Raw genomic sequence first — 57,671 nt, 5'->3', positions numbered from 1 at the left:
CGTTAATTATACTGGACTTAAATAACTTTAAAGATATCAATAATCAATATGGTCTGGTCGCCGGGGATAGTCTTTTAAAAGATATCGCAGCTGCACTTGGTCAGGTTTTATCACCGCAAGATACCTTGGCTCGATTGGGTGGGGATGAATTCGCTTTAGTCGTCCCCAATATTGATCAGGTGAACATTCTTGAAGACAAAGTCGCTCGCGTGTTGGACGTATTTAAGCAACGTTTTATGCTAGCAGAAGAAGCTATCAGTCTCAGTGCTTCTTTAGGTGTGGCGATTTTCCCGCGTGATGGCGATACCCTAGAAAGTCTAAATAGCGCAGCGCAATTTGCGTTGCAACAGGCAAAGGCCTTAGGTGAGAAAGTAAGTTATTTTCATCAAGATATGAACTTAGCGATTGAGCATAAAAAACAGCTCACTAAAGCTCTTAATTTAGCGGTGGCAGATAACCAACTTAAGTTATTTTATCAGCCAAAAGTACTGCCGGATACGGGAGATATTGTCGGTTTTGAAGCTTTGATCCGCTGGCAACATGAAGAATTTGGTTATATTTCGCCTGCTGAGTTTATCCCTTTGGCAGAAGAGACGGGATTAATAGAGCCTCTTGGTGAGTGGATTATTTTAGAAGCAGCACGACAAGCCGGCGAATGGGTTAAGTTGGGTTATACCGAGTTAAAAGTAGCTGTAAACTTATCACCGAAGCAGTTTATTTCTGCCCGTTTAGCTCAAGTTATTTCTGAAAGTATTGAAAACTCAGGGATCCAGCCTTCAAACTTGGAGCTAGAAATTACCGAGAGTATGTTAATGGAGAATGTCGAATCCGCTATTCTTGTGATGGAGCAGTTTAGTCGGCAAGGGATTAATATCTCATTGGATGATTTTGGTACAGGGTATTCATCTTTGAGTTACTTGAAACGATTTCCTATTCACACATTAAAAATAGATCGTAGTTTTGTTGCCCAGTTGGCTTCGGATAATGATGATGCGAAAATTGTCGCTACGATCATTACTATGGCTCATACTCTTGGTTTAAAAGTGGTTGCTGAAGGCGTTGAAACAAAAGAACAAATGCTTTTTTTACAGGGGCGTCGGTGTGACCAGCTACAAGGTTACTATTTTTCCCGCCCGGTAAGTGCGTTAGAAGCAACCGAGCTACTTAATCGCAGTTTCTCAAATCTAATATAAATTCTAAAAAAGTGAATAAAAATTCCATTTTGTAACTGAACTCAGGCTGAGCTTCGGTTACAATGTATTTAGTCGCAATTCATTGGAGTAATGATCATTGGCACAAGATACGGATGTAATCGTTAGTAGTTTTCGTCAATCAGCCCCCTATATAAATGCCCATCGCAATAAGACCTTTGTGTTGATGGTCGGGGGGGAAGCCCTCGAGCATGAGAACTTCCCTGAAATTGTCAGTGACATTGCTTTGCTTAATAGTTTAGGTGTAAAGCTGGTGTTGGTGTTTGGCTTTCGTCCGCAAATTGATGCGGCGTTGGAAACCCAACATGTACAAAGTCGCTTTATCGATAACTTACGTATCACTGATGACGTTGCATTAACGGCAGTGAAACAAGTCGTTGGCAAGTTGCTGATTGATATTCAGGCCACCTTTTCCATGGGAGTTGTGAACTCGCCGATGCAGGGCGCTCGCATCAATGTGATGTCTGGAAATTTTGTTGTTGCTCAGCCTATCGGAGTGAAAGAAGGGGTCGATTTTTGTCATACCGGTAACATTCGTCGCGTTGACACGGAAAGCATCCGTTGGCAATTGAGCCAAGGCGCGATCGTGGTGGTTCCACCTATTGGTTATTCGGTGACAGGTGAAGCATTTAATCTATCTGCGGAAGAGGTGGCAACACAAGTCGCTATTGGCTTGCAGGCAGATAAGATCATCGGTTTTTGCTCCAACCAAGGAGTACTGGACGATAAAGATCGAGTGATAAACGAAATGCTGCCCTCAGAAGCAGAAGCACGTTTGCAGTCGTTACAAGTAAGTGAAACAGACACCGGCACGGTGCGTTATTTAAGAGCGGCGGTAGCATCTTGTTATGCTGGTGTGAAGCGAAGCCATCTTGTTAGCTATCAAGAAAGTGGTGCGCTATTGAAAGAGTTGTTCACTCGCGATGGTGTCGGCACTCAAATTGTCACCGAAAGTTATGAAAAAGTACGAAATGCCAATATTGATGACATCGGTGGTATTTTGGAATTAATCCAACCCTTAGAAGAGCGTGGTATTTTAGTTAAACGTTCGCGTGAACTGTTGGAGTCGGAAATTGAACGTTTCACTATAGTGGAGCGAGATGGCATGGTGATTGGTTGTGCCGCATTGTATCCCTTTGTGGAAGACTCCATGGCCGAGTTGGCTTGTGTAGTCAGTCATCCTAAATATCGCCGTAGTAGCCGTGGTGATAGCTTGGTTCGCCACATTGAAGCTCAAGCAATAAAGTTGGGTTTAACCAAGTTATTTGTACTGACCACACAAAGTATCCACTGGTTTCGAGAGCGCGGTTTTATGCCTGCGGATGTAAACGACTTACCGAATAAAAAGAAATCGATGTATAACTTTCAACGTAACTCTAAAATTTTGATTAAACAGATCAGATCATAAACAAAGGGGCTGAATGTTTGGCCCCATCAGCATCGTCCCTATATTAATAGGGGCTCGACATTTACCACGCAGGACGCTTTTGATTGGAGTAAATTCTGATTTAACATATTCTGTAATAAGGCCTCATTGCCAATGCAGCCCTGCTCATCAAATACGCATAAGTCAGTCGCTGAGTCGCGGCAAATATAATAAGGAGTTTCTAATGTCATTTGCTCCTTACAGCCATCTTGATCGAAATAGGTTACTTTATAGCGTTTATTGCTCATAGATATTCCTCGATGCCCAAGGCGTGGTATTCCAGTATAGGAAACTTTTGTGAAAAAAATGTTAAAAAACACAAATGGCCAGTTAAAAAAATTCATTTTTCCTATCATCATACTTTTAGTGATGTGCATATTTATTTTCTCAGTCAATTATAACTTTGTTTTAAATAGTAGTGTGTACTCACTATCGACTAGTGGCTTTCACGCCACTGCTAGCTGCCCACAGTGGCAAGCACTTCACGCGAAAAATATTAATATGCCCAGTAAAGCGATTCCTACGCGATTTAGGCTGGTTGTGTGGAATATATATAAGTATCAAGACTTACAATGGCGCACCGCGCTTGATAAATTAAGCCAGAGCACAGATGTACTTATGTTACAAGAGGCCGTCGCTAACGAAGCAACCAATCAGTACTGGTTAACGCGACAGTGGCATGGTGTGCTGGTTAATGCATTCCAAGTGGGAGATACCGCATTTGGTGTACAAACACTTGCTAAAGAGATAACTGAGCAGGTGTGTATTAGCTTGATGGCAGAGCCTTATATTCGGGTGCCTAAATCAGCTCTTGCGGTAAAATACTCTTGGCAAGGCTCAGATTTACCTTTGTTGCTAATAAACATTCATGGTATCAATTTCACCTTGGGAACAGAGGCATTAAAGGCACAATTATTACCTTTATTACAAACTATTGAGGCTCATCAAGGACCGGTTATTTTTGCAGGAGATTTCAATACCTGGAGTCAAGCGCGTACAGACTTGTTAGATAGTCTACTGGCAAGGTTAGGGTTAAGCTCAGTTACGTTTGCGCCCGACCACCGCTTACGCGTGATGGGGATGCCTTTGGATCATGTTTACTATAGGGGACTCAAGGTCGAGCAGGCTTTTAGCTCACTCGACCAAGGTTCAGATCACCAGCCATTAATAATGACATTTTCACCGCTATGAGAGAAGGTTGACCGGCTTAACGAGCGTCTGCGACACGGATCTCTAAAGTTTGGCCGGGCTGGAGTCCTCTTGGGTTATCGATATTATTCCAGCGCTGTAAATCCTCGATGCTGACTTTATGTGCCTGAGCAATGACCCCCAATGAATCGCCACTTTTTACGGTATAAATCATTGGTTTGGCTAATTCCGATGTCACCGTATTAATATGTATAGTATTGGCAGAGTAAATTTTTAACCTCTGGCCAATTCTAAGGGTCGAGCTTTTCGATAAACCATTCCACTTTGTTAAGTCTTGTGGCTTCACTTTGTATTTTTTAGCTAAATCCCACAAGGTGTCACCTGATTTAACCAGATGAGTGGTTGCAACTTGGTTGGGCTTGATCGCTTGGCCTTTAACAGGGGCGACTGTTTTTGCGGTAGCAATTTTAGCTGAAGCTGGGATCAGTAAAAATTTACCGGCTCGAATTTTGTTGTTTTTAATATTATTAGCAGAGCGAATAACCGATGATTCGGTATTGAATTTTTGCGCAATACCACCAATGGTGTCGCCTCTTTTTATTTGGTAACGTTGCCATTGAACTCGACTTGATTTAGGAACACCTGATAGCGCAATTTCAAATTGCTCTGCATTTTCAATGGGTAGCAGTAGCTCATGCGGACCTAATGGGGAAGTCGCCCAGCGATTAAAGCCTGGATTGAGTTGAATCAGCTCTTCAGCATCCATACCCGCTAATCGTGCTGCATAAGCTAAATCAATTTGCGATTCGGTATTTACGGTGCGCAATCTAGGCTCATTTTTTAATGGCGGCATTGGCATATGGTATTGTTCGTTATTGCGGATGAGCTCCGCTAGCGCTAGCAATTTTGGCACGTAGGCGCGAGTTTCTTTTGGTAAATCTAGGTTCCAATAATCTGTGGGCTTGCCAGCTTTTTTGTTCTTCTTGATTGCCCGTAAAACACGGCCTTCACCCGCATTATATGATGCAATGGCATGTAACCAATCACCATCCATCATTTCGTTTAGGTACGTGAGGTAATCTAAGGCAGCATTGGTCGAAGCAACAACATCTCTACGTCCGTCATACCACCAATCCTGCTGTAAACCAAAACGCTTGCCGGTTGCAGATAGAAATTGCCACATACCAGAGGCATGTCCGTGAGAGTAAGCAAACGGGTCAAAAGCACTCTCTACCACAGGCAATAACGCCAATTCTAGTGGCATATTGCGTTTATTAATTTCATCAACAATCAGATATAAAAAAGGCTCGGCGCGTTTTGAAATTCGGCGCATATAGTCTGGATGCTGCAAATACCAATCTCGATAATGTTCGATTCGATCGTTATTGATCTCTTCAAGTTGGAAGCCTTGCTCAATCACTTGCCATAAGTCAGACTCGGGTGGCGGCGTTAATTTGACTATTCGCTTCGGCTTAGCTGTCGGCTTGGGTAAAACTTGATGTGTATCGTCTGGTTTTGCAGATGGCTTAGTGACGGCCAGCTCTGGCGCATCCTGTTGCTCCGTAGTTGTTTGACAACCAACGAGTAATAAGGTTAATGAAAGAGCCAGAGGTAGTTTCATAATAATCCGCTTCGTAAAAAATTGGTCACATGTTAGTGAAGCGACGCACGCTAATCAAGGAACTAACTCGCATCTTTCCATATTCGTAGGCCACTGAACACGCTTAGGGCATCGCTGTCAGGTGTTGCTCGTTGAATTTGAACGGCTTGTTGTACTTCTGCTTGATCCCAGCGCAAGAAAGGATTTACCTTTTTTTCATTACTTAATTGTACCGGCAGTGAGGGGAGTCCTTGCTGGCGTAACTTGGCGACTTGCCTAATGGTGAGTTGGATATCTTGATTATCTGGTTCTACTTTGTAAGCAAAAGCGAGGTTATTTTGGGTATATTCATGAGCGGGATAAAGCCAAGTATCATCGGGGAGTGCGCGGTAGTGCTTCATCGAATTAAGCATTTGTTGCATCGTGCCTTCAAATACCCGCCCACACCCAGCAGAAAATAAGCTATCGCCGCAAAAAACGTGGTGTTGGCCATCAATCAGACACTGATAATTAATATGCTCTAAGGTATGTCCAGCCACACAGTGTACTGTTAATGTCAGGTTGATAGCTTCAATGGTAATAACAGTCGCTTCTTTGACTGCAATGAAGTTCTCTTTAACTGGTTGTTTCGTTGGTGCCTTTTTTCCTATCGGTGTATCTTGCCATAGCGGCCCATAGACGGGGATGTTCGTGTCGTGCTGTTGTTGCAAAAAAGCGACGCCACCCATGTGGTCTAGGTGATAATGTGTTAACAATATGGCCGATATAGTCAGGCCTTGGGCTTGTGTTTGCTGCCATGCTGCCTCACCATCTGCGGGGTCAACTAGCACGCACTGACGGGTGTCTTGATTAGCAATTAGCCAGATATAGTTATCGCTAAATGCAGAAATGGGCATAATCTGGATCATCGTTTCTTACTCATATATTTACCTATGCCAAGCTTATACTGAAATTGGGTATTAATGCGAGTCATCTAGCATCAATTGATCTGTTTTGGTTGATTGCAGCGAATAGGCGATGTGTTAATCTTAACGTACTCTAATCATATGAGAATTTCATGCGTCCAGCGAAAACCAATCGAAAGATCCACTACCCTTTAAACTGGTCTGAATTGCCAGCAGGTGATTGGCTGCATCAAGAATTACAGCATCGCTTAGACACTTGGTGCCCACAATTGTTTGGCTATCACCTAATTAAGTTAGGCCCTTTGAGTGCCCAACTTAATACGGCTTCTTGCACGATTAGACATCAAGTTAATATTACTACTGGCGAGGGCGTGGCTGGACTGATAGCGAAACACCATGCGCTACCATTACAAGAGTCTTGTATCGATGTGTGCTTATTGGCTCATGGGATTAATTTTTCTCGCGACCCCCATCAGTTATTGCGAGAGGTTGAGCGGGTCTTAACAGCCGACGGATTTTTGATCCTGAGCGGCTTTAATCCTATTAGCTGGCATGGTATTAGCCAATATATTCCTATTAGTCGCAATAATTTAGCTGTTAATAGCCAAATGTTTACCCCGGCGCGGATCAAAGATTGGCTGAATTTACTGGGTTTTGAGGTGTTACTTGATGATAAGTTTGGCTTTGGTTTTTCTTTGACGCGAGGCCATAGCATGGACTGGTGTGAGAAGATGGGACAGAAATGCTTTCCTTTACTGTGCGATAATTACTTTATTGTGGCTAAAAAATGCACTCGGCCGATCACGCCAGTTAAAGAAAAATGGCGACTTAAGCGGCCAATTTTATCCGCTGCCCCATTTGCGAATTATAAAGGCTCAAGCCGCCGTTCTCCCAAATTAAAGTAATTTAAAGAGAATCCAAATACCCGGTATCAGGTAGCAAGTCATTAGACTCTGCCGCTTGTCTTGCTAAATCATCGCAACGTTCATTTTCTGGATGGCCTGAATGGCCTTTAACCCAGCGCCAATCAATTTGGTGTTTCTGGCTCGCTAAGTCTAGTTTCTTCCAGAGATCGACGTTTTTTACGGGCGTCTTATTGGCCGTTTTCCAGTTGCGCTTTTTCCAGCCGTGGATCCAAGTAGTGATCCCTTGCCTCACGTATTGACTATCAGTGGTTAGGGTGACTTGGCAAGGGCGCGTCAATACGTTAAGCCCTTCGATGCACGCTAGTAGCTCCATTCTATTATTGGTCGTCAATTCAAACCCTTGCGCTAGCTCTTTTTCATGCCCTTGATATTTAAGTACCACACCGTAGCCACCTGGGCCGGGATTACCGAGGCAAGATCCGTCAGTATAAAGTTCAACCTGTTTATTCATTTTTGTTAGACTAAGACTATTAAAATACAAGATGAGACAAATATGAACACAGAGCAGACCCTGAGACAAGTGGTTCTTGATACCGAAACAACGGGTATGAACTTTGATGCGGGACCTCATTACCTGAATCACAGCATTATCGAGATAGGTTGTGTTGAACTTGTTAATCGGCGTTTAACGGGTCGCCATTATCATGTTTATATTAAGCCGGATCGTAAAATTGATGCTGAAGCTATCGGCGTTCACGGGATCACTGATGTATTTTTACGCGATAAGCCGAGTTTTAGCCAAATAGCGCCTGAGTTTATTGAATTTATTAAAGACGCAGAAATCATTGCACACAATGCACCGTTTGACGTCGGCTTTATGAACTATGAGTTTGATAAACTCAAAACAGGCATCGGCAAGACCGAGGACTTCTGTAAGGTGACCGATACCTTGCAAATGGCGAAAGAAATTTTCCCCGGTAAACGTAATAACCTCGACATATTGTGTGATCGCTATGGCATTGATAATTCTCACCGAACCTTACACGGCGCATTACTTGATGCCGAGATTTTGGCAGATGTATATTTATTAATGACGGGCGGGCAGACCGCACTCAATTTGTCACAAGAATCAGAAAGCCAACAACAAACCAATCAACAGGGGATAAAACGGTTGGCAGCAGACCGAGCACCGTTGAAAGTGGTGTCTGCGGGGGCTGATGAATTACTGGCTCATCAAGAGCGGTTACAACTGATTGCGAAGAAAGGAGTATGCTTGTGGTCAGATTAGTTAGCTTATGTTGCTTATTTCTCGTGGTGATGAGCGGTATTACAAATCAAGTATGGGCGGTCAAATTTTACGAAAAAAATGATAACAGCCTGCTTGATAACCGTTTTCGTATTGATCCGAAAGCAGAAAAAGTCACCTTTGTGATCAAGCGAATGCCCGGCGCTGCGGCAACGATCTTAGTTCAACCCGATGGTAGCAAGCTTTACTCAAGTCGCCACGGTGACAATGTTAAATGGCATGAGGGGATAGAGTTTGACATGATCACTATCGTCAATCCGATGCCGGGCCCTTGGCAAGCGATTGGTAAATTAAGTCCTGATAATGCGATCCGAATTGTCAGTGATTTACAGCTGCACATGGATAAATTGCCCAGCACCTTGTATTCCCATGAGCAGGTGAAGCTAACCACCGCATTACTAAATAATAGTGGCACGCCAGTTAACGAAGATTATATTCAAGACTTGATCATTACCATGACGTTAACCAGCTTGAATGATGAAGCCGATGATAACTTTGCTTATGGCCATAAAATTCGCTTCCAATTTTTAGATGACGGTAAGGGTTATGATGAATACCCGCGTGATGGCATGTTGACTGCCCATCCGAGTATTAATGCGCCGGCGGGCAAATACCGAGTAGAAGTCTCTACCCGCAATGAAGTGTTTACCCGTGCTTTTCGTCAAGACCTATTGGTTTACCCTAGACCGATAGAGCTCACGACCACTGAGTCGTTTGATCAGCCAGGACCTATGCTGCATTACAAAATTGATTTAGATGAAATTTTGCCAGAAACCGTGGTAGTGAAGGGGACTTATGAAGGGGTGCTAGACCAACCTTTGGAGTTTGTTGGTCACGGCAAAGCTGGTGAAGAGCTGCTTACTATTACCTTGCCACGCCCTGAAGAGCCAGGAAAGTACACGGTATCAACCACTGCTTATGCGACCACTAGAACTGGCAGGGAGTTGGTACTCGTTCTTGATGAAGGGGTATTTAGAGTAGTGCCTGAGCCAACAACACCAGAGCCAACGCCTGAGCCGGTGTTAGTTGAAGTAGAGCCAGAGCCAGAGCCAGAGCCAGAAAAAAGCGCACTGCCTTTCTATTTAATGATAGCTGGCGGATTTTTACTTTTACTGGCAGCGGGTATCGTGTTTGTTATTTGGTGGAAGCGCCGCAGCATTAAACGTATTGCACAGAAACTAGCTGAGGAGGGCGCCGCAACGCCAGTACCCAATCAAGTAAAAGACGGGGTAGAAGAGCTCAATCTAGAAGAAGAAAGTAAAAAATAGCGAACATAGGTCGCTTTTTTGAATGGTTTGCTAACGACAGTGCGTCTAGTCGATGCACTCGTTAGCAGGCGAACAAGAGAGCAAATAGTGTTTTTTTAATGATTTTGCTGCAATAATCGACAGGCTGTACGCATTTTCAACAAACTTTGTTCGTTATGAAATCAAACAGTCATTTTTCCCATTTTTTTACACATTCTTTGTTGACTCGATAGGGGCATGTACGTATTATCTGCGCCGCACACAACGAAGCGGTAACGCAAAGTTGAATAGCGGAGTGGTAGTTCAGTTGGTTAGAATACCGGCCTGTCACGCCGGGGGTCGCGGGTTCGAGTCCCGTCCACTCCGCCAATCTTGTGCTAGGGTTAACGTCTAGGCTGTGCCGAATGTTAAATGAAGATATATGTGGAGCGGTAGTTCAGTTGGTTAGAATACCGGCCTGTCACGCCGGGGGTCGCGGGTTCGAGTCCCGTCCGCTCCGCCACTATTCTTCAAAATACTTGTTATGGAGCGGTAGTTCAGTTGGTTAGAATACCGGCCTGTCACGCCGGGGGTCGCGGGTTCGAGTCCCGTCCGCTCCGCCAGCAAGCATTTACAATTTAAAATATTTCTTCGGAGCGGTAGTTCAGTTGGTTAGAATACCGGCCTGTCACGCCGGGGGTCGCGGGTTCGAGTCCCGTCCGCTCCGCCACGAAATATTTAAAATGTTACAAATTGAGATAGATTTTGCGGAGCGGTAGTTCAGTTGGTTAGAATACCGGCCTGTCACGCCGGGGGTCGCGGGTTCGAGTCCCGTCCGCTCCGCCAATATCTTACTCAGTAGCGCCTAACAGCGGAGTGGTAGTTCAGCTGGTTAGAATACCGGCCTGTCACGCCGGGGGTCGCGGGTTCGAGTCCCGTCCACTCCGCCAATTAAGCGTAACGTTAACATTTAAGTCCCGTCTTTATCTCAATCTACATACTTCTGTTTTATCTCTAAAAATAAGTCTAAGTTTTCATTGAGGATCTGAACTAATTTAGGATCAAAGTGTTTTCCTGACTCACTGTTGATTAACTCCATAATACTATCTATTCCCCAAGGCTCTTTATAACAACGTCTTGACCCGAGTGCGTCAAACACATCAGCGAGTGCTGTTAGTCGTCCTTCAATCGGGATATCTTCACCTCTCAAGCCATTAGGGTAACCAGTTCCGTCCCATTTTTCATGATGATACATGGCAATGGCTGCACCTGTTTGCAATAAAGGTATGTCGGAGTCATATAGCATATCGTAGCCTAACTTGGCGTGGGTCTGCATGATGGTCCACTCACCGGCATCAAGCTTAGCGGGCTTATTTAATACCGCATCAGGGATCCCTACTTTACCTATGTCATGTAATGGCGATGCTTGTTTTAATGTTTCTACTTGTTCATTATCCATGCCATTTAGTCTTGCTAGCAGAGCGGTATAGTTGGCGACTCGCTTAACATGACTACCTGATTCTTTCGAGCGACTCTCAACCACTTCTCCTAAGCGATACATAATTTCTTTTTGGTTATCTTCAATTACTTCATTTAAGCGAATATTTTCAAGAGCAACCACGATATTTTCGGTAAACAAATTAAGTAAATGTGTATCAACTTCTGAAAGCTGCTGTGTCCCTTCAATATGAAAAATTAAGTTGTGACGTGGATTTTTACAATAAATAACCACTTCACTTTCTTGATAGATATTGGTTTTGTCTTTTATTGCTAGCTGTAAAATAGGGTGCTGCTGCAGATCATCAGTTTCAGTTTTGTCTGATGCGGTAGAGTGGAGCATTTCCAGCTCAGTATTTTTCAGTTCATATGCATGCTTGATATTATAAATGGTCGTGTCTTCTAGCTCTAATAAGGCTGTCAGCTGCTCAAGCGCCCCTTCCACAAAAGTATCCAGAGCGGTTTTTTCAAAAATACCTTTCGAGGCTTGAATAACTTTCTCTAGTCCACGTTTATTGCGTTGTAAACTACAAATATCGCGATAAGAGCGCAGGCTGGCTCTGATCAGAGTTCGGAGCTTTTGCGAGGTTAATTCTGTTTTGTCTTTGTAATCATTAATATCATAACTTTCAACCACGTCATCTTCAGGTGCTTGGCCAGGCTGGCCAGTTCGCAGCACTATCCGTACACTTTGGTTACCTAGTTGCTCTCGAATATAGCGCACGACTTGTAGGCCGGCATCATCGGTTTCCATCACCACATCGAGTAAAACTAAAGCAATATCTGTTTCTTGTTTTAAAATGTCTCTTGCTTCACTAGCGGAATAAGCGTGTAAAAAAGTGATGCTCTTACCATCAAAGCGAAACTGGCTTAATGTTACTTTTGTTATACGATGTACTTCAGATTCATCATCAACGATCAGCACTTTCCAGCTTTGTATCGCGCTATCATGCACTTGTTCATCATCGTCAATAATTAGAATATCATCATCCATGGTTCCAGCCTGAGAGAGAAAAATCGGTATACTTAAGAAATAGACTATCTTATTGAGTTTTCAACTATATGGGTTAAAGAGTTAGCGTGTCATCACGCCTTAACTTGGCTTTATATCCTGCAATGCCTATAATCGGGCTCTTAAATTTGTTTGTGAAATAATTTGTTAAATAAATAGGATGATTTACATGGCTGTAGAAACCACTTTTTCGATCATTAAGCCCGACGCCGTTAAGCGAAACTTAATTGGCAGTATTTATCAGCGTTTTGAAGCCGCTGGTTTAAAGCTAGTGGCTGTCAAAATGATCCAGCTTGATCAAGCTAAAGCTGCTGGCTTTTATGCTGAACACCTTGGCCGTCCTTTTTATGAGCCGCTGATTGACTTCATGACTTCTGGGCCGATTGTTGTTCAAGTGTTACAAGGCGAAAATGCGATTGCTAAGAACCGTGAAATCATGGGTAAGACTAATTTTGAGGAAGCGGAACCTGGTACTATCCGCGCTGATTTTGCCTCTTCAGTGCGTGAGAATTGCGTTCATGGCTCTGATAGTGTTGAATCAGCCCAGCGTGAAATAGCTTACTTTTTCAGCGCTGATGAAATATTCGCCGCTAAATCATAACGATAACTAAAAGCATTGGATTAACCAGTGCTTTTATCTCAATCTGCGCTAGTAACCTCCTCGTAAACTTTGTACAATTCGCGACCGATTTTTCGCTGTATTCCACCGCTGTGAGAGCTTATGACTGACCAAAAAATTAACTTACTTGATTTAAACCGTGAAGGCTTACGTCAATTTTTCGCTGAAATGGATGAAAAACCGTTTCGGGCTGATCAAGTCATGAAGTGGATTTACCATTATTGTGTTGATGATTTCGACGAAATGACCAACATTAATAAAAAATTACGTGAGAAGCTTAAGCAAACCGCTGAAATTAAAGCGCCAGAAGTGTCAGTTGAACAGCGCAGTGCTGATGGCACCATAAAATGGGCAATGAAGGTAGGGAACCAAGACGTTGAAACGGTCTATATTCCTGAAGGGGAGCGCGCCACCTTGTGTGTTTCGTCTCAAGTAGGTTGCGCCCTTGAATGTAAATTTTGCTCAACCGCGCAGCAAGGGTTTAACCGTAATTTGTCGGTGTCTGAAATTATCGGTCAAGTATGGCGTGCCGCTCAAATTATTGGCCCTGTAAAGTCAAATGGCACGGGACAACGCCCGATCACCAATGTTGTCATGATGGGCATGGGTGAGCCTTTACTCAATATGAAAAATTTAGTACCAGCATTAGAATTAATGCTGGATGATCTGGGTTTTGCGCTGTCAAAACGTCGCGTGACAGTGTCAACCTCAGGTGTGGTTCCGGCATTGGACATTCTTGGTGATAAAATAGATGTTGCGTTAGCTATCTCACTTCACGCGCCTAATGATGAGCTCCGGTCGGACATGATGCCGATTAATGATAAATACAATATTCAAAACTTTTTAGATGGTGTGCGTCGTTACATCGTTAAATCTAAAGCAAATCGTGGCAAAGTCACCATCGAATATGTGTTACTCGATCATTATAATGATTCAACGGATTTGGCTCATGAACTTGCCCATCTAGTCAAGGATTTACCGTGTAAAATCAACTTGATCCCTTTTAATCCATTTCCAAATTCTGACTATGCTAAGCCAAGTAATAGTCGAGTCGATCGCTTTAACAAAGTATTGCAAGAATACGGCTATACCGTAACGGTTCGTAAGACCCGTGGTGACGATATTGACGCTGCTTGTGGTCAATTAGTTGGCGATGTTATTGATAGAACTAAGCGAACAGCTAAAAAACGGATGCAAGGTGAGTCGATTTCCGTCACAATGACAGAATAATTTGTTAGATACTTGTGGTGTATGAAAAAACTTATCCTAGGTGCGAGTGTTTTATTGAGTCTACTCGGCTGTGTCAGTGAAACGACGGTGGCAGGAAAAAGTGTTAGCCAATCCATGGACGTAAATGGGGCGGCTAAAGCAAGAATGCAGTTAGGTATTCAGTACTTACAACAAGGTAATACTGAGCAAGCAAAATTTAATCTCGAGAAAGCGTTAGCCTACAATTCAAGAGATCCAGAAATTCATCGTGCTTTGGCTTATTACTATGAAGTGGTTAATGAGCCGATGCAGGCTGAAAAAGCCTATCGTCAAGCGTTATCAATAAGCCGCAATGATGCGGATACCATGAACAATTATGGTACTTTCTTATGCCGTGAAAAAAAATACGCGGAAGCAGAAGAGCAGTTTCTTCGTGCGGTAAATGTTACCACTTATGTGCGAGTGGGCGACACTTATGAAAACGCGGGTTTGTGTGCTAGAGAGTCTGGTCAGTTAGACAAGGCGCTGGTGTATTTTGATAATGCACTTTCCCATAGCCCACGTAGGCCTTTATCGTTACTTGAAATTGCTGGCATTCATGTTACCCAAGAAAATTATGATGAAGCGCGCAACTACTTGCTACAATATCAAAAAGTAGCCAGTGATACGCCACAGAGTTTATGGACCTGGATCCGTCTAGAGTCTGCGCAAAATCGCGAAACGGCAGTCCGATCTTTTGGCCGACGTTTAGTCAATAAATTCCCTCAATCTACTGAGTCTCAACATTATTTAAACAATGAATACTGAAAATAATCCCCCAGAAGAAATCACGCCTGAAGTAGACCTTCAGGGGCCTGGCATCATGCTGCGCAACGAGCGTGAGAAGCAAGGCTTAAGTGTTGAAGAAATAGCAGCACGTTTAAACCTACGTGCACATAATATTAACGATATCGAAAATGAAACTTTTGACCCTAAAGTGTCCACCACTTTTATTAAAGGTTATTTAAAGGCTTATGCTCGCATCTTAGGTATCACTGAAGAACAAATCTTAAGTGCTTATTATCGGCTGGGTATTACTGAGTCTAAATACGCACAAATGCAAAGTTTTTCTCAACGCACCCAACAAGAAGCCCATAATAACCGGTTAACTTGGATCAGTTATGCTATTGGTGCTGGCTTAGTGGGGATGTTGGTATGGTGGTGGTTACAAAAAGCCAGTCTAGAGCCCGCGACTTCAGAGCAGCTAGTCAACGAAAGTGTTATTGCATCCGTTGAACCAGATGTGCCCACCCGCTCTTTACCGATTGCAGAGGAAGTATCAGAAGAGAGTGCAAACGTGCTACCTGAGGAAATGCCGGCACAAGCGCCACAGACTTCTGAAGACGAAACAGCGCCAACGGATGCTGAGGCTGTCGCCACTGAGGCAAGTGACACGCCGATAGAAACAACACCAGAGCCAGTAGCCGAAGTGGATCTAAGTAAGTTTGAAGTGGGCTTTACATTTAGTAACGACTGTTGGATTAAAGTGACCGATGCTGACGATAAAACCTTGGCGATAGGCGTTAAAGAAAAGGGATCTACTTTGTCTATAACGGGTAAAGCGCCCTTTAAATTTACTATCGGTGCACCAAAAGCCGTTGAGATCAGCTACAACAACCGAACCTTTGATATGACTCAGTTTAAAGCGGGTAAAATTGCACGCTTTGAATTACCTGAAAAAGAATAAAAATCATGCATCATACTTCTCCTATTATTCGCCGTAAGAGCACTCAAATAATGGTTGGTAATGTGCCGGTAGGGGGAGACGCTCCCATCGCAGTGCAATCGATGACCAACACGCGTACTACCGACGTTGATGCGACCGTTAAACAAATTAAAGCCCTTGAAGATGTCGGGGCTGATATTGTTCGCGTGTCAGTGCCAACCATGGATGCAGCAGAAGCGTTTAAGCTGATTAAACAGCAAGTGAATGTGCCGCTGGTGGCGGATATTCATTTTGACTACCGCATCGCCCTTAAAGTGGCAGAATATGGCGTAGACTGTTTACGGATTAATCCCGGTAATATCGGCCGAGAAGATAGAATTCGTGCAGTTGTGGATTGTGCGCGAGATAAAAATATTCCCATCCGTATTGGTGTGAATGGCGGCTCTTTAGAGCGAGACATTCAAGAAAAATATGGTGAGCCAACCGCTGAAGCGTTGCTGGAGTCAGCCATGCGCCATGTTGATATTTTGGACCGCCTTAACTTTGACCAATTTAAGGTCAGCGTAAAAGCATCGGATGTGTTTTTAGCGGTCGGCGCATACCGTTTACTGGCTAAGCAAATTGTGCAGCCGTTACACCTTGGTATTACCGAAGCGGGTGGATTGCGTAGTGGCTCGGTTAAATCTGCCGTTGGTCTTGGTATGCTATTGGCTGAAGGTATTGGTGATACGCTGCGCGTTTCTCTTGCGGCCGATCCAATCGAAGAAATAAAAGTGGCTTACGACATTCTAAAGTCTTTGCGCATTCGTAGCCGCGGCATCAACTTTATTGCTTGTCCTAGCTGCTCTCGTCAAGAATTTGATGTTATTAATACGGTTAATGCACTTGAGCAGCGTTTAGAAGATGTTTCTACCGCGCTAGATGTGTCAATCATCGGCTGTGTGGTCAACGGCCCAGGTGAAGCCTTGATCTCTGATTTAGGCATCACAGGCAGTAGCAACCGCAGTGGTTATTACGAAGATGGCGTAAGGCAAAAAGAACGCTTTGACAACGATAATCTAGTGGATTTGTTAGAAGCAAAAATACGCGCACGTATTTCTACGATGGATCCGAGTAAAAAAATCGATATTCTTAACCGCTAAACTGCATTTCTGCTTAAGCCAGGTTTTACCTGGCTTTCAAAAATCCCTATAATGCCCATAATTTCAAGCCCATCATCATTAAATAACGGACTCTCTAGTGGCCAAATCGATCCAAGCTATTCGCGGGATGAACGATTGTTTACCCGAACAAACGCCCGTGTGGCAAAAAGTAGAAAATATTCTTAAGCAAGTAGTAAGCAGTTACGGTTATTCTGAAATTAGAATGCCCATCGTTGAAAGCACGCATTTATTTAAGCGCTCAATTGGTGAAGTGACGGACATTGTTGAAAAGGAAATGTACACCTTTGATGATCGCAATGGTGACAGTTTAACACTGCGACCAGAGGGCACGGCTTCTTGTGTTCGCGCGGGCAATGAACATGGTCTGCTATATAATCAAGAACGTCGTTTATGGTATATCGGGCCAATGTTCCGCCATGAACGCCCACAAAAAGGCCGCTATCGTCAGTTCCACCAGTTTGGTGTTGAGGTGTTCGGCATGGCCAGCGCAGACATTGATGCTGAAGTGATCTTAATGACGGCGCAGTTTTGGCAACAGCTGGGATTAACAGATCACGTTGAATTGCAACTGAACTCACTGGGCTCAAACGAAGCGCGCGCGATTTATCGTGATGCGCTAGTGGCGTTTTTAACCGAGCACGAATCAGCATTAGATGAAGACAGCAAACGTCGCATGCATACTAACCCATTGCGCGTATTAGATTCTAAGAGTGCGGCCGTACAAGCCATTTTAGTGGATGCGCCGAAGTTATCTGACTATTTAGACCAAGAGTCAAAAGATCACTTCGCAAAGTTATGCCAAATTCTCGATGCTGCAGGCGTTAAGTACGTGGTTAATGAGAAAATTGTGCGTGGTTTAGATTACTATAATCGCACGGTGTTCGAATGGGTAACAGAAAGCCTTGGTTCACAAGGGACCGTCTGTGCGGGTGGTCGTTATGATGGTTTAGTTGAGCAAATTGGTGGCAAAGCTACTCCTGCTGTCGGCTTTGCTATGGGCCTAGAGCGTTTAGTGTTAATGCTAGATACATTGGATTTAAACCAAGATATTGCCCCTGAAGTGGATGTTTATTCCGTATTAGTGGGCGAGGGCACAGATATTCAAGGCATGCTACTCACTCAGCAATTGCGCCAAACGTTGCCAAGTATTAAAGTGATGAACCATTGCGGCGGCGGAAACTTTAAAAAGCAAATGAAGCGCGCTGACAAATCCGGTGCCCGTATTGCGCTGATCTTAGGTGAATCTGAAATGGAAACCAATCAGGTCACGGTAAAAGATCTAACAGGGAAGAACGAACAACAAACCGTTGCACAATCAGCATTAGCTGAAGTTGTCGCAACGATGCTTGAGAATTAAGGGGTATTAAAGTGGTAGGTTACGAAACCGAAGAACAACAAGTTGATGCAATAAAAAACTGGTGGAAAGAAAACGGCACCGCCGTTATTTTTGGTACCGTGATTGGCTTAGGTTCGCTATGGGGCTGGCGTTTTTATAACGAGCAAAAAATTGCTAATCAAGAACAAGCGTCGCAAGCTTACACTCAAGCCATGACAACCCTTGAAGCAGGCTCAGAAGATGCAATCAGCAGCACTCAAGCATTTATTGATAGCAATGCTGATAACAACTATGGCGCATTAGCAGCCCTTATGCTTGCTAAAGTAGCCGTTGATAAAGGTGATTTTGAACTGGCGCTATCGCAATTAGCTTGGGTTAAGAAAAACAAAGTTAGCGAAGTGCTACTGCCGACCGTCAACTTACGTTTGGCACGTGTGCAAACTGAGTTAAAGCAATTTGATGCCGCATTAGCGACATTAGCTGAAATTAAAGATGATGCTTTCAAAGCGAAAGCGGAAGAAGCCAAAGGCGATATTTTATTGCTACAAGGTAATGCGCAAAAAGCACGTGCGGCATATCAGGCAGCTGTGTTAGCCGGAGGTAATACGGGTAATCCAGCATTACAAATCAAACTTGACGACTTAGCTGAAACAACGCTAGCGGATGAGGTTGTTAATGGATAATTGGTTGAAAAAGTTCACTCTTGGTTGCGCGGCAGTGGCGCTACTGCAAGGGTGTTCTTTGTTCGATTCAGAAAAAGATAGCGTGGTGATGGCTGAATTACCTGTGATCACGCAATCTTATGAGCCGCAGAAACAATGGCAAGCCTCCGTCGGGGATGGTGTTGAACACTACTATTCTCAACTTCGGCCAGCTTTCATCGATAGTCAAATTTTTGTGGCAGATCGTGAAGGGATCGTTAAGGCGCTAGATGTTAGTACGGGTAACGAACTTTGGAAGATTGACCTCAGCGAACATGAAGCCAATGCCCTTAACAAAGGTGCGCGCATCTCGGGAGCCATAAGTGCTAGTTTTGATGCTATTTACTTAGGCACTGAAAATGCTCAGTTGTTTGCCATTGATGCTGAAACGGGGGAAGTACGTTGGGTAGCTAATACCGGCGGCGAAGTAATTGCTAAACCTTTGCTAGAGGGCGGTAAAGTTATTGTTCATAATAGCCGTGGCGATCTTTATGCTTTTCAAGAATACAACGGCGAAAAGCTGTGGCAATTAACATTAGACCAACCCGCTTTAACTTTACGTAGCTCATCAGAGCCTATTGAGGCAGGCGGTGCAGTGCTTTATGGTCGCGCTGATGGTAAATTTGCTGCTGTTTTTGCTGAAAATGGCATGCCCATTTGGGAGCGTAGAGTAGCTGTGCCAAAAGGCGCAACCGAGTTAGACCGAATTGTTGATGTTGATGCCAAGCCATTAGTGGTTGGCACTACCGCGTACGTCATCGCTTACAACGGAGAGTTACTTGCTATTGATTTACAAAGTGGTGAAACGTTATGGAAACGTAGCTATTCTGCTTACAATTCAATGGATATCGCCGGATTTACCCTTTATTTAACTGATGATAAAGGGCACATTTATGCCGTTGACCGCCGTACTGGCGCGCAAATATGGAGCAACACTCAGTTAGAGTATCGTAATCTCACCGCGCCTTTGGTTGCTGGTGAGTATATTTTAGTGGGCGACGCTGAAGGTTATTTACACTGGCTAAATCGTGACGGAAAGTTTGTTGCACAGCAAGAATTAGATAGCGATGGTTTATACACAGTTCCAGTGCTTTATCAGGATAAAGTAATAGTACAAACACGCAGTGGTAAAGTGATTGCGTTAAGTAAACCGTAAAAACTAAAGCGTTATCATATTGTTAAATGGCTCCTTATTGTAAGGGGCCTTTGTTATTTATAGGATTATATAGATGTTACCTGTGCTCGCACTTGTAGGACGCCCTAATGTAGGCAAGTCCACCTTGTTCAACCGATTAACTCGCACTCGTGATGCGTTAGTAGCTGATTTTCCCGGCTTAACACGAGACCGCAAATATGGCCAGGCTAACGTTGCAGACCACCAGTTTATTGTTGTTGATACCGGCGGTATCACGGGCGATGAAGAGGGCATTGATGCTTTGATGGCAGGACAATCTCTTCAAGCGATCGAAGAAGCCGATGCCGTATTTTTCTTAGTGGACGCTCGTGCAGGTTTAACAGTAGCGGATGAAGCTATTGCGATGCATCTGCGTAAACAAGACAAAAAAGTATTCTTGGTGGCCAATAAAACTGACGGTATCGATGCGGATTCGGCAGTGGGTGAATTTTATAAAATGGCCCTAGGCGAGGTTTACCAAATTGCTGCCGCTCATGGTAAAGGGGTACGCTCTTTAATCGAGAAGGCGTTCGATGATTTTGATATTGTCCAACCTGAGCCAGAGCCAGAAGAGCATGATTTTAGTGAGCTAGACCTTGAGCAACTTGATGCGATTGAAGAAGCTGAAATTGCCGAGCAAGAGCAAGCCTTTGCTGACATGCCGATTAAACTGGCTATTATTGGCCGTCCTAATGTGGGTAAATCAACACTAACCAACCGCATTTTAGGTGAAGAGCGCGTGATTGTGTATGATGCGCCCGGTACCACTCGTGACAGTATCTACATCCCCATGCAACGCGATGATCAAGAGTATGTATTAATTGATACCGCGGGGGTGCGCCGTCGTAAAAAGGTTTATGAAACAGTAGAGAAATTTTCTGTAATCAAAACCTTAAAGGCGATAGAAGATGCCAACGTGGTGATGCTGATCATTGATGCTCGTGAAAATATCTCTGACCAAGACTTAAGCTTATTAGGTTATACCCTAAATGCTGGCCGCTCACTGATAGTGGTGGTGAATAAATGGGATGGTATTGATTCTGAAGTGAAAGATCGCGTTAAAAGTGAGCTTGACCGTCGTCTAGGTTTTATTGATTTTGCTCGAGTGCATTTTATCTCTGCGCTGCACGGCACAGGTGTGGGTCACTTATTTGAATCGGTACAAGAAGCTTATACATCTGCGACTAAGCGTGTGTCAACCTCGATGTTGACGCGAATCATGCAAATGGCAGCGGAAGATCATCAGCCGCCCATGGTGAAAGGTCGCCGCGTTAAGCTGCGTTATGCTCATGCTGGTGGTTACAATCCTCCGCGCCTTATTGTGCATGGTAACCAAGTATCGGCATTGCCTGATTCTTATAAACGCTACCTCATGAATTACTTTAGAAAGTCACTGAATTTGATGGGCACGCCTATTCGCGTTGAATTTAAAGAGGGTGAAAACCCATTTGCGGGCAAGGTTAATAAACTGACCGCTTCGCAAGAGCGCAAGCGTAAGCGTATGATGAAGTTTCATAAGAAATAATAAGGCATCGTGATGAAAGAATTAAACTGCCCTCAATGTAGCCAAGTAATGACTTACTTAGGTAAGTTCGTTTACCAGTGCCAAGCATGTGAGCAAGACTATCAAGCACAAGTACATTGCTCGTCATGTGGTGATCGCTTAGAGTTGCTGAAAGCATGTGGGGCGGTGGACTTTTTTTGTAATAGCTGTAATGAAATGAAATCGAAATCGAGTGCTGATTATCGTCTTAGTGCGCTCAATGGCTAATTTCATTCACTTCAACTAGCCCACCCCAACTAATGCACTTGCCTTGTCAGGCAAGTGCATTATTACCCCTACAAATCTCTTTCTAGGTCAATAATATCTTGTTCGTGTAGTGCATCTTCCAATTCATGCTCGGCTTCATGCAGCATGTCTTCTGCTTGGTGAAGGTGCTCTTCAGCAAGGTGAATTTTTTGCTCTACTTTATCTTCTTCAGTTAGGTAGTGAGCGTGTGGATGATTTTTGGTTTGAGTGTCCATTATATGCCTCCAATGTTAAAGAGATAGAGGAGGGCATTGTCCATAACACTCTCCACTTCTTTAATATTAGTGCTTTTTATCAAATTTTTTTTATAGCCGAATAACTCATTGCGCAGTGTCAATGTTTGCAATGCGAAATAAGTTATTGGTATTGAACTTGCTTACTTTACAACGGAACTGATCACACCGTTAGCGACACGAGTCGTTAATATTTCACCACTTCTCACTTGTTCAATCTGCTGTATGACATCTCCAGCTTGGTTACTGGTAATTGAATATCCACGTGCCAAAGTGGCTAATGGGCTAACAGCTTGTAATTGCCCCACCGCACTTTGCTGTTTTTGCTGATGTTTATCCAATAGTGTGCGCATACCACGAGATAGCCTAGCTACTAATTGCTGCTGTTGCAGTTGAAGCTGTGTTACTCGTAGTCCAGGCTGTGATTGGAATAGCTGCTGGTTTAACCGTACAAACTGATGAGTTTGTTGTTTTAAGTGGCTTTGCATTGCTCTTCTCAGACGAGCGTCGAGTTCATCTAAACGCTGCGCTTGAAGTTGCAGCTTCTTCCTGGGTTCATGATATTGCAACTGCTGGCTAATTAATTGAAAGCGACTTTGTTGCTGGCGTAATTCTTGGGTCATCGCGCGTACTAAGCGAGCATTGAGTTGTTGCAACTGATGTTGCCAATGTTCGCTGTTACCACTGAGTAACTCTGCCGCCGCTGAAGGGGTTGCGGCGCGTAAATCAGCGACAAAATCACAAATAGTGACATCTACTTCATGGCCAACTGCACTGATCACTGGAATGGTGGAATTAAAGACCGCGCGGGCTAATGCTTCTTCATTAAAACACCACAAGTCTTCTAACGAGCCGCCGCCGCGACCTAGCACAATGACGTCGACCTCATTACGTTGATTAGCCGTTTGTAGTGTCTTGACTAACTGCGCAGTTGCTGCCTTTCCCTGAACCGCACTGGGGTAAACAATGATCTGGAGCAGAGGATTACGGCGCTTAAGTACCGATAATAAATCATGAATAGCAGCGCCAGTAGCAGAGGTGATTAAGCCTACCTTAGTGGGCGTTGTTGGCAGCGGTTGCTTATGCTGGCTGGCGAACAGTCCCTCTGCAGCCAGTTTAAATTTGAGCGCATCAAATGCTTGCTGCAACAAACCTTCGCCTTCTGGTGCCATTGACTCTAATATCAGCTGGTAATCACCTCTTGGTTCATACAAGCTTAATTTCGCGCGTACTAACACTTGCATGCCGTTTTTAGGCTGTAACCTCACTCTACTATTATTGCCCCTAAACATGGCACATTTAACTTGCGCACTGTGATCTTTGAGGGTGAGATACCAGTGCCCTGAAGTGGCCATGGTGAGGTTCGATATCTCGCCACTGAGCCACACGGTACCTAAGCCTGATTCCAACAATTTTTTAACTTCACCATTAAGGCGACTAACCGTGTAAATGGATTGCAAATTTCAGTTCCAGGTCAATAAATGTGTCGAAGGAAGTGATTTTAACAGCAAATGGTTTATGATGGCGACAGCCATACAAAAAGATGAAAATTTGTGAAAATTGTATTTGTTAAAAGTGTGACAAAGCCCTATAATCCCAACGCAATATTCTACTCCCAACCGATGTTGAGATATTGCAATGCTAAGAATCGCAAAAGAAGCTTTAACCTTTGACGACGTACTCCTTGTACCAGGTCATTCTACTGTTTTACCCAATACTGCCAGCCTAAAAACTCGCTTAACACGTAAAATATCCCTTAATATTCCAGTTGTATCAGCAGCTATGGATACCGTCACTGAAGCTCGTCTCGCTATTTCTTTAGCGCAAGAAGGCGGCATTGGTTTTATCCATAAAAACATGTCAATTGAAGCCCAAGCCGAGCAAGTTCGTTTAGTTAAAATTTACGAAAGTGGTGTGGTTTCTTCCCCTGTGACTGTTACGCCGCAAATGACACTACGTGAAATTAAAGCCTTAACTGAATTACACGGTTTTGCAGGCTACCCAGTTGTTGAAAATGGCGATGAAGTGGTCGGCATTGTCACAGGTCGTGACGTGGTATTTGAAGAAGACTTGGCCAAGCCAGTTTCTGCGGTAATGACGACTAAAGAACGGTTAGTGACGGTTAAACCGGATGCAACACGCGAAGAAGTTATCAAAGTGATGCATGAAAACCGTATCGAAAAAGTTATCTTAGTGGATGATGCTTTCAAGCTTAAAGGCTTGATCACAGTAAAAGACTTTAAGAAAGCTGAGCGTAAACCTAATGCTTGTAAAGATGAGCTAGGCCGCTTACGTGTTGGCGCTGCAGTAGGCTCTGGCGAAGGTAACGAAGAGCGTATTAAAGCCTTAGTTGATGCAGGCGTTGACGTACTGCTTATTGACTCTTCACATGGTCATTCCCAAGGCGTACTTGATCGCATTAAAGCGACACGTGCCGCATACCCTAATTTACAAATTATCGGCGGTAACGTCGCAACAGCAGAAGGTGCTAAAGCCTTGGTTGCTGCGGGTGTTGACGCGGTTAAAGTGGGGATTGGCCCAGGCTCAATTTGTACTACACGTATCGTAACGGGTTGTGGTGTTCCACAAATTACTGCCATTTCTGACGCTGTAGAAGCATTAGCGGGTACTGATGTTCCAGTCATTGCTGATGGCGGCATTCGCTTCTCGGGTGATATTGCCAAAGCTATTGTTGCTGGCGCATCGTGTGTAATGATGGGCAGCATGTTTGCTGGTACTGAAGAATCGCCAGGTGAAGTGGTCTTATTCCAAGGTCGTTCATTCAAACTATACCGCGGTATGGGCTCACTGGGTGCAATGTCTAAAGGTTCTTCTGATCGTTATTTCCAATCGGATAACGCAGCAGACAAGTTAGTACCAGAAGGCATTGAAGGACGCGTTCCTTACAAAGGCCGCCTAAAAGAAATCATTCATCAACAAATGGGTGGTCTACGCTCATCAATGGGTCTAACTGGCTCAGCGACCATCGATGAAATGCGTACTAAACCGCAGTTTGTTAAAATTACCAGCGCAGGTATGGGTGAAAGCCACGTTCATGATGTGACCATCACGAAAGAAGCGCCAAACTATCGTTTAGGGTAATCGCTAAAACAGTTTTATGTTAAATAAGACGGCTTTTCGGCCGTCTTTGTTATTTTTGCCTGGAGCAATTGCAAATTATGAGCAAAAACATTCACGAACATCGCATTTTAATCTTAGATTTTGGATCTCAATACACGCAACTGATTGCACGTCGTATTCGTGAAATTGGGGTCTACTGTGAGCTTTGGAGCTGGGATGTTACCGAAGAAGACATCAAAGAATTTAATCCAAATGGTATCGTGCTTGCTGGTGGCCCAGAAAGTGTTACCGCACCTAATTCGCCTCGTGCCCCTGAATATGTATTTACCGCAGGTGTACCGGTATTAGGTATTTGTTATGGCATGCAAACCATGTCTAAGCAATTGGGTGGCGAAGTCATCAAGGGTGAAGGCGAGGGTGAATTTGGTTATGCACAAATTGAAGTGCAAAACCCATCAGAGTTGTTTAAGTCGATCGAAGATGCGGTTTCTGCTGATGGTAAAGCGCTACTTGATGTGTGGATGAGCCATGGCGATAAAGTGTCTCAAATTCCAGAAGGCTTTGTTACAGTTGCTAAGACCGCAACCTGTCAATTTGCGGCAATGGCGAACGAAGAAAAGAAATTTTACGGCGTGCAGTTCCACCCTGAAGTAACACACACTCGTCAAGGCGAGCGTATGCTATCGCACTTTGTGAAAGACGTTTGTGGCTGTGATTCATTATGGACACCAGCTTCAATTATTGAAGATGCGGTTGCGCGTATTAAAGAGCAAGTGGGTGATGATGAAGTTATCCTTGGTCTTTCTGGCGGTGTTGACTCATCAGTGGTGGCCATGCTTATTCAACGAGCTATAGGTGACAAGCTGACCTGTGTATTCGTTGATAACGGTCTACTGCGCTTAAATGAAGGCCAACAAGTAATGGAAATGTTTGGTGACCATTTTGGTCTCAACATTATTCATGTGGATGCTGAAAATCGCTTCTTAGATGCCATGGCAGGCCAAAGCGACCCAGAGCAAAAACGTAAAACCATTGGCCATGTGTTTGTTGATATCTTTGATGAAGAGTCAAAGAAACTAACCAATGCAAAATGGCTAGCTCAAGGTACTATCTACCCTGACGTAATTGAATCGGCAGCGTCAAAAACAGGCAAAGCTCACGTTATTAAATCGCACCATAATGTGGGCGGTTTACCAGATGATATGGAAATGGGCTTAGTTGAGCCATTGCGTGAATTGTTTAAAGATGAAGTGCGTAAAATTGGCCTAGAGCTAGGCTTGCCTTACGACATGCTTTATCGCCACCCATTCCCAGGGCCAGGCCTCGGTGTGCGCGTATTAGGTGAAGTAAAAAAAGAATACTGTGACTTGCTGCGCCGTGCTGACGCTATCTTTATCGAAGAGCTGCGCAAAGCCGACTTATACCACAAAGTAAGCCAAGCATTTGTGGTGTTCTTACCTGTTCGCTCAGTAGGGGTAATGGGGGACTGTCGTAAGTATGATTGGGTTGTTTCACTTCGCTGTGTTGAAACCATCGACTTTATGACCGCGCGTTGGTCGCATTTACCTTATGAACTCATTGGTCATGTGTCTAACCGCATTATCAATGAAATTGACGGCATCTCACGTGTGGTATATGACGTATCAGGCAAGCCGCCAGCAACCATTGAGTGGGAATAATCCTCCGTCTAGCAAGCACTGGCACTAACAGGCAATAAATCATACTTAAGTCCGCGTAACTGCGGACTTTTTTGTTTTTAGCCGAGACAAATCTAGCACGGTTTGACAGAGGAATATTGGCTTTTGTTAATATTCCACGGTAGCAGCGTTTCGATCTCATCCACTGTTTCTTCGGCATAGGGTAGTCTCGCTAGGGCGTGTTGATCTTTCGTTATGGATTTTTGAGCAGCATGGTAAAGGGTTATAATTTGCTTCGCCAAAAGTAAAACTATAATCCAATACCATGCCGAGACTAATGCTAACTGATCAGCGGTGGGAAAAGCTACTTCAAGTGATGATGAGCTCTGGCCGCATTTATAACAAGCCTGAACATAGAATGACCTTTGAAGGTATTCTTTTTCGATTGCGAACAGGTATCCCATGGCGCGATCTACCAAAAGAGTTTGGTGATTGGAGCGCAGTGTATCGCCGTTTTAACCTGTGGTCTAAAAAAGGCCTGTTAGATATATTATTCAACGAGTTATCAAGAAATGCAGACTATGATTGGGTGTTTGCTGATGGTTCAATAGTCAAAGCTCATCAGCATAGCGCAGGAGCAGCGACACAAGATAGTGAGAGTATAGGAAAGAGTCGCGGCGGTAATTCAACAAAAATCCATTTGGCCGTGGATAGTGGTGGATTACCAATTTATTTCGAGCTATCAGAGGGCCAGAGGAATGATATTGCTCGTGCTGTGAGTCTCATTGATCACCCTAAAGAGGTGAACGTATTTATCGCAGATAAAGGCTATGACAGCGAAGCTTTAAGGGCATACGTTGACTCTAAAGGTGGCAAAACCATTATACCGAAACGAAATTATCGGCAAGATATTGATAAAGAAAGCATGGATTGGTGCCTCTATAAGTATCGGCATTTGGTTGAAAACGCTTTCGCGAGGATTAAACACTTCCGAGCCATATCAACGAGATATGATAAGTTAGCAAGAAATTACGCCAGTATGGTATCACTGGCGTTTGCTATAATGTGGCTGCCTATGTACTGCTGAACAAAATCTATACAGCAAAGATCAACAGACCCTAGCAGATCGTGAAGATACTGATACGGCTCAAGGCCATTTGTTTTGCACTTTATACGAGGCTGTAACACACCTCGCTGGCATGGGCACCTTGCGGGGTATCCGCAAACAGCCAGGCTTTGCGCCCAATCACGAACGGGCGAATAGCATTCTCAGCTAAGATATTGCTGATACGCAGCTCATCACAGGTGCAGTAAACCGTTAGTTTTGTCCATTGATTCAGCATGTAGTGAATGGCAATGTCCGTTAAACTATCTTTGGGCATTTTGTTCACATTGGTGTCGAGGAAGGCTTTATTTCTTTTAATATCGGGATGTTATTGGTTTGCCGGTACGCTTTGATGTTCTCAGTCGTGAAGTCGGTTTACTTCTCGCTTAGGTCTTTAATCTGGCGCTCAATGTCGCAGAGCTTTTTAATTAAGGCGAGAGCCACGTCATGTATAGCTGGTTCCTTCACGGTGAGTCTTTCTTGGTCGAAAGATCTGATCCCAGAACCAGCTTTTAGTTCCCTTATTTTTATCCCGAGTTCAGGTTCATTAAGTGAATGCAGTTTTCAAATAGTTCCTCTCAGAATTATTGAACAGGAATCGACCTGACTAAGCGCAGTAATCCTGGCCACGTATTCACCGTTGAGGTAACACTGTAAGCATTAGAAAAAATAACAGTTTGATAGCCATCCGACGCAACTTTTGCACTGGTATCTGTAGTGAAAGGTAAATAGCGATAAGCATTGCCTTTCATTCTTTGCTCATCCGCAAAGTTTCGTTCAGCTTCGGTAACCTTTGGATCCCACCAATTTACTCTTGTATCGATCATTGCTTGAATTTCTTCGTCGGTTTTATTGATCTCGAATGAAAACGCATGATAAATGGCCGGTGTGCATTTACCGTTAAAAATACTCATTAATTCATGTGTATTAGGCGCACGCCATAAATGAGCGCTCTCACCTAAACGGGCATTTTCTTGCGTTAACGTATCTTCTAGTAATTGGTGTTTATTCTTATCACGCATAGTGCCAATGGGCTGAGCCTCGCCTTCACAACTGGCTAAATCTGCACTCGGAGTTTGACCATACGGGCAGTATGCCCATTGCAATCCAGTGGCTCGGTCATTAATCACCTTGATCATGCCTGCATTGGTCGACAATTCTTGAGTTTCAAAGCGATCATCTGGGTTACTCGTCGGCTCGAAATTTGCCTCACATATAGGCTGGGCGATGGCCGCATTACCCAATAGTAAGCAAGAGATAATTGAGGATAAAGTAAATGTCTTGTTCATTAATTGTTTCCTTGCGTGGTGGTGAAGTTGAAACCATCACTGACTAGCTGAACGGTATTAGGTTTGGTTTTTTTGTCCCAAGCTGTACTGACGTGTAAATTTGGCATCATGCTCATCGCTTTGTTTTCGCTGTGATGTTGCTCTTGTAGCCATAAACCGTGTAGCTCATAGTTAGAGTAGATAAGTTCAGAGAGTGGGAAGTAGCGAGTGTCGAAGTTAACGCTTTGGTCGCCACGAAGATTAGCCAATGAGTAAATTTCTTGCACATTTGGCAAGCGCCAGTTACTCAAGCCACAAAGGTTGCTCTCGTTAACCCACTTTATTTGATTAGCAACGTTACAGACCATAGGATCGCTAGATAAGGCGTCTTGGCCGGGGAGTGCACAGCTACCATTAAAGGTGGCTGGGTCGGCAGTTTCATCGTAAGCAAACTGATTTTTTTCATCGTGAATACTGTAAGGATCACTGTCTTTAAGTTGCTTGCGGGTTTGCCAAACTAAGCCAGTTTGTAAATCTACGGCACAAGCGAAATCAAGTTGCTTCACCGACAAATCTTGACGAGCAAGGGGTTGACTGGCGTGATCTAGTTTTAAATAACGCGCGCCGAGCGCACCATCGCGATCACTGTTGACGGCTTGACCGCTGAGTGGATCACAAGATGTATCGCTGTCACGGCCACGATGGCTGTCATCACTTGCGAGACCAGCAGTGACTTTAGTGTCAGAAATGAATTTTTGCCCCGCTGTATAAGTCAGAGGTGCGCTAGCTTGGCCAACATTAGAGCTTACACGAATTTGGTAAGCCTGCCATTGGGTTAGCCCTTTGATTGTCGCTCGATTATCGCTTACCGTTATGTTGCTAGCGGCTTGGTTTATGTCATTAAATGCTTGAGCATCCCACGCTACTTGGTAGCTTGCCGCGCCAGCTTGAGGATGCCAAATCAGACTGACCCAATAAGAGCCATCGGCAGCCTTGCCTTGCCCCGCGATCCCAAGACCAATAATTTGTTGGTCATTGAGCACGTCAAAACAAACAGCAGCAAGGTGGCTGTTTTCATAACTTTCAAACCAGTTTCCAGCGGGTTGCTGCAACATGAGTTTATCTGTACTGGACTGGTTTAGCAGTGCTAAGCCTTCCGCCATGATGTGGGAGATATTCTTGTCATTATTCTGCAACAAAATTGGTGTAACCGCTGAGTGCTCACCTAGCTTGGTCAAGATATCATTGACGGTCGGGATCAGATTATTGTTCGACAGTCGGCCATATTCACCGCCTTTTTTAATGTTGAGCAGCGCTAGTAAATCGTAATAAAAACTGACTTCTTCGGCAAAGCTTAAAGGCTCCCCATATAAGTTTTGTGCGGCTTGCAGGGCGGCCATACTTGCAATCAACTCTGCTTGGGGAGCAGGCAGTGCAGCGATTTTCTCATCGAGTTCGGCAATAGTATAAGGTCGCCAATCACTCGGGAAACCAGCCCCAGTCAAGGTAGATTTAGCGAGTAAAGCGGTGTTAGCTGTGCTTAAAAAACTCAGATTTAAGCGTGAGTATTCTTGGCTCTCTAGCACTCCATTCGCATTGGAATCTAACTTTGCCAGCTCGCACATTGACCCAAGCACGGACCGTAATTCTACGCCGGTTGCTAAATCGGTAGCGACGACAGTGAGGGTATCTTGTACGTTATCATCGGTGATCGCACCCCATTCTTCGCCGCGTTTACCGGGTTGACAAAACTCAAACGTACCAGCCGTGTCCAACAGCGAAAGGTTGACTTGATATTGTCCAGCCGATGCATCGATTTGGTGACTCGTTTTTCCGCTGGCATCAGTGAGTGGTATGCTGATAATTCGCGGTGGATGCTCTCCGGTGTAGTGATAAGAGTCCTTATCTGGGCTGTCTTTTGCACCTAATAACACGCTGATTTTTACTTGTTGAAATTGCGTAGGAAACGCGCCAGCTAAGGATAGGTGTTTAAGGGGTTTTAATGCCAGCAGGGTAGCCTTAAATTCTGACTCGTAATTGGCATTCTTGAATGCCATAAATTGGGTATTGAAGAGCGATTCTATTTCGGTGGGTAAGCTGACATTGGCGGCTAATGCGTGTGCTTGATATGCTTCAAGGGCCGTTTGGGTTGGTGTGGTTAATCGTGATTGTACCAATGCGCTAATTAAGGCGTTCAAGTCTGTACTGATCACAGGAATTGACGCGCCATCTTGATTAGGATGAGTGGCACTTAATAGTGCGGCCAATGACAGCAAATACTCGGTGGTAAACACGGGTCTTTGCTGTATCTCGGCCAATTTCTCTGAGGGTAACTGCACAATTTTATTGGCGGAACTACTTTTATGGAGTGTTTCAATTTGTTGGGCGTTTAAGGTAAAAAATTGTATCTGATCTAGCTGGGCAGCTTGTAAATATGTGAGTTGCTCAGTAGAGAACGCCAGACGTATTTCACCACTGTAAACATTGGGATCCCACGAGTTGGCTTTGTCTTTATTTAGCTCTAGCACGTAATCATTAAGTTGCGTAACTTGCTCAGTATTGAGCGCTAATTTACTTAATGCATCATTGTCTGACAGTAATTGTTTTAACTGGGTTATTTGCGCTTTTGTTGGCGTATCTAGTGCGGCTGGAGTCACGTTGCTGCGGCTTTGGAGCGTGGTGCTTGACTGTTGCAGTGCCAATGTTGACATAACTAAGTTGATTGGGGTGATGTACAGATCGCTGTGTTCACTCACATCAAGCAGTAGGTCACTATTACTGTCGAGTAGCGATAGCTCGGTCCAGCTTCCGAGCACTGAGCGGTACTTTAACGCAGGCTGAGCAATGGAGGCGACTTCAATCACTAAGGGCTGTTCGGTTGGCCACTGACTGAGTTTAGCTAAGTAAGAAAATGTTCCATCTTCGGTGATTGTCGTTTCATCAGCACAGGTGTTACCAGCACAAATTTTTACGTTAAATGGGTTGTTGGTTGCGCCGTACACTTGGCCAGTAATGGTAATTTCACTCGCGGTTGTTGGGGGCGGCGTCACTACGGGTGTTAAATCATCAGGTGCGGCAGTCGGTGTTATAACTGGAGTCGGTGTTACGTGGTTATTGGGAACTGGTGCAGGTGTTGTTATCGCCGTAGTGGTATCACCACCCCCACCACCACAAGCCGTGAGACCAAAGCTAAGAGCCAGCATGATCGCCGAAGGTTTAAATTGCATGTCTATATACCTACTATTGAATTTTTATTCATCTATTTAGAATTAAAGTCCACTTTTACGCCTGCCACCCTTTTAATTTTTTAGAGTTTTTAGCAAAAAATGGTATTAAAAATACCAATTACAATATTGATAATCATTATCATTTGGTAATTTAACCTAAATTTATGGTAATAAGTAGATCTTTGATTGGTTTTTTGGTTTTTATTTCTACATTAGCATTCTGTTTTGGTGTTTTATAAAATAAAAGGTTGACCATATATTTTTGCCAATTATAATTATGATAATGATATTCAATATCATTTGTATTTGTAATGGAGTTTATTTTGAATAAAAAACTATTTCGTTTGTTATCGTGTTACAGCCGTGATGAAAGTGGTGCAACGGCAATCGAGTACGGCATTTTGGCAGCAGGTCTTGCCGCTGGGATCCTTGCCATTTTTGGCGCAGACGGTATTTTTATTACCGCATTAAAAGAGAAATTTTTAGCAATTACAGAAGGGCTTAATATGAGCAGTAGTGGTGAATAACACCCTGGTTGTTAGCCAGTTTTTGAGTTTTACATTGCTGGCTTGGATCGCATACAAAGATCTAAAAAACCGAATAATACCGAATAAAGTTAGCCTGTTGTTGCTGCTAGTTGTAGTGGTTACAGTGCCTTTTCAGATCCAATACTTGCTATTAGCGTTTGTCACGCTAGTAGTGGGTATAGTGCTGTTCCACTATCGTATCTTGGGCGCTGGCGACAGTAAATTGTTAGGCATTTTGGCATACGCCGCGCAAGAAAATGTCGGATGGTTTTTCGTCGTGACAGGATTGATTGGTGGCGCAGTGAGTTTGTTATTGTTGCTATGTAATCAGCTGAATGCACGACAAGCCATCATTATTCGTCCGGTAAATAGCGTGCCTTACGCTATTGCTATCTCCCTTGGAGCATTTTTCACCGTGCCCTATTTGAAATTGTGAACATAATGAAAAAATCCTTATTCATCTTAGCGGCGGTGGTTTTGCTCTCGTTGCTACTTTTGATGGCCTGGTTAAACCAACAGCCCGCCGGTAAATCGCCGGCTACTATTACGCCTCAAGCGGAAACTCCCCCTAGTCCAGAGCGTAATTTGGCTCAAGTGTTAATCGCCAATTACCCATTGCAAGCGGGGGCATTTTTACGTGGCCAAGATCTGGTGTGGCAAACCTTACCTGAATCGAGCCAAGTTCATTTAGATGCGATGTTTTTATATGGCTTCATTGATCCTGCGCAGTTAGAAGGCAGTCTAGTAACTCGTAATCTGGTTGCTGGTCAAATACTTACCGTAGATGACATTATTCGCCCAGAACAAAGTCATTACTTGTCTTCAATGATGTCACCAGGTATGCGTGCAGTGACACTTGCGTTGAATCCCGCAGCGGTTAGTCACGGCTTACTCCGCCCCGGTAATCGCGTTGATATCATTCTTGCCAGTGAAAATGAGTCGGTTAATGATGCACAAGGTCAAGCCGTGCCTAATCGGTTATCTGCTGAGATTGTATTGGAAAACATTAAGCTATTGGCAATTGCGGCGCAGTTGGCCGGCACAGAAAAAATTGTCGTTGAACCAGGTAGCCATCAGTTTGAGCCGGTCAATGTTACGTTTGAGTTAACACCGGACAATGCTGCACGGCTGCTACTCGCCGATCGGTTGGGCGATATTTCATTGGTATTGCGGGGGCGAGAGGATTTAACCATGCCGCGAACAGCTGTACCAAAAATAATTTGGGCACAAGATGTATCTGAAAATCATCATCCTAACAAACAGCCGGGCAAAGGCATTCGAATTTTTCGCGGCGACACGTTAAGTCTCTCCAGCAGTGAACAAAAAGCAGGTTAAGTAATGCGTATTCTACTTATATTTTTCATGTTGCAGGCGTTGCCTGCGAGTGCAAGCAGTGCGTTGGTAAAAACTATTTTGCTGCAAGTTGATCAAAGTAAATTGCTTGAGTTGGATGGAAATATCCAGGATGTGTTTTTAGCCAATCCAGAATTGGCAATGGTACACACTCCGTCTACCCGCAGTGTATTGGTGTACGGTAAAAAAATGGGGTCCACCGATTTGATTGTCGTTGGGAGCGACGAACAAACGTTAGCGCACTTTAGAATTAAGGTTGCGGCTGATATTACGCCGTTAACTCAACAAGCTAAGCAACGTTTCCCACATTTAGCTCTTGATTTCAAAGTGGAAGAAGGCTTGGTTATTGTCTCAGGAGAAGTAGACAACCCATTACAAGCGCACGAAGTGCTCAGCATGGCACAGGGGTTTGCTAAAGGATTGTTTAACGATTCACTAGGTGCAACGCTGGGCACCAGTGCCCCCGTGCAAGCAGTAGAAGGGTCGGCGGTACCGGGTGGTGGCAGCGGTGAGTATCAAAATGTATTGAATCAGTTAACCCTATCGGGCTCAGATCAAATCAATATTTCGATAAGGATCATTGAAATGCAACGTGCCACCAGTGAACAACTGGGTTTGCGTTGGAGTGCGGTTGGTGAATATTTAGAGCTGGGTGTATCGCCAGGCAATCAATTTGGTAATGCAATGGCTTCTGCCAATGGCGTGAAGAAAAAGAACATTAATGCCATTGTGGATGCCTTGGTTGAAAATAGCTTAGTTAGTGTATTGGCTGAGCCCAATCTAACCGCTAAATCGGGTGAAGCTGCCACGTTTATGTCGGGTGGTGAGTTTCCTTTCCCTGTAGACAATGGTGATGATGGCGTGTCGATTGAATTTAAAAAATTCGGTATCTCGCTTGAGCTAACCCCAACCTTAATGAGTAATAAGCGAATTAGTTTAACAGTATCGCCAGAGGTGTCGACCTTGAGCCGTGAGCACAGTGTGTCGATTGCGGGCGTTGAAGTGCCGGGCATTGAAGCTCGTCGCACCACCACTACAATCGAGTTAGCCGATGGGCAAAGCTTTGCGTTGGCGGGGCTAATTCGCACCTATCGCGATCACAAGGTTGAGTCATTGCCTTTTCTTGGTGAGATCCCGTACCTGAGCCCGCTGTTCAGTACCAATAGTTACCAAAATTCAGAAAGCGAGTTAGTGATCATCGCGACGGCACGTTTAGTCGAGCCAACTAGCGCAGCTAATTTGTTACGCAGCCCGCTGGATGAGTTTCGACCTGCGAGCCGTTTTGAACGATTATTTTTTGGTAAGCAAGGTGATTTTAGCAACGCGCCCACTCGTGTTTTTGGGGACTATGGTTATGAATTTTAAGATGGCAACAGTGAATAATACAGCATGGCTGGCATTGCCAGTATTAGGGCTACTTTCAGCGTGTACGCCGATGAGCACAGAGGAGCAAGTCGCGGCGATTGCCCAATATCAAGATCAACTTAACTATCAAGTTGCGTCATCACAGCTGTTTAGTTCGTTGCAGCATTACTTAGCGCCGGTGGCACAACGTAATGAACAAGGTAAAGTGGCGATCCAGTTAACTGGCCCGAACTTGTCAACTGAACAACTGCAACAGCTTGATACGCAGTTAAGTCAATGGTTACAGCTGCCTGTGAGCTTACATCGTCAAACAGGGGCAATGGATTATCAGGTTAATATAGCGGTGACGTTGCAGCAAAATAGTTGCCGCTTTAGTCAATATCAAGAATCTCTGTCAGTGCCCGCCTGCGCGATGCGCCGCAATATGCACAGTGCGCTAGTGAAACCAGCTACTTGGCATCAAGGGGAGGAGTATGTAGTGAGTTCCAGTGCTCTTGATGTGGGCGCAGTACAGCGTTTATTCGATGGCAAAATTAAAATGAGTGATAAACAGCAAGTGACAGGGGATTGATCATGGCCAAAGCAACCACCAAAATGGCGGTATTTGTGTTAGCCAACAGCACTGAGTACGCCCTAAAACTGGCCCTTGCAGAGCAAGATCAAATTGATGCCGCTATCCAGTTAGGCACTATTGCCCAAGCTAAACAGTGGTGTATCAAGCACGGTGCCCCTGATATTTTAATTGTTGATGCTGGAGATTGTTCAGGTTTGGCGTTGGCATTATCCGACTTGGCGCAGGTATGTCCGCCGCAAATGAAATTGTTGGTATTAGGTGATAAGAAAGACGTTAATCTTTATCGCCAATTACTGTTTTCAGGAGTGAATGATTACCACTCGACTCCTGTTGATATCGATGCGCTACGCGCTAGTATCCGCCATTTATTAGGCCAACCAGTAACGCAATCTTTACGCCAAGGGCGGATTATTTGTGTGGTAGGTTGCGCGGGTGGTAGCGGCACCAGTACAGTGGCAGCCAACTTAGCGTGGCTAATGGCTACCGAGCAAAATCAGCAAGTAGCATTAGTCGACTTGGATGTGTTTCATAGCCAGCATCCGATTCTGTTAGGGGTGGATTATGAACCGGCGCTGAACAACATTTTACAGCAGCCTGATCGCATTGATGCTACCTTGCTGGCTCATAGTGCGCATCAAGTGACAGATAAACTGCATCTTTTTTATGATCAAAATAGCCATTTTAGTGATGCATCGGCTGCACAATTAGGCCAGTGTATACATGCTATCGCTGAGCATTACAGTACCTTGATTGTCGATTTACCTGACTTGCGTCAGCCCGCTATGCTGGATGTGCTTGCGCAAGCGGATTTATGTATTTATATGAATAATCTCAGCTTAAATAGCTTTCGTTATTTGTCTAAACTGCAGGCAAGTGGTCAATCACAGCAGCGTAAATTATTGGTCGCTAACCAAGACCGTCAGCGCAGTGGCCGAGTTAATTCCTCCGATCTAGGTAACGGTGCTAATCTTAGCGTTGCCTTAACCTTGCCATTTGAAGCTAAAGCGTTTGAACAGTCTGAGCGCCTCGGTCAACCGATTGCGGCTCAGTCAGGCAAGTTTGCTAAAGGACTGCGCGAACTACTGTCAATGATCTCGATGACTGCTAGCGCAAGAGGATAAACCAATGTTTGGTCAAATCAGTGCCATGAACCAAGGTGCAGTGAGTCGCAACAGTGAACTGTTGGCGATTTCAGACGCCGCGCGTGAAGCATTTTATGAATTAGTTGAGCCGTCGGTTGCGGCCACTTTATCTAAACCTGCTTTAATTTTGCGCGTTACCAGTGCGCTTAATGATATTGCGGGACGGAAAATGCTGCCTTATAACAGCAGTGAAATCGACCGTTTGTGTTTACAGTTAGTCGATGAAATGATTGGTATCGGTCCGATCCAACCATTATTAGACGATCCCAGTGTTTCGGATATTTTGGTCAATGGTGCTAGTACCGTTTATGTAGAGCGTTATGGAAAACTAGAGTTAACGGATGTTACGTTTCGCGATCAGCAGCATGTATTGAACGTGGCGCAGCGGATTGTGAATGCGGTAGGGCGACGGGTGGATGAATCAACGCCGATGGTCGATGCCCGTTTAGCCGATGGTAGCCGGGTTAACGTGATTGCTCCGCCATTAGCCTTACACGGTACGTGTATTTCCATTCGGAAATTTCCAGCCAGTAAGTTGTTGTTATCGACGTTAGTCAATAGTGGCAGTGTATCAGCGGGAATGGCGCAGTTTTTGGCGCTAGCCACGCAATGCCGGTTTAACATTTTGGTGTCGGGCGGCACTGGCTCGGGTAAAACTACCTTGCTAAATGCTTTGAGTAAGCATATTAGCGATGATGAGCGGATCTTAACCATCGAAGATGCCGCCGAGCTGTCCTTAGATCAACCCCACTGGGTCGCATTAGAAACGCGTAATGAAAGCAGTGAAGGGCGCGGCGAAGTGACGGTGAGAGCTTTAGTTAAAAATGCCTTACGTATGCGCCCTGATCGGATTATTTTAGGGGAAGTGCGTGGCTCGGAAGCATTTGATATGTTGCAAGCGATGAATACCGGCCATGACGGTTCGCTGTGTACCTTGCATGCGAATAATCCTGAAGATGCCTTATTGCGCTTGTCTAATATGTTGCAGATGGGCGCGGAAAAAATATCGGAAAACATTATCCGTTCACAAATTGTGAGTGCCATTGATTTGGTGGTGCAGTTGGAACGAATGCGAGATGGGAAGCGCCGGATCACTGCCATTAGCGAGATCGTTGGTATTGAAGGTGAGCAAATAAAAATGCGACCTATTTTTAAGTTTACGCTGACTCAGGCCCGTGGTACTCAGATTGACGGAAATTTCTCGTCCTTTGCTGTGTCGGAATCGTTGATCGAAAAAGCGGCACATTTTGGTCAACACCTTGCGATCCAAGCGTGTTTGAATCCGTCCGAATTGGAGCGCGAGGGATCATGATTTATCTGCTGATCATCTTGCTGTGGGCGGCAACGGTGCTAGCTTATTGGCGCTATCAACAACGCCAGCAACAATGGCAACAACAGCAATTACGTTATGTGCTCACCGAACCAAAATTAGTGCTAACCGCTGAACGTGGTTTGTCAATGCAATGGGCTTGGTATGTGGCATTTAACACTTTTTTGGGCGAAACCAAACGCCGTAAATGGCAACGGATCTTGATTGGATTTGTATTATTGATGCCACTGGTGTTAGTAAGCAATGGCATGAGTATTTTTCTGAGCATGGTGATGAGCATCGCTATTGCGGTGGTGTTTGTAATCTTTGCTTATTACCAATTGCAGCAACGAGCGATGGATAGTTTTCGTCAAGAACTGCCTGATGTGATTGATGGCTTGATCCGCGCCTTGCGCGTTGGCTCTCCTTTGGTTGATGTGTTTGGCATTATCGCGACACAGCATCAAGGTGTGACTGCGCGGCTATTTCATCAGATGCACGATGAGTTAAAAGTAGGGCAAACCTTACAAGAGGCCATGCAACATGCGGCGCAACGGATGCCAATGCCTGAGTTTCGTTTTTTGACTATTGTATTGAGCTTACAACAAGAAACCGGAGGTCGTTTAGCCGATGTGTTACATCGTCTTAGTGACACCTTGCGAGCGCGCCGAGAATTAGCCGCGAGTATTCAAACTATTACCGCCGAATCACGCAACTCAGCCAAAGTGTTGGCGGCGTTACCAGTGTTTGTCACCTTGGTGTTGTTCACCACAGGCCAAGAGCATTTTCAGTTTCTGATGACCACTTTTAATGGCCAAGCCGTGATTTGTTATGTGGTGATTAGCGTGGCGTTGGGGTTGTTTTTTATTCGTCGCATGACGCAATTAAAAGGGTAGCCGATGACATTCATTGGAGTGGCCAGTAATGGTTTTTTAGTGGCATTTATACTGGGTGTCACCGGGTTGTTGCTGGGACTGATCTGGCAGTGGCGACAACAGTTGCAGCAGCAGCAGCGGCAGCTAATTCGTTATGTGTTTAATGCGCAAGGACGTTGGCAAAGCGCATCGGAAACACCGTCGATACTAGTGAAGGTTGGCATGCTTTACCCCATCACGGATAAAGAAACAAAACGCCTGACTCAAATGTTAGAGCACGGGGGCATCTACTCGCATGGGGCTTTAGCGCGTTTATGTGCCAGTAAATTACTGATGGGTATAGGGGCAATGCTCGTAGCATTTTTCTGGCAGTTATCACAGCCACAACCATTGGGCTATTTAACCTTAACCTATGTGTTGGTGGGATATGTACTGGGCTCTAACTTGCCTGAGTATATCTTGCGACATTTAGGTAAAAAAGCCAAAGCGCAGCAGCAACAAGTGGTGCCAGATGCGATTGATTTAATGGTGATCAGCATTGAGGCGGGCTTGTCACTTGAGCGTGCGACGGAAAAAGTCGGGTTTTATTTAAACAGCGTCGAGCCACGTTTGGCGGCACAGTTTTTACGCACCCACAGTGAAATGAAAATGGTTGGAGATCATGCTCAGTGTATTAAAAAACTGGCTTGGCGTACTGGTCTCACAGAGTTAAGCCGTTTAGGTAACACCTTGGCAATGGCGCAAAAATACGGTGCACCGCTAGCTGAAACCATGCGTTCAATTAGCAGCGATGCCAGACAAATGCGCAAAATGTCACTGGAAGAGCAAGCTGGACGCTTACCCGGACGGATCACCTTGATCCAAATGTTGTTCATTATGCTGCCGCTGCTAGTGCTGATTATCGCACCAACCATGAATTTATTGTTAGATAGTTTGAGTTAACTCTTAGGAATCATCGTTATGTTTACGTGTGTGAAAATTTCCCTGCAATGGATAATCGGTTTAGGCTTGTTATTGCTCGCTGGTTGTAGCCAAACCGCGAATAATAATGCGGTGAAAGAAGTGGAAAACAATTTGGCGATGGCACAAGCCGCGTTTGATTATGCGCAGTTTGATCGCGCGTTAAGCTTGTTGGAAAAAACCATAGAGCAGCAACCTGATCATCAAATGGCTCGATTAATGCTAGCGCGCACCTTGTATCAGTTAGACCAAAAACAAGCAGCGCAAAAACAGTTGCGGCGGTTACTGGATAGCGAGGGCAGTGAAGCGGCGCAAGCGGCTTATTATTTGGGCCAGTTTCAACTAAAAGCGGATGACAGCGCCAGCGCAATCAAAACGTATAGTCAAGGCTTACAGTGGGCAACGCCGCAAAGTGGTTTAATTGGTCAACTGCATAATGGCCTTGCGGTCGCGCAATTAAACCAACAAGCCTTTGATGTTGCGGTAGAGCATTTTAACTTGGCGCTGGCCAGCGATCCTGACAGTGCCACGTTTCGCAGTAATTTAGCTTTATGCTGGTTAATGCAGGGCGATCTTGAACGGGCTAAAAGTACCTTTTCTCCCTTGCTCAACTATCAACAATTGTCGCAACGAGTGGAAATGAACTGGGCGTTGTTGCTATTGGCGCAAGGCAAAGAGCAGCAAGCGAAGCATATTCTTGCAAAATACCTGACTCGCGAGCAGTTACAACATGACTTAGTGCAATTAAAAGCAGGTTTACCAGCCATGACTGCGGTAGCAAATACCCAATGAGTACACAATGCCAAAGTTTGCTCAAGCATCGTCAGCGTGGGGTGGTGAGTATTGAAGCTGCGTTGTTGTTTCCCGTGATCTTGGTGTTGCTGTTTTTATTTTTGGATGTAGCGAGAATTCATTGGCAGTACAGCATCTTAGACCAAAGTATGCGCAGCACTTTACGTGATTTATTGGTTTCTGATTGGCGCCAACAACCGCTGACCAAAAGTTTGATTAAACAGAAGCTAACGGATTATGGCCATGGTTTGATCGACAAGGTGGATATCCAAGTGCAACAATATACTTCATTACAAGCCTTACTGGCGGTAAGTGCTGAGTCAGAGGATCAGCAGCCGACGATCACCACCCCAGATGATCCGGTGTTTAAAGTCACCGCCACCCTTGAAACTAAACTGTTATTCACTCCTATTTCTTGGTTTGGTAATCAGCCGCTGCGCTACACCAGTACTTTAATTTTACATCCGTCACAGTTGTTTGATTAGGTTTAGTCGGTGTCTGCTGTCATGAGAGTTTAAGATGAAATTAGTCCAACGCCAGCGGGGTAGTATCAGCATCGAGGCTGCGCTGTGTATTCCGGTATTAATGCTATTGATTGTGGCTAGCTCGCAGGTGTTTTCAGTGCTACGAGTTGAGCAACGCCTCACTAATGTGGCGTATAACATCACGCAATTGGTGAGCAATAAAATAATTATGGATAGCCCCGCAGCGTTATTACGCTTGGGATATTATCAAGATTATGCCGATCAGCAACTGTCGAGTGTGGCTGCGGGACGGGCGAGTTTAACCATTGAGCGCTATAACGCCGCCACCGGTCTTGTTGAATTATTATTGCGCGGCTCCGGCTGCCAAGCGCAGGTGCCGTGGCCCAGTCTTGCCGTGGGTAGTGTGGTGAAAGTGACCTTGTGTTATCAGGCTGATATTCCCGCCACTAAAGGCTGGATGAAACATATTTGGCCCCATTCGGGATTTCAAGCCCATTTTATTCAAGAAGTAAATTGATATGTCTTTTTTCTCTTTTCAGGGACGCCAGCGTGGCGCTATTTCACCGAGTCTCGCGTTAATGCTGGTGGGGGCCTTGACCTTTATGGCGGTCGTGGTTGAAACCATTCGCCTTAACACCGCATCCAGTCGTCTATCTGGTGCGGCAGATGCCGCCTTGTATTCAGGAGCCGACAGTGAGAATGGCGAGGCTGATGCCGCGCAGTTATTAGCGGTGAACAGTGCGTCGGTAGATCGCAATGGTATGTCAGCTGTCGATGGCCAATTGATGCAAAAAGAAGGCGGCGCAACCTTGACGGTGTCAACACGAGTGGCACCAGAAATGACTGGCTTTATTCCCGATTCAACGCCTGTGCGATTGTCTCAGCAAGTGGCGGCTAATACTTTAGCCACAACTTTAGAAATTGCTTTAATGTTAGACGTATCTGACTCGATGAGCGGTGGGCCGATGACAAAAATTAAGCAAGGTTTGAAGGAATTTGGCGATATTGTTTTCAGTAACGAACGACGTAATCATCATAAAGCCGTCAGTATTATTCCCGCTACTGGACTGGTGAATATTGGTGATTACCCGGCCTTTTTTCATCCTGATAGCGTGGTGCTTAGCCGTGGTTTAAGGTTGTTGGGTAAGGAGCGTCGCTGGCCAGATCTATTAGATCGAGAAGTACCGGGACGTGCGAGAGGCGCATTTTGTGCGCAGCTACAAGAAGATGTCGATGGGATTAACAGCGTACGACAAGTGAATTCAGCTTGGGTCGCTAAATTAGAACAGCCGCCATCGTCTAATCGTTATCGGCCTTGGCTGTATGTGAGCACCAAGGAGCCGGGGATTACCCGATATGGTGACGGTACGCCATTGCTGTCGTTTAAACCCAGCAGCAACGATAATCCTTATTTAGAAAATCGCCGTGATAAGTTGGGCGCATTTGACCATGCTGATTGTGGTGTGAGTAAAATCGTGCCGTTTATCACCACTAAAAAAGCGTTCACGGGCGGCGTTGATAGCCTTTATTCTGAATTCAACACCAATAATGCAGAGGGCGTGATGTGGGCGTGGCGCTTGTTGTCACCTTTGTGGCAAGGTCATTGGAGCAGCAAGCTCGCGGATTTACCACGCAAATATGGTGTCGTAAGCAATAAAAAAATCATGGTGCTGTTTTCTGATGGTAATCACTTGATCAACGCTGCAGTGCGCGATAAAAAGCAATTGGAGCTGTGCCGCGCGATGAAACGCAATGGTATTGTGATTTACAGTATTGATTTTGAAAACCGCTCGCCAGTGGTACAAGCCTGTGCCAGTAGTGGTAACTATTATCGTGCTAGCAGTCGTAATATTCGCACCGTAATGAAACAAATAGCGTTGTCGATAGATGACATAGTGCTCACCCGTTAGAGGCATGTTTGGTTTTGATTAAAAAATATCTGTTTCTATGTGCAGGTTGGCTGGCGGTTTCATTGGCATTTATCGGTGCTTTTTTACCCTTACTGCCGACGGTGCCATTTGCCTTGCTGGCGTTGTATTGCTTTAGTGTTAGCTCACCGAGCTTTCAACATTGGCTGCTGCATCACCCATTGTTTGGTTCGTCATTACGCCGCATCAAGTCTGGACAGGGGTTGAGTCGGAAAGAGAAAATCCGCATTTTATTGATTACTTGGTTATCGATTGGTGCTACGGTGACGCTGGTGTTAACCGATTGGCGTGGGCAAAGTCTGCTGATGGTCATTGTTTGCATTGAAACGTGGGTGATCTGGCGAATGCCTACTTTCCCAGCGCCAACCGCTGAGCTGTAACCATCAAGTGGGATCGCCTATGCACCCCATCTAAAAGGAACAGCTGTCACAGCAAATGCAAGGCTGTATCCCCCGATGTGTTGGAAAATTAAATCAACCGAGAGCCTGTTAAGTATCTGGCCAGCTAGTGAAGCGCAATGTTTTTTTCAAGTCAGTTGTTGCCTAAATTAACCTCAGTTCTGTTTAAGCTTAACGCAGCTAAATAAAGTATGTTTTACAGCAAAATTTCGTTTTCAGGGATGAAAACGCAAAGCTTATAAGGACATATTCACAGCGTTTTTGCAGGAAAATATACTATGTTCGCTTATCCAAGATTCGGGTTAAATTATTAAGCCGCTTCTTTGTGTTGCTCTGGATTTCACTTCACAACGTTCGCTCTTCTTTTGACTATCGCTCTGGATGCTCATTTTTTCTGTTTTAATTTCTCCTATTGAAAGTAGGCAGGTTGAAACCTGTTACGAAAGTCACAAACACAGCCCAATTCCTTTCGACAGATATTATCCCCAAGTAATAACGCTTATTCGCCCAACTTTGCTCGTTACGTTGTTTTACTGATGTACGCCACGCCTGTAGTAAAGTTGCAACAAAAAAACAACCTAGCGCGGTATAACGGTAAAATGTGTGTTTTGCTTAAAAATATGACTGAACATTTTAAAATTGGAAATCATGATTTTACATTTTACTTACTTAAGTGATTGAATTTTTAGAGATTAAATTTATTATTAATAGTTTTAAAAGCAAAGCACTAAATGTAAATGAAAACGGTGGCTTAGGCCACCGTTTTTGTTTTCATCGCTAGTTTAAAGATTAATCAACTTTAAATTGCGACATGGTTAGTTTTAACTGACTTGAAAGGCTAGAGAGTTGCTCACTCACTTCATTGGCTTGCTCTACTGAAAGCAGTGACGAGGCGCAAGCATCTTGCATTCGTTCAGTGCTTTGGTTTACTTCGTTAGTGACGTCAACTTGCTGTTTTGATAGCTGCGCGATATTTTCAATCATTTCATATAACTCAGAAATAGAATGGAAAATGGCATCTTGTAGAGCATCTGCTTGATTAAGCTCGGTAATACCTTCATTGGCATGCTCAAAGGTACTTTCCATCTCGTTAACTAAGGTGCGCGCTTCTGTTTGTAGTGATTCAATGCTTTGTTGAATTTCTAGGGTCGAGCTTTGTGTGCGACTAGCAAGAGTGCGAACTTCATCAGCAACCACGGCAAAGCCACGCCCGGTTTCACCTGCGCGAGCCGCTTCAATGGCGGCATTGAGGGCTAATAAGTTAGTTTGTTCGGCAATGCCTTGAATAACATCGAGCACACTGCCAATTTTTAAACTTAGCTGCTCAAATTGGCCGACTCTTTGGTTGGTTTGGCTTACCCGTTCAACTAATTGTTCAATTAACTGTTTTACGTGTTGTGATGTGGCATTGTTTTGCTCGCTGTCGGTTTTTACTTGATCAATGCTAGACATCACCTTTTGCACTTCGGCTTCTTCTTGATTGATGTTTTGCATAACCTGGTCCATGGCTTTTGCTACCACGTTGACCTCTTGCTGCTGCTTGCTAACGGCTTGATAAACCCCTGCCGATTTCTGTTGCATGGTTTGGCTTTGTGATGCGGTTTGATCGGCTGCTAGGTTGGCTTCAATTATCAATTTACGGGTTTTCTCAAGAAAGGCGTTAACGCTATGGGCCATGGCACCAATTTCGTCTTTCGAGTGAATGGCAATTTTTTGTGTTAAATCACCACCGCCTCGGGCCAAGTTTTGTAGCGCGCTGGTGAGCATGGCTATTTTTGATAAAATGCGGTTGCTGATAATAAAGGCGAGGGCGACTAAGAGTACGAGGGCTGAACATAAAAGAATAACCCAAAGGTCTTTGATCAGGCTAGCCACATTACCTTGCACAGCTTGATTGATATTGTTTGCCGTTTGTTGGTTACCTTCACGCACTAGATCCAGCGATGAAGTTAAGGTTTGTTGCGTTAATTTGGCTTCGCGGTTTAATACTTGCTCTACTTCGTTTGCACTGCTATCGATTAGACCAGAAAATTGTTGGCCTAATGTTTCATTTAATTGCGCTTGCTCTGATGTGTCAACGGCGATGATGAATTTGCCAATGACCGAGCCTTTGGGATTAATATCCATTTCGGCAATATAAACCTGCTTCGATAGCTTCGCACCACTGATCAGTTTATCCATCTTCCTTCTGCCTGAGCCTTGCTCAATTAACGCTGCTACCTTGGCTGAACTGCGGTCGATATGTCGTGTTAGGTATTTTCCCTCTGCGTCAAAATAGATAGCAAATAACACTTTTGGATTTTCATGGGCGGCAATCACTAGCTCTGTTAGTTTAGGGACATCTTTATCCCAGATATAAGGGGGGGAGACAGAAGCAAGCAAAGTCGCTTGCGCATTAATACTTTGCTTTGCGTGGCTGGCAACTAAATCACTAATATTTTTTTGCGCTTCATTCAAACCATGATTCAAGCTGGTGTCGAGAGCTTTCTGGGTTTTTATTGTACTATTACGCATTGCGCTGGCGATAGCTTGTTGAGCTTGGTCCAGCGTTTGCTGTGTACTATTATTGCCGCTTTCAAATTCGTGAGCCAAATTTTCTACTAGGTCGGTGATGCTGGTTTTTGTTACGCTCAATGTGAGAATGGTCTGCAGAGCGACCAGAATAAATACTGCCAACATAACTTGCAGTAAAAGGGGGCTTTTAAATCTCGCTAGCATGCCATTACCTTATATTGTAAAGGTTTAAAACATAAGTCTAGCAAGCTATTTTGGTGAAATGTATCTGAATTGTTAATTTATGTAGTATTGTGCAATGATTGCCTAGTATCGAGGCTTGAGCCATAATGCGCCGATTAAGGAGGCGGTATGTCAGAGCTTGATGAAAAGTGGATGCGTTATGCATTAGCATTGGCTGATAAAGCTAAGGCTATCGGTGAAATTCCGGTTGGCGCGGTACTGGTTAAAAATGACCAAGTGATCGGTGAGGGCTGGAATCAGTCAATTAAACTTAATGACCCTTGTGCTCACGCAGAAATTATCGCGCTGCGTCAAGCTGGCGCGCATCTTAATAATTATCGCTTATTGGACACAACCTTATACGTCACTCTAGAGCCTTGCCCTATGTGTGCGGGGGCGATGGTCCACGGGCGCGTGGCGCGCCTCGTTTATGGCGCATCTGATGCTAAAACAGGCTCAGCAGGCAGCGTGTTTAATTTGGTCGCCACTGATAAGTTGAACCACAGTTTAGACGTTTGTACTGGCATATTAAGTGAACAATGTAGTGAAAAAATAAGTGCGTTTTTTCGCCAACGCCGCGCTGAGCATAAAGCATTGAAATTAGCTCAAAAAGCGGCGGTAGCCAAAGGCGAATGTTAAGGCGTTACTATTTCAGTGTTACCGGCAGCACTGGCTTGCTCTAATGTAATCGCTGCACTCGTTTGTTCAAGTGTCGCAGTCGCTGAAGAGCTATTGTCATCTAACTTAGCTTGTTCTTGCATTAACGCGGCTTGCTCTGCGAGTAACGCTTGTTTCGCTTGTTCACGAATGAGCCAAGTCAAGCTTTCCTGATATTGGCGAATGTTATTAACATAATGGCGCGCTTCGCCGCCACGAGCATAGCCGTATCGCGTGCGTTGATGCCATTGTTTACGTTGCAATAAAGGCAACACATCTTTGACATCGGCCCAGTTGTCTTGATCTTTACCAATTGATTTAGTTAATCGCCGCGCGTCCATCAAATGGCCAAAACCAAGATTGTAAGCTGCCAAAGCAAACCATATTTTTTCATCTTTATGCACACTATCTGGGATCAAGCCTAATAGATAAGTGAGGTATTTTGCCCCGCCTTCAATGCTCTGCTCGGGATCAAGTCGGTTAGTAACGCCCATAAAGTCGGCGGTGTCATTGGTCAGCATCATCATGCCCCGCACGCCTGTTGGGCTGCGAGCATTGGGCTTCCAATGGCTTTCTTGATAGCTAATGGCTGCCAATAAAATCCAATCAAACTGCTCCGTTTGGTATTTTTCAAATAGGGCTCGATAGCGCGGTAAGGTCGTTTCAGCACGCTGTAAAAAGCTGCGTGCGTCCACGAAGTCAAATTTTTCAATGTGGCCGAAATAACGCTCGATTAATTTGGCAATATGACCCGATTGATGATTGGCGCCAATAAATTCAATCAGGGCCGAGTACAGGCTGTCGTCAATGCTTTTCTTTAGCATCCAAGCAACGGGAAGCTGTTTTTCTAGGGTAAAGGCTTCCGCTAAACTTGGGTAATAACGCTGCGCGCGAGCTAATACTTTATCATCCACCATGGCATAGGCTGCTTCGCCGTCTGCCACCATACGCAGAATTTCCATTGGATCTTCATCGTCAGTCGCAATCCATTCTAAGGTGGGATATTGAATTTTTCGTTGTTTGAGCAATTCCTCAGGGCCTGAGTCTTTCAAAACTAAAATGGGGTCATCCACTTCAGAAAAATCTTTCGGTTTAGTGCTGCCTTGACGATAAACTAAGGTACGGGAGACATTATAAAACGGCGGAGCACTGCGGTATTTTTCGGCGCGCTCAGGTGTCAGCGTTAAGCCCGCGGCGATAATGTCGATATTGCCATTATCTAATTCATTGAATAATTCCGTCAATGAATAGGCGGGGGACATGTCAAGGCGTACGCCTAAGTGATTGGCAAAATCACTGGCTAACTCATAGTCCATACCTGATAACGTATCACCGTCATAGACATAACTGACAGGGGTATTTAGCGTGCCCACGCGCAACACGCCGCGCTGCTGTATTTGTTGCAGTTGGCTAAAGTCTTGCAAGGGCTCACAGCCACTCACTAGTAGAGTTAAGGCCAACAAAAAACAGGTAATAAAAGAGTTGGTTTTCAAACGTACAAACTGCCTTAATAATCAAAATCGAACTATTTATACCAGCTATAACTATCTGAGTCATTAGAATCAAAATAAAGCTGCGAAGTGAGTAGCTTATGCCACTCTTATTTGATTTTTGTTTTATCTCATTTAAGCAATGAGCCGATAATCAACTGCTTCTTATCTCATCTGTTGTATAGCCTTGTCTCCACCTTTTCTCTATAATACGCGCGATTCAAACCCCACCCACACAATAAGAGTGAGAGATGTTGATGGAAATTTTGCGAGGTGCACCTGCACTGTCAGCTTTCAGAGTGAGCCAGTTACTGAAAAACTGCGTTGATTCACAACTGCCTGTAACCAATATTTACGCTGAATTCATGCACTTTGCCGACGTATCGGCATCATTAACTGAAGCTGAGTTATCGGTTTTAGCAAAATTATTAACTTACGGACCGAGTATTCAAGAGCACGAGCCAACTGGCCAGCTTGTCTTAATTACCCCTCGCCCGGGTACCATTTCTCCTTGGTCATCGAAAGCGACCGACATTGCAAAAAACTGTGGTTTAAGCAAAGTGAAGCGTTTAGAGCGCGGTATTGCTTACTACATTGAAGGTGAGGTTTCACCTGAGCAACTTAGCCAAGTTGCTGACTTATTGCACGATCGTATGATGGAAACAGTATTCAGCGAACTTGCTCAAGCGGACAAGTTATTTGTCCAAGCGCAGCTAGGTGAAATGTCGAGTGTTGATATTTTAGCGGGTGGCCGTCAAGCGCTTGAAACGGCAAACGTTGAACTAGGCTTAGCGTTAGCGGAAGACGAAATTGATTACTTAGTTGAAAACTTCACTAAGTTAAACCGTAATCCAAATGACATTGAATTAATGATGTTTGCGCAAGCTAACTCTGAGCATTGTCGTCATAAAATCTTCAATGCCGATTGGACTATCGATGGTATCGAGCAGCCTAAATCGCTGTTCAAAATGATCAAAAACACCTACGAAAACTACAGCGAAAACGTATTATCTGCCTATAAAGACAATGCCGCGGTGATGGTGGGTTCAAAAGCCGGTCGTTTCTTCCCTGATGTAGACAGCCGTGAATATAACTACCACCAAGAAAACATTCACATTTTAATGAAGGTGGAAACCCATAACCACCCGACGGCGATTTCGCCTTGGCCGGGCGCAGCAACGGGCAGCGGCGGTGAGATTCGTGATGAAGGCGCTACCGGTATTGGCTCTAAGCCAAAAGCAGGCTTAGTCGGTTTTAGTGTATCTAACTTACGCATTCCAGGTTTTGAACAGCCTTGGGAAACAGACTTTGGCAAGCCTGGTCGCATTGTTTCAGCCCTTGATATTATGCTAGAAGGCCCACTGGGCGGAGCGGCATTTAACAACGAATTTGGCCGTCCAAATATTTTAGGTTACTTCCGTACTTATGAAGAGCAAGTCAACAGTCATAACGGTCTTGAAGTGCGCGGTTACCATAAGCCCATTATGTTAGCGGGTGGTTTAGGTAACATTCGTGAAGAGCATGTTGAGAAAAAAGACATTCCAGTTGGCGCTAAGCTAGTGGTGCTGGGCGGTCCTGCGATGAATATCGGTTTAGGTGGCGGCGCGGCATCGTCAATGGACTCGGGTCAATCGGCAGAAGATTTAGATTTTGCGTCAGTACAGCGTGAAAACCCAGAAATGGAACGTCGCTGTCAGGAAGTGATCGATCGCTGTTGGCAAATGGGTGACGATAACCCCATCCAATTTATCCACGATGTGGGCGCGGGCGGTTTATCAAACGCGATGCCTGAGCTGGTTAATGATGGCGGCCGTGGTGGTAACTTTAATCTGCGCGCTATCCCGAACGATGAGCTAAGCATGGCGCCTCACGCGATTTGGTGTAACGAGTCGCAAGAGCGTTACGTGATGGCGATCAAGCCAGAAAACATGGCAGTATTCGAAGCTATTTGTAAGCGTGAGCGCGCGCCGTTTGCGGTATTAGGTGAAGCGACCGAAGAGCTGCACTTAACTCTAAATGATGATCACTTTAACAACAAACCAATCGATTTACCGATGGACGTGTTGTTAGGTAAAGCGCCGAAAATGCACCGCGATGTGAAAAGTGCGAAAGCGCAAGGTAAGGAATTAGATACTTCCGGTATCACAGTAAAAGATGCGGCGCATCGTTTACTGCGTTTGCCTTCTATTGCTGAGAAAACCTTCCTTATTACCATTGGTGACCGCACGGTAACGGGTCTGGTGGCACGTGACCAAATGGTTGGCCCTTGGCAAATTCCGGTAGCTAATTGCGCCGTGACGGCAAGTAGCTACGATACATATACCGGTGAGGCGATGTCATTAGGTGAGCGTACGCCAGTTGCGTTACTTAACTTTGGCGCCTCTGCGCGTTTAGCGGTGGCAGAAGCCATCACTAACATCGCAGCAACTAATATTGGTGAGTTAAACCGTCTTAAGCTATCTGCTAACTGGATGGCGGCAGCGGGTCACCCAGGTGAAGATGCCGGCCTTTATGAAGCGGTGAAAGCGGTCGGTGAAGAGTTGTGTCCTGAGCTAGATATTACTATCCCAGTGGGCAAAGACTCCATGTCGATGAAGACTAAGTGGGAGCAAGACGGAGAGGCGAAAGAAGTGACCTCACCATTGTCACTTGTGATCACAGCGTTTGCTCGCGTTGAAGATATTCGCGATACGGTCACTCCTGAATTGCGCACTGATAAAGGTGACAGCGAGCTGATCCTTATCGACTTAGGCAACGGCAAAAACCGTCTTGGCGCCTCTTCACTAGCACAGGTGTACAAACAGCTTGGTAACGACGTACCTGACGTTGATAGTCCTGCATTGCTAAAAGGTTTCTTCGATGCTATCCAATCTTTGGTAATCGATAAGAAACTATTGGCTTACCACGACCGCAGTGACGGTGGTTTATTCACCACTATTGCGGAGATGGCATTTGCCGGTCATGTCGGTGTTGACGTAGCACTTGATGCCCTTGGCACGGATGATTTAGCGGTACTGTACAGTGAAGAATTAGGTGCGGTGATTCAAGTTCGCAGCAGCGACAAAGAAGCCGTTTTGACGACGCTGGCAGGCCATGGTTTGGCGGCAAATAGCCATGTAATTGGTACGCTTAATAGCGACGATACGGTGCGCTTTACCCGTAATGGTGAATCGGTACTGACTGAGCCTCGCAATGAACTTCGTATGGTGTGGGCTGAAACCACTTACCAAATGCAAGCCATGCGTGACAACCCTGAGTGTGCTAAGCAAGAGCTTGACGCCAAAGCGGACGTCAAGGACCCAGGTTTATCGGCTAAGTTAAGCTTTGATATCAATGAAGATATCGCTGCGCCTTACATTGTTAAGGGCGTTGCGCCGCAAATGGCGATATTGCGTGAACAAGGCGTTAACTCACATCAAGAGATGGCGGCAGCATTTGATCGAGCTGGTTTCTCTGCGGTAGATGTACACATGAGTGATATTTTAGCGGGTAATGTGAGCTTAGATCAGTTTGCTGGTTTAGTTGCTTGTGGTGGTTTCTCATACGGTGACGTATTAGGTGCCGGTGAAGGTTGGGCTAAATCCATCCTGTTTAATGACCGTGCTCGTGAACAATTCCAAAGCTTCTTTAATCGTAATGATAGCTTTGCGCTAGGTGTGTGTAACGGTTGTCAAATGCTGTCTAATCTAAAGGAGCTGATCCCTGGTTCAGAATTATGGCCACGTTTTGTGCGTAATAATTCTGAGCGTTTTGAGGCGCGCTTTAGTTTGGTTGAAGTGCAAGAGTCCGCGTCTATCTTCTTAGGTGGTATGGCTGGCTCACGGATGCCAATCGCGGTTTCGCACGGTGAAGGTCGCGTTGAAGTGGCCAGTGCTGATGCGCTAACGGCCATTGAGCAATCAGGCACGGTAGCTTTGCGTTTTGTTGACAACTATGGTCAACCGACACAAGCCTACCCCGCCAACCCGAATGGCTCGCCAAACGGCATTACAGGCTTAACCACGCAAGATGGTCGTGTCACTATCATGATGCCACACCCAGAGCGTGTGTTTAGAACCGTGGCGAACTCTTGGCACCCAGATGAGTGGAGCGAAGACAGCCCATGGATGCGTATGTTTAGAAATGCGCGTGCTAACTTAGGCTAAATTTAGTCGTTAACCGTAAAAGCCGAAACAGTGATGTTTCGGCTTTTTTGTACGTGAAATAAATCGATAAAAATAAATAAGCTCAAGAGTTTGATACTGATCTCACTTTAATTAAACTAGATATATATTTGAGAACGGCTGAGACACTTATCTTCCATAATAATGTTCTCATTTGAGTCCTTGCACTCAGTTCAATATCAGTTGTATTAATAATTATTCTACTAAAACTGAGTTTTTATGTTTTGTTTTTGTCTGATTCGTTTGTATGGGCAGCGAACGAATCGGCGAGCGTTTTGTTCAGTTGAACATAATAGGTGGTTTGCTTGAGCTTAAAAACGGTTCTTTATTTTGGTGACAATGCCTTATTGGCAAAAAAACTCGCAGAACAGATCCTCACCCAGGAGTTGTTTAGCTTTTCTGGTGTGAATACTAATAATGATTTTGAGGAAGCCCTGCAGCAAGCTTGGCAGCTGATTTTGATTGACAAACCTCTTACTCCAAAGCAACACCATATGCTGTTGGAGTGTCAAGCTCAGCAACAAACACAGCTGGTTCATTTGCAATTAACATTAGCACAGAGAGAGCCAATTGATGATTCGATGGCACAAAATCGCATGCTTAAAAAGCAGCTGGATGATGTCCATTCTTTATTAAAAGCCACTGTGAACACCATTCCCGATCTTATTTTTTACAAAGATCCCGATAGCCGCTTTATGGGTTGTAACCAAGCATTTGAAGTGTTTGCCGGAAGGCCTGAACAAGCTATTTTTGGTCATACAGATGATGATTTTTTTGAACCAAATCAGGCTCTAATGTGTCAAGAGCAAGATAAATATGTGGTTGAATCGGGCGAGATTCTAACGTCAGAGGAAACCCTGACTTATCACAATGGCGAGAAGCACTTAATTGATATGTATAAGGTACCTTACTTTGATAAGCAAGGTGAAGTGCTAGGGTTAATTGGTGTTGGTCGTGATATTACTGAAAAGCGCAAAGCTGAGAAAAAGTTAAAACGCGCCGCCATCGTGTTTGAAAACACTCAAGAAGGGATCTTAATCACTGACAAGAAAGGCATTATTCTGTCGGTCAACCCTGCGTTCAGCTTAATAACGGGTTACAGTGAAGAAGAAGCGTTAGGTAATACGCCTGCGTTACTGAAATCGGGTAAACATGATGATGCGTTTTATCAATCTTTCTGGCATCAACTAGACAGTGTTGGCAACTGGCACGGAGAGATTATTAATCGACGCAAAAGTGGCGAAGATTACCATCAATGGCTAAATATTAGTTCAATCAAAGATAAGAATAATGCGGTCACTAACTATGTTGCTACCTTCTCTGATTTAAGTGAACTGAAACAGTCAGAAGAAAAGCTACAATACATTAAGTATCACGACAGCTTAACCGGTCTTGGTAACCGCTTGTTTTTTGTTCATCGCCTTGAAGACAGTATTCAGCGGGCGCGTCGTAATGGCCATGGCTTTGCCATTATGCATATTGATCTTGATCGCTTTAGTCGCGTGAATAAAAACTTGGGCCATAGTTTTGGTGACCGAGTATTAAAAGAAGTGGCAAAGCGGTTAACGGAAATGTTTTCAGAAAAAGATGTGATAGCCCGTTTCGGAAGTGACGAATATGCAATCATGATTGATGAAATGATCCATGAACAAGATGCTGCTCATGCTGCTAAAAAACTCGCACGAGAGCTATCATGTGGCCTAATTGTTGATGAGCAAGCCGTTTATCTCAATGTTAACATCGGCATAAGCCTTTATCCCGATGATGGTGAAACACCAGAGTCGTTGTTGGGTAATGCTGAAGCGGCATTACTGCGCGTGAAGCAAGACCGTAGCAACTATTATGAGTTTTATACCGAAGAATTGACCTTGGCCGCGCAGCGACAATTTACCCTTGAAAACGAGTTACGATTTGCCCTCAGGCGCAGCGAGTTTGAACTGTATTATCAGCCACAAGTTGATTTGAAGAAAAATAAAGTGGTGGCGGTAGAAGCGTTAATTCGTTGGAACCACCCGACCAACGGTATCATTGAGCCGCTGTCATTTCTGTCGGTGGCGAAAGAATGTGAGTTAATGGCAAACATTGACTTATGGGTGATCCAACAGGCTTGTTTACAGGCCGTAGAATGGGAAGAGCAGGGCATCAATTTTGGTCGGGTTGCGGTTAACTTATCTCTTTGTGTATTGATGCAAGCAGACTTGATGAGTAACGTGCTGAGTTTCCTTAAAGCCACCGCTTGCGCTGCGCACTTGTTGGAATTTGAAGTTCAAGAGGACGTTTTATCAGATGACTCTGCAGTCGTGCGAGCTAACTTGATCAATATGAGTAAGCTCGGCGTGCGCTTGGCGATTGATGACTTTGGCACTGGTCGCTCGTCCCTTAATAATATGAAGCGAGTTCATGTCGACAAAATCAAAATAGCACAAGATTTCATTCGTCATGCTCATGTCGATCCGATTGAAAAAGCCATTATTAAATCAATTGTTTCACTGGGTGATAACCTCGGCATTGATGTTGTTGCAGAAGGCACAGAAACCGATATTCAAGTGGATTATGTCTCTGATATGGGTTGCCATTTAGTACAGGGCTTTCATATTTCGAAGCCGATGCGCAAGGCAAAAGCGACATTTTTCTTGCGTTGCCGCCGTTAAGGCTTACTTAACAGGTCGTTCTGAAGGTATGATTATGTAATACGAATTATACCTTCAGGGTAAATATGTTAAGTGAATGGATTAATTACGTTTGGCGTGATGTTCTTGCTTGGAGCTTAGTGCTGCTCCATACCTTTATTATCATTTCTGTTTCCCTACGTGTCATCATGAAGCGCCGAGAAATTGGTATTTCTTTGTCTTGGCTAGCTATTATTTACGCGTTACCGTTTGCTGGTGTCGGCTTCTACTTTCTTTTTGGCGAACTCAACCTAGGCAAAAAACGTGCGCAGCGCGCTACGCATATGTTTTCACCTTTTAAGTTAGCCATTGAAACCTTTCGTGAAAAGCAAGCTGCTCGTGCCCTTGAGGTGAGTGATACGGCTAAGCCCATGCATGATTTAATTGAAGGCTTACTAGGTATGCCCAGTATTGCCGGTAATCACTTAACATTATTGGATACTACGGACACCATTTTACTAGAGCTGATTGAGCAAGTTAATCAAGCCAAGCAAAGTTGTATGATGGAATTTTACATCTGGCATTTAGGTGGCTTTTCCGACCAACTTGCTGACGCATTATGCACTGCCGCCAAGCGTGGCGTTGATTGTAAGTTGCTATTAGATTCCGTGGGGAGTCGTGAATTTTTTGATTCTGAATTGCCTGATGAATTGCGCCAATCTGGCGTTCAGCTTGTTGAAGTATTAAAAAGTGGGCCCCTGCGTATGTTTTTTCAGCGCCAAGATTTGCGCATGCACCGAAAGTTGGTTTGTATCGATGAGCGGGTTGCCTATACCGGCAGTATGAATATTGTTGATCCGCGCTTTTTTAAGCAAGATGCGGGATTGGGGGAATGGATTGATGTGATGGTTCGGGTACAAGGTCCTGCCGTTGCTTTAATCACCTCTTTACTGCAATGGGATTGGGAAATGGAAACCGGTGAGCGACTATTAACCCCCTTTGGCACACAAGATACCTTACACGGTGGTTGTGGCGATCGCGTGCAGTTGATCCCTTCAGGCCCATTCCCCGGTGGAGATTGTATCCATCAATTACTACTGACTTGTGTCTATCAAGCTAAGCACAGCTTAGTGCTAACAACGCCTTATTTTGTCCCAGATGATAGTTTGCACAAAGCATTACAAGCGGCGGCTCATCGCGGTGTACAGGTAAAGATTGTGTTACCTGCTTTGAATGATTCCTTGATGGTGAAGTATGCCGCCAGTGCGTTTTATGATGAACTATTAGCTGCGGGAGTGGAAATATATAAGTTTCATGGTGGCTTACTGCACACCAAAAGCATAGTGGTAGATGAGGTTGTAGCGCTGGTGGGCACGGTGAACCTTGATCGGCGTAGCTTTTGGTTAAATTTTGAAGTCACTATGCTGGTGGATGATGCTGAGTTTGCAGGGCGAGTATTGAACTTACAGTTACAGTATATGCTAGCGTCAGAAAAATTAACCCTCAATCAATGGCGGCAGCGTTCGCGTATCAGACGCTTTTGGGAAAATGTTTTTTATTTATTTAGTCCTATTTTGTAAATAAATAATCTGAATTCTGGATAAACGAAATAGTATGCTTCCCGCGTAAAAACGCGGTGAAGATATCACGGTATCAGCGTACTATTAATTATGTCGATAGCCTTAAAAGAAACTGAGACTAAATAGTGTTATGTCTGACGTGGTTTAATTGATACGACTAACCCAGTTAAGACATAATTGATTTAACTGGAGATTGAAATGACAACACGTAAAACCTATTCAAAAGAATTCAAACTTGATGCCATTGCACTGGTACGAGAGC

Annotated in this window: 49 protein-coding genes and 6 tRNA genes (1 of these 55 running past the window's edge); 43 read left to right on the top strand and 12 right to left on the bottom strand. The window is 44.6% G+C overall.

Annotated elements, in window-relative coordinates:
* On the top strand, positions 1 to 1,193 hold the 3' end of the coding sequence (locus K6Y31_RS18600; protein ID WP_233054486.1) for an EAL domain-containing protein. The gene continues 1,756 nt to the left of window position 1, outside the view; the window shows 1,193 of its 2,949 coding nt (coding positions 1,757-2,949); its start codon lies off the left edge, out of view; it ends in the stop codon at positions 1,191 to 1,193.
* Positions 1,194 to 1,290: 97 nt separating this feature from the next.
* Complete coding sequence (gene argA, locus K6Y31_RS18595) at positions 1,291 to 2,619, top strand: amino-acid N-acetyltransferase (protein ID WP_233054484.1); 1,329 nt, start codon at positions 1,291 to 1,293, stop codon at positions 2,617 to 2,619.
* Between the two features lie 38 nt (positions 2,620 to 2,657).
* Here the strand turns inward: argA and K6Y31_RS18590 are convergent, their stop codons facing one another.
* Positions 2,658 to 2,885: a hypothetical protein gene (locus K6Y31_RS18590; protein ID WP_233054483.1), complete on the bottom strand. Its 228-nt coding sequence runs from the start codon at positions 2,883 to 2,885 to the stop codon at positions 2,658 to 2,660.
* A gap of 58 nt (positions 2,886 to 2,943) precedes the next feature.
* On the opposite strand from K6Y31_RS18590, the gene K6Y31_RS18585 reads away from it, so the two are divergent.
* Positions 2,944 to 3,828, top strand: coding sequence for an endonuclease/exonuclease/phosphatase family protein (locus K6Y31_RS18585; protein ID WP_282560208.1), 885 nt, complete (start codon positions 2,944 to 2,946; stop codon positions 3,826 to 3,828).
* 16 nt (positions 3,829 to 3,844) lie between these two features.
* Here the strand turns inward: K6Y31_RS18585 and K6Y31_RS18580 are convergent, their stop codons facing one another.
* Together K6Y31_RS18580 and gloB are read right to left on the bottom strand one after the other, a co-directional pair.
* Entirely contained in the window at positions 3,845 to 5,407 is a 1,563-nt protein-coding gene (locus tag K6Y31_RS18580) for a lytic transglycosylase (protein WP_233054481.1), read from the bottom strand.
* Positions 5,408 to 5,469: 62 nt separating this feature from the next.
* The gene (gloB, locus tag K6Y31_RS18575; protein WP_233054479.1) at positions 5,470 to 6,294 is read right to left on the bottom strand and encodes a hydroxyacylglutathione hydrolase; all 825 of its coding nucleotides are present in this window, start codon (positions 6,292 to 6,294) and stop codon (positions 5,470 to 5,472) included.
* A 149-nt stretch (positions 6,295 to 6,443) separates the two neighbouring features.
* Here gloB and K6Y31_RS18570 point away from each other — a divergent pair, with 149 nt between their 5' ends.
* Positions 6,444 to 7,196 carry a class I SAM-dependent methyltransferase gene (locus tag K6Y31_RS18570; protein ID WP_233054477.1) on the top strand — a complete coding sequence of 251 codons (753 nt, stop codon included), beginning with the start codon at positions 6,444 to 6,446 and terminating at the stop codon, positions 7,194 to 7,196.
* Between the two features lies 1 nt (position 7,197).
* On the opposite strand, the gene rnhA is transcribed toward K6Y31_RS18570, so the two are convergent.
* Positions 7,198 to 7,668 (bottom strand): ribonuclease HI, encoded by a 471-nt coding sequence (gene rnhA, locus K6Y31_RS18565; protein WP_233054475.1) that lies wholly within the window; start codon positions 7,666 to 7,668, stop codon positions 7,198 to 7,200.
* Positions 7,669 to 7,710: 42 nt separating this feature from the next.
* Between rnhA and dnaQ the strand changes: the two genes are divergently transcribed.
* The 8 genes from dnaQ to K6Y31_RS18525 all read left to right on the top strand — a co-directional run bounded on the left by dnaQ (position 7,711) and on the right by K6Y31_RS18525 (position 10,639).
* Positions 7,711 to 8,445, top strand: a complete 735-nt coding sequence (gene dnaQ / locus K6Y31_RS18560; RefSeq protein WP_233054473.1) for a DNA polymerase III subunit epsilon — start codon at positions 7,711 to 7,713, stop codon at positions 8,443 to 8,445.
* Positions 8,433 to 9,731 (top strand): TIGR03503 family protein, encoded by a 1,299-nt coding sequence (locus K6Y31_RS18555; RefSeq protein ID WP_233054471.1) that lies wholly within the window; start codon positions 8,433 to 8,435, stop codon positions 9,729 to 9,731. Before dnaQ ends, K6Y31_RS18555 begins: the two co-directional genes overlap by 13 nt.
* Positions 9,732 to 10,002: 271 nt before the next feature.
* A tRNA-Asp gene (locus tag K6Y31_RS18550) sits at positions 10,003 to 10,079 on the top strand.
* A gap of 56 nt (positions 10,080 to 10,135) precedes the next feature.
* Positions 10,136 to 10,212: transfer RNA gene (locus K6Y31_RS18545), tRNA-Asp, on the top strand.
* Positions 10,213 to 10,235: 23 nt separating this feature from the next.
* Positions 10,236 to 10,312 (top strand) — tRNA-Asp (locus K6Y31_RS18540).
* A gap of 30 nt (positions 10,313 to 10,342) precedes the next feature.
* Positions 10,343 to 10,419, top strand: a tRNA-Asp gene (locus K6Y31_RS18535).
* A 39-nt stretch (positions 10,420 to 10,458) separates the two neighbouring features.
* A tRNA-Asp gene (locus K6Y31_RS18530) sits at positions 10,459 to 10,535 on the top strand.
* 27 nt (positions 10,536 to 10,562) lie between these two features.
* Positions 10,563 to 10,639 (top strand) — tRNA-Asp (locus K6Y31_RS18525).
* A 38-nt stretch (positions 10,640 to 10,677) separates the two neighbouring features.
* Here the strand turns inward: K6Y31_RS18525 and K6Y31_RS18520 are convergent.
* Positions 10,678 to 12,180 carry a DUF3369 domain-containing protein gene (locus K6Y31_RS18520; RefSeq protein WP_233054469.1) on the bottom strand — a complete coding sequence of 501 codons (1,503 nt, stop codon included), beginning with the start codon at positions 12,178 to 12,180 and terminating at the stop codon, positions 10,678 to 10,680.
* Positions 12,181 to 12,367: 187 nt separating this feature from the next.
* On the opposite strand from K6Y31_RS18520, the gene ndk reads away from it, so the two are divergent.
* The 10 genes from ndk to K6Y31_RS18470 all read left to right on the top strand — a co-directional run bounded on the left by ndk (position 12,368) and on the right by K6Y31_RS18470 (position 21,876).
* Entirely contained in the window at positions 12,368 to 12,799 is a 432-nt protein-coding gene (gene ndk / locus K6Y31_RS18515) for a nucleoside-diphosphate kinase (RefSeq protein ID WP_233054467.1), read from the top strand.
* Positions 12,800 to 12,919: 120 nt separating this feature from the next.
* Positions 12,920 to 14,047, top strand: a complete 1,128-nt coding sequence (gene rlmN, locus K6Y31_RS18510; RefSeq protein WP_233054466.1) for a dual-specificity RNA methyltransferase RlmN — start codon at positions 12,920 to 12,922, stop codon at positions 14,045 to 14,047.
* 21 nt (positions 14,048 to 14,068) lie between these two features.
* Positions 14,069 to 14,833 (top strand): type IV pilus biogenesis/stability protein PilW, encoded by a 765-nt coding sequence (gene pilW / locus K6Y31_RS18505; RefSeq protein ID WP_233054464.1) that lies wholly within the window; start codon positions 14,069 to 14,071, stop codon positions 14,831 to 14,833.
* Positions 14,823 to 15,752 (top strand): RodZ domain-containing protein, encoded by a 930-nt coding sequence (locus K6Y31_RS18500; protein ID WP_233054462.1) that lies wholly within the window; start codon positions 14,823 to 14,825, stop codon positions 15,750 to 15,752. Before pilW ends, K6Y31_RS18500 begins: the two co-directional genes overlap by 11 nt.
* Positions 15,753 to 15,757: 5 nt before the next feature.
* Entirely contained in the window at positions 15,758 to 16,873 is a 1,116-nt protein-coding gene (gene ispG, locus K6Y31_RS18495) for a flavodoxin-dependent (E)-4-hydroxy-3-methylbut-2-enyl-diphosphate synthase (protein WP_233054460.1), read from the top strand.
* A gap of 97 nt (positions 16,874 to 16,970) precedes the next feature.
* Positions 16,971 to 18,251 (top strand): histidine--tRNA ligase, encoded by a 1,281-nt coding sequence (gene hisS / locus K6Y31_RS18490; RefSeq protein ID WP_233054458.1) that lies wholly within the window; start codon positions 16,971 to 16,973, stop codon positions 18,249 to 18,251.
* Between the two features lie 11 nt (positions 18,252 to 18,262).
* The gene (locus K6Y31_RS18485; RefSeq protein WP_233054457.1) at positions 18,263 to 18,913 is read left to right on the top strand and encodes a YfgM family protein; all 651 of its coding nucleotides are present in this window, start codon (positions 18,263 to 18,265) and stop codon (positions 18,911 to 18,913) included.
* Positions 18,906 to 20,087 carry an outer membrane protein assembly factor BamB gene (bamB, locus tag K6Y31_RS18480; RefSeq protein WP_233054455.1) on the top strand — a complete coding sequence of 394 codons (1,182 nt, stop codon included), beginning with the start codon at positions 18,906 to 18,908 and terminating at the stop codon, positions 20,085 to 20,087. The genes K6Y31_RS18485 and bamB overlap by 8 nt, the downstream gene beginning before the upstream one ends.
* A 73-nt stretch (positions 20,088 to 20,160) precedes the next feature.
* Complete coding sequence (der, locus tag K6Y31_RS18475) at positions 20,161 to 21,630, top strand: ribosome biogenesis GTPase Der (RefSeq protein ID WP_233054453.1); 1,470 nt, start codon at positions 20,161 to 20,163, stop codon at positions 21,628 to 21,630.
* 12 nt (positions 21,631 to 21,642) lie between these two features.
* Positions 21,643 to 21,876 (top strand): zinc ribbon domain-containing protein, encoded by a 234-nt coding sequence (locus K6Y31_RS18470; RefSeq protein ID WP_233054451.1) that lies wholly within the window; start codon positions 21,643 to 21,645, stop codon positions 21,874 to 21,876.
* A gap of 68 nt (positions 21,877 to 21,944) precedes the next feature.
* On the opposite strand, the gene K6Y31_RS18465 is transcribed toward K6Y31_RS18470, so the two are convergent.
* The gene (locus tag K6Y31_RS18465) at positions 21,945 to 22,130 is read right to left on the bottom strand and encodes a hypothetical protein (RefSeq protein ID WP_233054450.1); all 186 of its coding nucleotides are present in this window, start codon (positions 22,128 to 22,130) and stop codon (positions 21,945 to 21,947) included.
* A 161-nt stretch (positions 22,131 to 22,291) separates the two neighbouring features.
* The gene (gene xseA / locus K6Y31_RS18460) at positions 22,292 to 23,608 is read right to left on the bottom strand and encodes an exodeoxyribonuclease VII large subunit (protein WP_233054448.1); all 1,317 of its coding nucleotides are present in this window, start codon (positions 23,606 to 23,608) and stop codon (positions 22,292 to 22,294) included.
* Positions 23,609 to 23,786: 178 nt separating this feature from the next.
* Between xseA and guaB the strand changes: the two genes are divergently transcribed.
* The 3 genes from guaB to K6Y31_RS18445 all read left to right on the top strand — a co-directional run bounded on the left by guaB (position 23,787) and on the right by K6Y31_RS18445 (position 27,953).
* Entirely contained in the window at positions 23,787 to 25,250 is a 1,464-nt protein-coding gene (guaB, locus tag K6Y31_RS18455) for an IMP dehydrogenase (RefSeq protein ID WP_232800967.1), read from the top strand.
* A 77-nt stretch (positions 25,251 to 25,327) separates the two neighbouring features.
* The gene (gene guaA, locus K6Y31_RS18450; protein WP_233054446.1) at positions 25,328 to 26,908 is read left to right on the top strand and encodes a glutamine-hydrolyzing GMP synthase; all 1,581 of its coding nucleotides are present in this window, start codon (positions 25,328 to 25,330) and stop codon (positions 26,906 to 26,908) included.
* Between the two features lie 283 nt (positions 26,909 to 27,191).
* Entirely contained in the window at positions 27,192 to 27,953 is a 762-nt protein-coding gene (locus K6Y31_RS18445; RefSeq protein ID WP_233054444.1) for an IS5 family transposase, read from the top strand.
* 82 nt (positions 27,954 to 28,035) lie between these two features.
* Here the strand turns inward: K6Y31_RS18445 and K6Y31_RS18440 are convergent, their stop codons facing one another.
* The 3 genes from K6Y31_RS18440 to K6Y31_RS18430 form a co-directional block, all read right to left on the bottom strand.
* A complete protein-coding gene (locus K6Y31_RS18440; protein ID WP_345790271.1) occupies positions 28,036 to 28,290 on the bottom strand; it encodes an IS66 family transposase in 255 nt (84 codons plus the stop codon).
* A gap of 265 nt (positions 28,291 to 28,555) precedes the next feature.
* On the bottom strand, positions 28,556 to 29,260 hold the full coding sequence (locus K6Y31_RS18435; RefSeq protein ID WP_233054440.1) for a hypothetical protein: 705 nt from the start codon (positions 29,258 to 29,260) through the stop codon (positions 28,556 to 28,558).
* A complete protein-coding gene (locus K6Y31_RS18430; protein ID WP_233054439.1) occupies positions 29,260 to 32,466 on the bottom strand; it encodes an Lcl domain-containing protein in 3,207 nt (1,068 codons plus the stop codon). Before K6Y31_RS18430 ends, K6Y31_RS18435 begins: the two co-directional genes overlap by 1 nt.
* Positions 32,467 to 32,789: 323 nt before the next feature.
* On the opposite strand from K6Y31_RS18430, the gene K6Y31_RS18425 reads away from it, so the two are divergent.
* From K6Y31_RS18425 to K6Y31_RS18360, 14 genes are read left to right on the top strand one after another with little or no spacing between them, the layout of a single operon-like run.
* Positions 32,790 to 32,993, top strand: a complete 204-nt coding sequence (locus K6Y31_RS18425) for a Flp family type IVb pilin (protein WP_233054437.1) — start codon at positions 32,790 to 32,792, stop codon at positions 32,991 to 32,993.
* Complete coding sequence (locus K6Y31_RS18420; RefSeq protein WP_233054435.1) at positions 32,986 to 33,429, top strand: A24 family peptidase; 444 nt, start codon at positions 32,986 to 32,988, stop codon at positions 33,427 to 33,429. The genes K6Y31_RS18425 and K6Y31_RS18420 overlap by 8 nt, the downstream gene beginning before the upstream one ends.
* Positions 33,430 to 33,434: 5 nt before the next feature.
* Positions 33,435 to 34,328, top strand: coding sequence for a Flp pilus assembly protein CpaB (gene cpaB / locus K6Y31_RS18415; protein ID WP_233054433.1), 894 nt, complete (start codon positions 33,435 to 33,437; stop codon positions 34,326 to 34,328).
* 3 nt (positions 34,329 to 34,331) lie between these two features.
* Positions 34,332 to 35,711 carry a type II and III secretion system protein family protein gene (locus K6Y31_RS18410; protein ID WP_282560207.1) on the top strand — a complete coding sequence of 460 codons (1,380 nt, stop codon included), beginning with the start codon at positions 34,332 to 34,334 and terminating at the stop codon, positions 35,709 to 35,711.
* Positions 35,701 to 36,282: a hypothetical protein gene (locus K6Y31_RS18405; RefSeq protein WP_233054431.1), complete on the top strand. Its 582-nt coding sequence runs from the start codon at positions 35,701 to 35,703 to the stop codon at positions 36,280 to 36,282. The genes K6Y31_RS18410 and K6Y31_RS18405 overlap by 11 nt, the downstream gene beginning before the upstream one ends.
* A gap of 2 nt (positions 36,283 to 36,284) precedes the next feature.
* Entirely contained in the window at positions 36,285 to 37,406 is a 1,122-nt protein-coding gene (locus tag K6Y31_RS18400) for a CpaE/TadZ family protein (protein WP_233054429.1), read from the top strand.
* 4 nt (positions 37,407 to 37,410) lie between these two features.
* Positions 37,411 to 38,739: a TadA family conjugal transfer-associated ATPase gene (locus K6Y31_RS18395; RefSeq protein WP_233054426.1), complete on the top strand. Its 1,329-nt coding sequence runs from the start codon at positions 37,411 to 37,413 to the stop codon at positions 38,737 to 38,739.
* Complete coding sequence (locus tag K6Y31_RS18390; RefSeq protein WP_233054424.1) at positions 38,736 to 39,632, top strand: type II secretion system F family protein; 897 nt, start codon at positions 38,736 to 38,738, stop codon at positions 39,630 to 39,632. The genes K6Y31_RS18395 and K6Y31_RS18390 overlap by 4 nt, the downstream gene beginning before the upstream one ends.
* A 3-nt stretch (positions 39,633 to 39,635) precedes the next feature.
* The gene (locus K6Y31_RS18385) at positions 39,636 to 40,553 is read left to right on the top strand and encodes a type II secretion system F family protein (RefSeq protein WP_233054423.1); all 918 of its coding nucleotides are present in this window, start codon (positions 39,636 to 39,638) and stop codon (positions 40,551 to 40,553) included.
* An 18-nt stretch (positions 40,554 to 40,571) separates the two neighbouring features.
* Positions 40,572 to 41,363, top strand: coding sequence for a tetratricopeptide repeat protein (locus K6Y31_RS18380; RefSeq protein WP_233054421.1), 792 nt, complete (start codon positions 40,572 to 40,574; stop codon positions 41,361 to 41,363).
* Positions 41,360 to 41,848 carry a TadE/TadG family type IV pilus assembly protein gene (locus tag K6Y31_RS18375; protein WP_233054419.1) on the top strand — a complete coding sequence of 163 codons (489 nt, stop codon included), beginning with the start codon at positions 41,360 to 41,362 and terminating at the stop codon, positions 41,846 to 41,848. Before K6Y31_RS18380 ends, K6Y31_RS18375 begins: the two co-directional genes overlap by 4 nt.
* Positions 41,849 to 41,882: 34 nt before the next feature.
* Positions 41,883 to 42,365 (top strand): TadE/TadG family type IV pilus assembly protein, encoded by a 483-nt coding sequence (locus tag K6Y31_RS18370; protein ID WP_233054417.1) that lies wholly within the window; start codon positions 41,883 to 41,885, stop codon positions 42,363 to 42,365.
* 1 nt (position 42,366) lies between these two features.
* Positions 42,367 to 43,758 (top strand): pilus assembly protein TadG-related protein, encoded by a 1,392-nt coding sequence (locus K6Y31_RS18365; protein WP_233054415.1) that lies wholly within the window; start codon positions 42,367 to 42,369, stop codon positions 43,756 to 43,758.
* A gap of 14 nt (positions 43,759 to 43,772) precedes the next feature.
* Positions 43,773 to 44,156 (top strand): YbaN family protein, encoded by a 384-nt coding sequence (locus K6Y31_RS18360; RefSeq protein WP_233054413.1) that lies wholly within the window; start codon positions 43,773 to 43,775, stop codon positions 44,154 to 44,156.
* An 807-nt stretch (positions 44,157 to 44,963) separates the two neighbouring features.
* Here the strand turns inward: K6Y31_RS18360 and K6Y31_RS18355 are convergent.
* Positions 44,964 to 46,892, bottom strand: a complete 1,929-nt coding sequence (locus tag K6Y31_RS18355) for a methyl-accepting chemotaxis protein (RefSeq protein WP_233054411.1) — start codon at positions 46,890 to 46,892, stop codon at positions 44,964 to 44,966.
* A gap of 147 nt (positions 46,893 to 47,039) precedes the next feature.
* Here K6Y31_RS18355 and tadA point away from each other — a divergent pair, with 147 nt between their 5' ends.
* Positions 47,040 to 47,549, top strand: coding sequence for a tRNA adenosine(34) deaminase TadA (gene tadA, locus K6Y31_RS18350; RefSeq protein ID WP_233054410.1), 510 nt, complete (start codon positions 47,040 to 47,042; stop codon positions 47,547 to 47,549).
* Here the strand turns inward: tadA and mltF are convergent.
* The gene (mltF, locus tag K6Y31_RS18345) at positions 47,546 to 49,060 is read right to left on the bottom strand and encodes a membrane-bound lytic murein transglycosylase MltF (RefSeq protein ID WP_233054408.1); all 1,515 of its coding nucleotides are present in this window, start codon (positions 49,058 to 49,060) and stop codon (positions 47,546 to 47,548) included. The genes tadA and mltF overlap by 4 nt on opposite strands.
* Before the next feature lie 254 nt (positions 49,061 to 49,314).
* On the opposite strand from mltF, the gene purL reads away from it, so the two are divergent.
* The 3 genes from purL (at position 49,315) to cls (ending at position 57,409) form a co-directional block, all read left to right on the top strand.
* Positions 49,315 to 53,202: a phosphoribosylformylglycinamidine synthase gene (gene purL, locus K6Y31_RS18340; protein WP_233054406.1), complete on the top strand. Its 3,888-nt coding sequence runs from the start codon at positions 49,315 to 49,317 to the stop codon at positions 53,200 to 53,202.
* 323 nt (positions 53,203 to 53,525) lie between these two features.
* Positions 53,526 to 55,871: a putative bifunctional diguanylate cyclase/phosphodiesterase gene (locus K6Y31_RS18335; RefSeq protein ID WP_233054404.1), complete on the top strand. Its 2,346-nt coding sequence runs from the start codon at positions 53,526 to 53,528 to the stop codon at positions 55,869 to 55,871.
* 65 nt (positions 55,872 to 55,936) lie between these two features.
* The gene (gene cls, locus K6Y31_RS18330; protein WP_233054402.1) at positions 55,937 to 57,409 is read left to right on the top strand and encodes a cardiolipin synthase; all 1,473 of its coding nucleotides are present in this window, start codon (positions 55,937 to 55,939) and stop codon (positions 57,407 to 57,409) included.
* Positions 57,410 to 57,671 lie beyond the last annotated feature (262 nt).

The organism is Motilimonas cestriensis, assembly GCF_021295315.1.
In the GTDB taxonomy this organism is placed as follows: Bacteria; Pseudomonadota; Gammaproteobacteria; order Enterobacterales; family CBDFNC01; genus Motilimonas; species Motilimonas cestriensis.
The sequence above is the reverse complement of the archived record's forward strand: the minus strand, read 5'-3'. Positions and strand labels throughout refer to the sequence as shown.

Excerpts from the sequence above, each read along its gene's own strand:
- purL (WP_233054406.1), top strand. The coding sequence starts at position 49,315 with ATGGAAATTTTGCGAGGTGCACCTGCACTGTCAGCTTTCAGAGTGAGC.
- pilW (WP_233054464.1), top strand. The coding sequence starts at position 14,069 with ATGAAAAAACTTATCCTAGGTGCGAGTGTTTTATTGAGTCTACTCGGC.
- K6Y31_RS18410 (WP_282560207.1), top strand. The coding sequence starts at position 34,332 with ATGCGTATTCTACTTATATTTTTCATGTTGCAGGCGTTGCCTGCGAGT.
- K6Y31_RS18570 (WP_233054477.1), top strand. The coding sequence starts at position 6,444 with ATGCGTCCAGCGAAAACCAATCGAAAGATCCACTACCCTTTAAACTGG.
- K6Y31_RS18520 (WP_233054469.1), bottom strand. The coding sequence starts at position 12,180 with ATGGATGATGATATTCTAATTATTGACGATGATGAACAAGTGCATGAT.
- K6Y31_RS18585 (WP_282560208.1), top strand. The coding sequence starts at position 2,944 with ATGTTAAAAAACACAAATGGCCAGTTAAAAAAATTCATTTTTCCTATC.
- K6Y31_RS18375 (WP_233054419.1), top strand. The coding sequence starts at position 41,360 with ATGAGTACACAATGCCAAAGTTTGCTCAAGCATCGTCAGCGTGGGGTG.
- K6Y31_RS18465 (WP_233054450.1), bottom strand. The coding sequence starts at position 22,130 with ATGGACACTCAAACCAAAAATCATCCACACGCTCACTACCTAACTGAA.
- K6Y31_RS18500 (WP_233054462.1), top strand. The coding sequence starts at position 14,823 with ATGAATACTGAAAATAATCCCCCAGAAGAAATCACGCCTGAAGTAGAC.
- guaB (WP_232800967.1), top strand. The coding sequence starts at position 23,787 with ATGCTAAGAATCGCAAAAGAAGCTTTAACCTTTGACGACGTACTCCTT.
- K6Y31_RS18400 (WP_233054429.1), top strand. The coding sequence starts at position 36,285 with ATGGCCAAAGCAACCACCAAAATGGCGGTATTTGTGTTAGCCAACAGC.
- K6Y31_RS18355 (WP_233054411.1), bottom strand. The coding sequence starts at position 46,892 with ATGCTAGCGAGATTTAAAAGCCCCCTTTTACTGCAAGTTATGTTGGCA.
- K6Y31_RS18435 (WP_233054440.1), bottom strand. The coding sequence starts at position 29,260 with ATGAACAAGACATTTACTTTATCCTCAATTATCTCTTGCTTACTATTG.
- cpaB (WP_233054433.1), top strand. The coding sequence starts at position 33,435 with ATGAAAAAATCCTTATTCATCTTAGCGGCGGTGGTTTTGCTCTCGTTG.
- K6Y31_RS18390 (WP_233054424.1), top strand. The coding sequence starts at position 38,736 with ATGATTTATCTGCTGATCATCTTGCTGTGGGCGGCAACGGTGCTAGCT.
- rlmN (WP_233054466.1), top strand. The coding sequence starts at position 12,920 with ATGACTGACCAAAAAATTAACTTACTTGATTTAAACCGTGAAGGCTTA.
- K6Y31_RS18385 (WP_233054423.1), top strand. The coding sequence starts at position 39,636 with ATGACATTCATTGGAGTGGCCAGTAATGGTTTTTTAGTGGCATTTATA.
- ispG (WP_233054460.1), top strand. The coding sequence starts at position 15,758 with ATGCATCATACTTCTCCTATTATTCGCCGTAAGAGCACTCAAATAATG.
- K6Y31_RS18395 (WP_233054426.1), top strand. The coding sequence starts at position 37,411 with ATGTTTGGTCAAATCAGTGCCATGAACCAAGGTGCAGTGAGTCGCAAC.
- dnaQ (WP_233054473.1), top strand. The coding sequence starts at position 7,711 with ATGAACACAGAGCAGACCCTGAGACAAGTGGTTCTTGATACCGAAACA.
- cls (WP_233054402.1), top strand. The coding sequence starts at position 55,937 with ATGTTAAGTGAATGGATTAATTACGTTTGGCGTGATGTTCTTGCTTGG.
- guaA (WP_233054446.1), top strand. The coding sequence starts at position 25,328 with ATGAGCAAAAACATTCACGAACATCGCATTTTAATCTTAGATTTTGGA.
- K6Y31_RS18405 (WP_233054431.1), top strand. The coding sequence starts at position 35,701 with ATGAATTTTAAGATGGCAACAGTGAATAATACAGCATGGCTGGCATTG.
- K6Y31_RS18380 (WP_233054421.1), top strand. The coding sequence starts at position 40,572 with ATGTTTACGTGTGTGAAAATTTCCCTGCAATGGATAATCGGTTTAGGC.
- K6Y31_RS18365 (WP_233054415.1), top strand. The coding sequence starts at position 42,367 with ATGTCTTTTTTCTCTTTTCAGGGACGCCAGCGTGGCGCTATTTCACCG.
- gloB (WP_233054479.1), bottom strand. The coding sequence starts at position 6,294 with ATGATCCAGATTATGCCCATTTCTGCATTTAGCGATAACTATATCTGG.
- bamB (WP_233054455.1), top strand. The coding sequence starts at position 18,906 with ATGGATAATTGGTTGAAAAAGTTCACTCTTGGTTGCGCGGCAGTGGCG.
- der (WP_233054453.1), top strand. The coding sequence starts at position 20,161 with ATGTTACCTGTGCTCGCACTTGTAGGACGCCCTAATGTAGGCAAGTCC.
- K6Y31_RS18430 (WP_233054439.1), bottom strand. The coding sequence starts at position 32,466 with ATGCAATTTAAACCTTCGGCGATCATGCTGGCTCTTAGCTTTGGTCTC.
- ndk (WP_233054467.1), top strand. The coding sequence starts at position 12,368 with ATGGCTGTAGAAACCACTTTTTCGATCATTAAGCCCGACGCCGTTAAG.
- K6Y31_RS18580 (WP_233054481.1), bottom strand. The coding sequence starts at position 5,407 with ATGAAACTACCTCTGGCTCTTTCATTAACCTTATTACTCGTTGGTTGT.
- K6Y31_RS18370 (WP_233054417.1), top strand. The coding sequence starts at position 41,883 with ATGAAATTAGTCCAACGCCAGCGGGGTAGTATCAGCATCGAGGCTGCG.
- K6Y31_RS18470 (WP_233054451.1), top strand. The coding sequence starts at position 21,643 with ATGAAAGAATTAAACTGCCCTCAATGTAGCCAAGTAATGACTTACTTA.
- rnhA (WP_233054475.1), bottom strand. The coding sequence starts at position 7,668 with ATGAATAAACAGGTTGAACTTTATACTGACGGATCTTGCCTCGGTAAT.
- K6Y31_RS18445 (WP_233054444.1), top strand. The coding sequence starts at position 27,192 with ATGCCGAGACTAATGCTAACTGATCAGCGGTGGGAAAAGCTACTTCAA.
- tadA (WP_233054410.1), top strand. The coding sequence starts at position 47,040 with ATGTCAGAGCTTGATGAAAAGTGGATGCGTTATGCATTAGCATTGGCT.
- K6Y31_RS18590 (WP_233054483.1), bottom strand. The coding sequence starts at position 2,885 with ATGAGCAATAAACGCTATAAAGTAACCTATTTCGATCAAGATGGCTGT.